This window comes from Streptomyces sp. SAI-170, assembly GCF_049739565.1.
Classification (GTDB): Bacteria; Actinomycetota; Actinomycetes; order Streptomycetales; family Streptomycetaceae; genus Streptomyces.
Genome location: NZ_JBMGQD010000001.1, coordinates 6,806,939 through 6,862,731 on the forward strand (window position 1 = coordinate 6,806,939; position 55,793 = coordinate 6,862,731).

A 55,793-nucleotide genomic window follows, 5' to 3' on the forward strand; every position below is an offset into this window, starting at 1 on the left:
GGCTGGACGGCACCGGGTACCCCGGCCGGGGACGTCTCCGCAGCGCACCCCCAGACCCGTGAGGGCACCTTGGCGGTGCCTGCCGGGGAACGCGGCGCCGAGGGGCCGCGGTTTCCCAGTCTGGGGGGCATATCGGCCGGGCGGACGCGGGTCGCTCCGCCGCCGCCCGCCGCCTCGGCCCGCTTCCCGGACGTTCCTCCGCAGGGCCCGGGGGAGACGCCCGAGGAGACCACCACTCGTCTGCGCCCCGTCCCGGCCGAACCGGCTGCCGCCGATGCGGCGAAGCCTCGCCAGGCCCCCGACCTCCCGCCACCGATGCCCCCCACCGCACACCCCCACGACCCCGGCCCCGACCCCGACGCGCCCTTCGCCTGGGGCGACCCCGCCGGACGGCCCGTCGTGTCCTTCGGACAGCCGGAGATGCCGGAGTCGTACGAGGAACGGGCCCGGGCCCGTCGCAGCCGGGCGCGCACCGCCGCGGCGGCCGCCTGTGTCGTCCTCGGCGTGGGACTCATCGGCGGCGCGGTGACGGGGAGTTGGCTCGTCGGCGAGTCCGCCGAGGAACGCGAACGCAGCGCCTTCACCGCCGCCGGCGAGCTGTGGCACAACGTGCCGGTCGACCAGCTCTTCCCGCCCACCGTGCAGGGCACCGGGGCGGGCCCCGGCGGAGCCGACCGCACCTGGACCCGGATCGCCGTCGCCCCGGACACCGGCTGCGCCGACGCCTTCGACCCGCTGCTGCGCAAGGCCCTCGCCCCGGTCGGCTGCGAACGCCTGCTGCGCGCCACCTACACCGACGCCACCCGCAGCCACGTCACCACCGTCGGCCTGCTGTTCACCAAGGCCGACGCGCCCGCCATGCGCTCCCTGGACCGGCAGTTCGACAGCGAGGGCCTGGCCGAGCGCACCGACCTGATGCCCCGCCCCTACGCGGCGAAGGGCACCCTCGCCGAGGACTTCGGCCCGCGACAGCGCGCCTCCTGGACCGTTTCGGTGCTCACCGACGCCCCCGTCGTCGTCTACGCCGTCTCCGGCTGGGCCGACGCCCGCACGGTCGACGAGCCCCAGCCCGCCGCCGACGCCACCCGCGCCGAAGCCACGGCCGACCCCGCGCAGGCCGGCCTCGGCCACGAGGCCCAGGGCCTCGCCGACCGCATCGAGCGCGCCCTGCGCAGACACGCCGCCACGGCCACGGAGCAGCCGTCATGACCCGCCGTACGACCGCCAGGACCGCGCTCCTCGGCAGCCTCCTCGCCGCCTCGCTCGCCCTCGTGCCGCCCACCGTCGCGCACGCCGACGCCATACGCGCCCAGCAGTGGGCCCTCGAAGCCCTGCACACCGACGAGGTCTGGCAGACCACCAAGGGCGAGGGCGTCACCGTCGCCGTCCTCGACACGGGCGTCGACGCCAGCCACCCCGACCTCGTCGGCAGCATCCTCAAGGCCAAGGACATGGTCGGCTTCGGCGCAGGCAAGGGCGACCGCGCCTGGGCCCGGCACGGCACCGCGATGGCCGGCATCATCGCCGGCCACGGACACGGCCCCAGCGGCGGCGACGGCGTCCTGGGCGTCGCCCCCGGCGCCAAGATCCTGCCGGTCCGGGTGATCCTGGAGGACGGCGACCCCGCCCGCGCCAAGGCCCGCAAGACCCGCGGCAACGCCCTCGCCGACGGCATCCGCTGGGCCGCCGACCACGGCGCCGACGTCATCAACCTCTCCCTCGGTGACGACTCCAAGTCCGCCCACCCCGAGCCCGCCGAGGACGAGGCCGTCCAGTACGCGCTCGGCAAGGGCGCGGTCGTCGTCGCCTCCGCGGGCAACGGCGGCGAGAAGGGCGACCACATCTCCTACCCGGCCGCCTACCCGGGCGTCATCGCCGCCACGGCCGTCGACAAGTTCGGCACGCGCGCGTCCTTCTCGACCCGCCGCTGGTACGCCACCGTCAGCGCCCCCGGCGTCGACGTCGTCATCGCCGACCCCGACCGGAAGTACTACCAGGGCTGGGGCACCAGCGCCGCCGCCGCCTTCGTCTCCGGAGCCGTCGCGCTGGTCAGGTCGGCCCACCCCGGCCTCACCCCGGCCCAGATCAAGAAACTCCTGGAGGACACCGCCCGCAACGCCCCGGACAGCGGCCGCGACGACTCCCGCGGCTACGGCTTCATCGACCCGGCCGCCGCCATCAGGGCCGCCGACCACCTGAAGGCGGGCGGCCTGCACTCGACGGCGTACGGCGAGAAGTACTTCGGCGACGGCCCCGACGACCCCGAGCCCGACGACGGCCCCGCGGACTGGGCGGGCCCCTTGGCAGGCAGCGTGGGCGGAGTCCTGCTGGTGATGGCCGTGGTCCTGTGGCGGGGCCGCAGGGAGACCCACTGACCCGCGCGTCGCTCCGCCCGCCGCGGGAGGGGCGGCGCTACCTTCCGTCGCCATGGCGGAACCCCTCTTCTACCTCGACCGCTCGGACATCCTCGACGGCAGGCTCGCCGACGTCCGCGACGGGATGCGCGAACTGGCCGGCTTCGTCCGGGCGCGCGAGCCGCGGCTGATCGCCTACCACTTCTTCGTCGACGACACCGAGTCCACCATGAGCGTGCTGGCCGTCCACCCCGACTCGGCGTCGCTGGACCTCCACCTGCGCGTCGGCGGACCGAGGTTCCGGGCGTTCGGCGCACTCGTCCGCATGCGGTCCATGGACGTCTACGGCAGCCCGGACCCGGCCGTCGTGGACGCACTCCGCGAGAAGGCCGCGTACCTCGGCGGGGCCACGCTCACCCTGCACGCCTGGCAGGCGGGCTTCAGCAGGCTCCTGCCCCCGATAGGGTCGGACACGTGAACAAGAACATCCCCGACCCCGGCTTCGGCGACGACGACGGCTCGGCCGACCCCCGGCTGAGCGCGGCCCTCGCGACCTGGGCCGAGGACCGCACGGCCGTCGCCCCCGTGCTGGAGGCCCTCAAGGGCGCCAGACTCCTCGTGCCCGTCGTCGCCGTGCTCGGCGAGGTCGAGGAGGACGAGAACGGCCTGCGCCGCGAGAAGACCAGCGACATGGCCGTCCCCACCCTGAAGGCCGGCCCCCGCACCGCGCTGCCCGCCTTCACCTCGACCGAGTCGCTGGCCCGCTGGGACGCCGAGGCGCGCCCCGTGGCCGTACCGCTGCACCAGGCGCTGCAGGCGGCCGCGCACGAGAAGGCCGACACGGTGGTGCTGGACCTGGCGGGGCCGGTGCCGTTCGAGCTGACCCGGCCGCTGCTGCTGGCCCTCGCGGAGGGACGCACCAGCGCCGACCCGCTGACCGATCCGGCGGTCGTGGAGGCCGTACGCGCCGCTGTCGCGGGCGAGCCGGCCGTGCTGCGCGCCCACCTCGGCCCCGGGCAGGCCGACGGCACCCTCGCCCTGGTCCTCGACCCGGCCGCGGCCCCCGCCGACGCCGCCCGCGCGGTGGCCCGGCGTCTCGCCGCCGACGAAACACTGAGGGCCCGCCTGGTGCGCGGTCTCGACCTGGCAGTGCTGCCGGCCGAGGCCACGCCACCCGGCGAGCCCCTCTTCGTACGCGCGTGATCTAGCCGTACACCGGGCCGGTGTACTTCTCGCCCGGGCCCTGGCCCGGCTCGTCCGGGACCAGGGACGCCTCGCGGAAGGCGAGCTGGAGCGACTTCAGGCCGTCGCGCAGCGGGGCGGCGTGGAAGGAGCTGATCTCGGTCGTGCTCGCGTCGAGCAGGCCGGCGAGGGCGGTGACCAGCTTGCGGGCCTCGTCCAGGTCCTTGTACTTGTCGCCCTCCTCGGTCAGGCCGAGCTTCACCGCGGCGGCGCTCATCAGGTTGACGGCGACCGTCACGATCACCTCGACGGCCGGCACCTCCGCGATGTCGCGGGTCATCTCGTCGTAGGCGGGCGTGTCTGGAGAGGTCTCACTCATGCCTCTCACGATAGGCCCCGGCGGAGCCCGGTTCGCACCGCCCCCGGGTTGCTGCTAACCTTGTGTAACGACCGGCTGGACACTGACGTGTGCAGCCCACAAGTGGAGGCTCCGATCTCCCACCTGACCGTCCTCCGGGACGGCGGGTCACCCGGTCAGGCGGCCACCATCGTTCCGTACGGACGATGGAGTCGCCCGAAAGCGCGCCCCGCGATCATCGCGGCGGTGCTCCGGTTGTGTTTGGAGCCCCGCCTGTGATCGTCCGGGGCATTTTTTGTGCTTCGGCGCGGTTAGGTCTTACGAAAGAAGACATACGCGGCTGTCCGCCAGACCGCCGTGTGGTGCTAACCGAGGAGGATCCATCAGCGCCGAGCCCCGCATCAACGACCGGATTCGCGTTCCCGAGGTGCGACTTGTCGGTCCCAGTGGCGAGCAGGTGGGCATCGTCCCGCTGGCCAAGGCACTGGAGCTTGCGCAGGAGTACGACCTGGACCTGGTCGAGGTCGCGGCGAACGCCCGTCCGCCCGTGTGCAAGCTCATGGACTACGGGAAGTTCAAGTACGAGTCGGCCATGAAGGCCCGTGAGGCGCGCAAGAACCAGGCGCACACGGTCATCAAGGAGATGAAGCTCCGGCCGAAGATCGACCCGCACGACTATGACACCAAGAAGGGTCACGTCGTCCGGTTCCTCAAGCAGGGCGACAAGGTCAAGATCACGATCATGTTCCGTGGTCGCGAGCAGTCCCGGCCCGAGTTGGGCTACCGACTGCTGCAGCGTCTCGCGGAGGACGTCCAGGACCTCGGTTTCGTGGAGTCGAACCCGAAGCAGGACGGCCGAAACATGATCATGGTTCTCGGTCCGCACAAGAAGAAGACCGAGGCGATGGCCGAGGCCCGCCAGGCGCAGGAAGCCCGCAAGGCGGAGGCGAAGGCCAACCCCGGCCGTTCGATGAACGCCGCGGACCCCGACGCCGCGAACGCCGCCGAGGCCCCGGCCGAGGCTCCGTCCGAGGCTTCCGCCGAGGCGTGACCCCGGGGGACGTCAGTCCCCAGGACGTAACCGATACAAGAGCGACGCTCCACCGTGCCCGGTTTTCGCGACCGGGCACCGGAGCGCCACCGACGAGGAGAGAACGGCGCTATGCCGAAGAACAAGTCGCACAGCGGTGCCAGCAAGCGCTTCAAGATCACCGGCTCCGGCAAGGTGCTCCGCGAGCGCGCCGGCAAGCGCCACCTGCTCGAGCACAAGTCGTCCCGCGTGACGCGTCGCCTCACCGGCAACGCCGAGATGGCCCCGGGCGACGCCGCGAAGATCAAGAAGCTTCTCGGCAAGTGAGGTCGGGCGCGCAGCGCCTGATCCCCCTCTAGACCGGGACCCAATCGTTTCCGGGCCGTGTGAGTCCAACCACGGCCCCGCTACAAGGAGTTAACAAGTGGCACGCGTCAAGCGGGCAGTCAACGCCCACAAGAAGCGCCGGGCGATCCTCGAGCAGGCTTCCGGCTACCGCGGTCAGCGTTCGCGTCTGTACCGCAAGGCCAAGGAGCAGGTCACCCACTCGCTGGTCTACAACTACAACGACCGCAAGAAGCGCAAGGGCGACTTCCGTCAGCTGTGGATCCAGCGCATCAACGCCGCTGCCCGCGCCAACGGCATCACCTACAACCGCTTCATCCAGGGTCTGAAGGCCGCCAACGTCGAGGTCGACCGCAAGATCCTCGCCGAGCTGGCGGTCAACGACGCGGGCGCGTTCGCCGCGCTGGTCGAGGTGGCCCAGAAGGCGCTGCCGAGCGACGTCAACGCTCCCAAGGCTGCGTGACGCCGCGCCGGCCTTGAGCCGACGTGACTGGACGGACCCGCGGGCTCAACGCCCGCGGGTCCGTTGTTGTTGAAAGAGGTGAAGGTGAACCGTATGTCCCCTGCCAGCCCCGAGCTGATCTCCCCCCGTTCGCCCCGCGTGTCCGCCGCACGGCGGCTCGCCAGGCGGAACTTCCGGGGGAAGGAGCGGCTGTTCCTCGCGGAGGGGCCGCAGGCCGTGCGGGAGGCGGCGGCGTACGGGGACAACCTCGTGGAGCTGTTCGCGACCCTCGAGGCCGCGGAGCGGTACGCGGACATCGTGGGGGAGGCGCGTGACGCGGGCGCCCGGGTCCACCTCGCCTCCGAGGAGGTGATCGCCGACATCTCCACCACCGTGACCCCGCAGGGCCTGGTCGGCGTCTGCCGCTTCCTCGACACGCCCTTCGAGGACATCCTGCGCGCCCGGCCCAAGCTGGTCGCCGTGCTGGCGCATGTGCGCGACCCCGGCAACGCGGGCACCGTGCTGCGCTGCGCCGACGCCGCCGGAGCGGAGGCGGTCGTCCTCACCGACGCGTCCGTCGACCTGTACAACCCCAAGGCCGTACGGGCCTCCGTGGGCTCCCTGTTCCATCTGCCGGTCGCCGTCGGTGTCCCGGTCGAGCGGGCCGTCGCCGGGCTCCAGGAGGCGGGCGTACGCATCCTCGCCGCCGACGGGGCCGGGGACCGAGACCTCGACGAGGAACTGGACAAGGGCACCATGGGCGGGCCCACCGCCTGGGTGTTCGGCAACGAGGCCTGGGGCCTGCCGGAGGAGACCCGCGCCCTCGCCGACGCCGTGGTGCGCGTGCCGATCCACGGCCGGGCCGAGTCGCTGAACCTCGCGACCGCCGCAGCCGTATGCCTGTACGCCTCGGCCCGTGCACAGCGCGCGGCCACAGGCTGCCGCTCCGTCACCGAAGGCTAGTAGGGTGACCTGCCCTGGGGCCCTCCCCAAGCTCTCGGCTGCGCTCGTCGAGCGGGGAGGCACCTCCATGCCGTCTGAGAGGTGGGACACGGGGATATGAGCGTCGGCACGGGCAGCGCAGCGGGGGCGGAAGACGCGAGCCGCCCGCCCGAGCTGCGCCTGGACGCCCCGGCCGGGCTCGGGATAGACCCCGACGACCTGCCCGAGGGACTCGTCGTCGCGGACGAGCAGGGGCGGGTGATCTGCTTCAACGCCGCCGCCGAGCGCATCACCGCCGTGCGCGCCGCCGACGCGCTCGGCCGGCGCCTCGACAAGGCCCTGCCGCTCGAAGACCTCGAAGGCCGGCGCTGGTGGCAGGTGACCGACCCCTACGGCGGGCTCGCCATACGGATCGGGCAGCCGGAGCGCAACCTGCTGCTGCCCGGCGCCCGCGAGGTGCTGGTCTCCGCCCGCTATGTGCGCGACGAGCCCACCGGGCCCGTACGGCGGGTCGTCGTGTGTCTGCGCGACACCGAGGCCCGGCGCCGCACCGAGCGCAGCCACGCCGAGCTGATCGCCACCGTCGCCCATGAGCTGCGCTCGCCGCTCACCTCGGTGAAGGGCTTCACCGCGACGCTGCTGGCCAAGTGGGAGCGGTTCACCGACGACCAGAAGCGGCTGATGCTGGAGACCGTCGACGCCGACGCCGACCGCGTCACCCGGCTCATCGCCGAGCTCCTCGACATCTCCCGGATCGACTCCGGCCGCCTGGAGGTGCGCCGCCAGCCCGTCGACATCGGCGCCGCCGTCGGTCGGCACATCCAGGCGTACGTCGCCGCCGGACAGCCCGCCGACCGGTTCCTGCTGCGCGTCGAGCAGCCGCTGCCCGATCTGTGGGCCGACCCCGACAAGATCGACCAGGTGCTCGGCAACCTCCTCGAAAATGCCGTGCGGCACGGCGAGGGAACTGTCACGATCGACGTCAGGCCCGCCCCGTCCCCCCGCGAGGGAGAAGGCCACGAGAACGCAGCCACGTCGGTCACCGTGAGCGACGAAGGCCCCGGCATCCCGGAGGAGTCCATGAACCGCGTCTTCACCCGCTTCTGGCGGGGCAGCAAGCGCGGCGGCACCGGGCTCGGCCTCTACATCGTCAAGGGCATCGTCGAGGCCCACGGCGGCACCATCACGGTCGGCCGCGCCCCCGCAGGCGGCGCCGAGTTCCGATTTACGTTGCCCGTGGCGGCACCGGCGTATCTCGCCCAGTGACCCACGGGCGCATCCGTAGACCCTCACCCCGTTAGACTCGGCCTTTGGCACCTTTGTGTCCCATGGACGGCCCTCTGACCTCTGCGTGAGTCGGTGACGGGGACCTTCAGCCAGCCAATCGGAAGCACGGGAAGAGATGTCGGCACCGAATAAGTCGTACGACCCTGTAGAGGTCGAGGCGTTGAAACCGGAAGAGATCGAGCGCATGCGGGACGAGGCGCTCGCCGCCTTCGCCGCCGCGGACTCCCTCGACGCGCTCCAGGACGCGAAGGTCGCCCACACCGGCGGCACCTCCCCGCTGGCCCTCGCCAACCGCGAGATCGGCGCCCTGCCCCCGCACGCCAAGGCCGCCGCCGGAAAACTGGTCGGCCAGGCCCGCGGCGCGGTGAACAAGGGCCTCGCCGCCCGCCAGGCGGAGCTGGAGGCCGAGCGCGACGCACGCGTCCTCGTGGAGGAGGACGTCGACGTCACGCTGCCGTACGACCGCGTCCCGGCCGGCGCCCGCCACCCGCTCACCACGCTCTCGGAGCGCATCGAGGACATCTTCGTGGCCATGGGCTACGAGGTCGCCGAGGGCCCCCAGGTCGAGGCCGAGTGGTTCAACTTCGACGCCCTCAACATCGGCCCGGACCACCCGGCCCGCGGCGAGGCGGACACCTTCTTCGTGCAGGGTCCGGACGGCGGCACCGAGTCGGGCGTGGTGCTGCGCACCCACACCTCCCCGGTGCAGATCCGCTCCCTGCTCGACCGTGAGCTGCCGGTGTACGTGATCTGCCCCGGCCGGGTGTACCGCACCGACGAGCTGGACGCCACGCACACCCCCGTCTTCCACCAGGTCGAGCTGCTCGCCGTGGACGAGGGCCTGACCATGGCGGACCTCAAGGGCACCCTGGACCACATGGTCCAGTCCCTGTTCGGCGAGGGCATGAAGACCCGGCTGCGGCCGAACTTCTTCCCGTTCACCGAGCCGTCCGCCGAGATGGACATGGTGTGCTACGTCTGCCGCGGCGAGTCCGTGGGCAACCCCGACCGTCCCTGCCGCACCTGCTCCTCCGAGGGCTGGATCGAGCTCGGCGGCTGCGGCATGGTCAACCCGCGGGTGCTGGCCGCCTGCGGTGTCGACCCGGAGAAGTACAGCGGCTTCGCCTTCGGGTTCGGCATCGAGCGGATGCTGATGTTCCGCCACAACGTCGAAGACATGCGAGACATGGTCGAGGGTGACATCCGGTTCACCCGGCCCTTCGGGATGGAGATCTGATGCGGGTCCCGCTTTCTTGGCTGCGGGAGTACGTCGACCTGCCGGCCACCGAGACCGGCCGTGACGTCCAGGCCAAGCTCATTTCGGCCGGTCTGGAGGTCGAGACGGTCGAACAGCTCGGCCACGACCTCAAGGGCCCCCTGGCCGTCGGCCAGGTGCTGACGATCGAGGAGCTGACGGAGTTCAAGAAGCCCATCCGCTTCTGCACCGTCGACGTCGGCCAGGCCAACGGCACCGGCGAGCCCCAGGAGATCATCTGCGGCGCCCGCAACTTCCAGGTCGGCGACAAGGTCGTCGTGGCCCTCCCCGGCGCCGTGCTGCCCGGCGACTTCCAGATCGCCGAGCGCAAGACGTACGGCCGGGTCTCCCGCGGCATGATCTGCCTCCAGCGACGAGCTGAACATGGGCGACGACGGCACCAAGGGCATCATCGTCCTGCCGCCGGAGACCGAGATCGGCCGTGACGCCGTCGAGCTGCTGGAACTGGTCGACGAGGTGCTGGACATCGCCGTCACCGCCAACCGCGGCGACTGTCTGTCCATCCGCGGCGTCGCCCGCGAGACCGCCATCGCCTACGGCCTGCCGCTGAGCGACCCGGCCCTGCTCGACGTACCGGCGCCGAACGCGTACGGCTACCCCGTCCAGGTCACCGACCCGGCCGGCTGCGACCGCTTCACCGCCCGGACCGTCTCCGGTCTGAGCCCCGAGGCGCGCTCCCCGCTCTGGCTCCAGCGCCGCCTGCAGAAGGTCGGCATGCGCCCGATCTCGCTCGCGGTCGACGTCACCAACTACGTGATGATGGAGCTCGGCCAGCCGCTGCACGCCTACGACCGTGGGCTGGTCCAGGGCACCATCGGCGTCCGCCGCGCGGCCGAGGGCGAGAAGATCGTCACCCTCGACGGTGTGGAGCGCAAGCTGCACGCCGAGGACCTCGTCATCACCGACGACCGCGGGCCCATCGGCCTCGCCGGTGTCATGGGCGGCGCCAACACCGAGATCGCCGACCACGACGACGTCGAGAACGCGACCACCGACGTCGTGATCGAGGCCGCGCACTTCGACGCGGTCGCCATCGCGCGCACGGCCCGCCGCCACAAGCTGTCCTCCGAGGCCTCCCGCCGCTTCGAGCGGGGCGTCGACCCGGCCGCCGCCGCGGCCGCCGCGCAGCGCACGGTCGACCTGCTGGTCCTCCTCGCCGGCGGCACCGCCGACGCGGGCGTCACCGAGGTCGTCGCGCCGTCCGGGCCGCACACCATCAGCGTCCCGGCCGACCACCCCGACAAGGTCGCGGGCGTGCACTACGGCCGCGAGACCGTCGTCCGCCGCCTCCAGGAGATCGGCTGCGACGTCTACGGGCAGGACGAGCTGATCGTCACCGTCCCGTCCTGGCGGCCCGACCTCCTCGAGGTCAACGACCTCGCCGAGGAGGTCATCCGCCTGGAGGGCTACGAGAACCTGCCCTCCACGCTGCCCAAGCCGCCCTCCGGCCGTGGCCTCACCCACCGCCAGCGGCTGCACCGCCGCGTCGGCCGCGCCCTCGCCGGCGCCGGCTACGTCGAGGCGCCGAACTACCCGTTCGTCAACGAGCAGGTCTTCGACCAGCTGGGCCTCGAGGCCGACGACCCGGCCCGCCGCGTCGTGAAGCTGGTCAACCCGCTCAACGACGAGGAGCCCGCCCTCCGTACGTCGCTGCTGCCGGGCCTGCTGGGTGCCCTGCGGCGCAACGACGGCCGTGGCTCGCACGACCTGGCTCTCTTCGAGACGGGGCTGGTGTTCCAGCCGCGTAAGGAGCAGAGCGTCGCCGGCCATCTGCCCGTCGACCGCCGGCCCACCGACGAGGAGCTCGCCGCGCTGAACGCCGTGCTGCCCGAGCAGCCGCGCCATGTCGCCGTCGTCCTCGCGGGCGCCCGCGAGCAGGCCGGCTGGTGGGGCAAGGGCCGCCCGGCCGACTGGGCCGACGCGATCGAGGCCGGGCGCGCGGTCGCCCGTGAGGCCGGTGCCGAGCTCGTCGTCCGCAAGGGCGCGTACGGGCCGTGGCACCCGGGCCGCTGTGCCGAGTTCGTGGTCGTCGTCGACGGGGCGGAGGTCGTCATCGGTCACGCCGGTGAGCTGCACCCGCGTGCCGTGAAGGCCTTCGGTCTGCCCGCGCGCACCTGTGCGATGGAGCTGGACCTGGACGCCCTGGAGCGCTCCGGCGACGGTGTACCGCAGGCGCCGAGCATCTCCACCTTCCCGGTCGCCACGCAGGATGTCGCGCTCGTCGTGGACAAGCCGGTGCCGGCGGCCGAGGTCGAGGCGGCGCTGCGTGAAGGCGCCGGTGAACTGCTGGAGGGCATCCGGCTGTTCGACGTGTACGAGAACGCCGAGCAGCTCGGTGACGGGCGCAAGTCGCTCGCGTACGCGCTGCGGTTCCGGGCCGGTGACCGGACGCTGACCGTGGACGAGGCGTCTGCGGCGCGGGACGCGGCCGTCGCCCTTGCCGGTGAGCGGACCGGGGCCGTCCTGCGCGGCTGAGCGCCGTAGGGGCTGCGCGAGTGCCCCGGCTGCGGGTTGTCCGTGGTTGCTCGCGCAGTTCCCCGCGCCCCTTTAGGGCGATTCACTCATACGAGTGACAAAAGTGGGCGTAGTGGCCCCCCTCGGCCATGACTCGACAGAATCGGACCGGCCTTTCGGGGCCGGTCGATCTGTGCTGTCAGGGCCTGGATGGGGGGCCATCGACATGATTCGCATCAGGCGGCCGCTGCGCAGGGCCCTTGTGCTGGGACCGCCCACGGCGTGGGGCGCCGTGGCGATCACCTACAAGCTCGTCTGCCCGGCGGAACAGCAGGGCGGGCTCGGCGCGCGGATTCTCACCAGCGCCGTGTTCTTCGCCGTCGGCACGGGGCTGATACTCCACGTCCGGCGGACCCTGCTGCACGAGCTGCGCCAGGTGCGCCGGGTCGCGCGGGCCGCGCAGAGCGTGCTGCTGCGGCCGCTGCCGCCTCGGGTCGACGGGCTGAACACCGCCGCCGCCCAGCTCTCCGCCGACCGCGCCGCCTGTGTCGGCGGCGATCTGTACGAGGTGGTCGGCACCGAGCACGGCGTCCGGGTCGTGATGGGCGACGTACGCGGGCACGGGCTCGCCGCCCTCGGCACCGTCGCGGCGCTCCTCGGCAGCTTCCGCGAGGCCGCGCACGACGAACCCGACCTCGGCCGCGTGCTGCGCCGCCTCGACCGCGCGATGGCCCGGCACCTGCGCGAACGGTCCCGCTGGGAGCACCCGTCCTCCGGCGCGGCTCCCGCCGACAGCCCCGTCGCCGAGGAGTTCGTGACCCTGCTGCTCCTGGAGATCCACCGCGACGGCCGACTCCTCGCCCTCAACTGCGGCCACCCCTGGCCGTACCGCCTGGCCGGCCCCACGGTGACCTCCCTGTCCCGGGCCGACCCCCTGCCTCCCCTCGGCCCCTTCCCCCTCCCACCCGACCTCCCGCCCCTGCCCTGCGGCGACTTCCTCCCGGGCGAGTCCCTGGTCCTCTACACGGACGGCGCGGAGGACGCCCGTGACAACAGGGGCCGCTTCTTCGATCTGAGGCACACGCTGGCGAAACTCACCGGCAGCCACCCCCAGGCGATCCTGCGCACGGTCCTGGAAGCCCTGCTCAGCCACACGAAGGGCAGGACGACGGACGACATCGCCTTACTGGTCCTACGCAACGACAGAACAGGGCCTAGGTGCATGCCCCTAGGGGCGCGGGACGCTGACATCAGCGGCTCCGCCGCGCGGGCGCGAGCAACCACGACGCACCCGCAGCCGACAAACCACCTTTAGCCCTACGGCGTTCGAAAGCGAGGGCCGGCGTCGCCGTCCGCCAAGCCACGGAGTGTCGGGCAGGCAGCTGGGCGGACGGCGCGAAGCGGGCCGCCGCACTGTACGAGGGGGAGCCGGCGGCCCGGCCGGCCTCTTGCGAGGCATCCCAGTCAACCGGCCGGAAACTCTCCGCAACAGCGCGCGCACGCTGCGGATTCGCGTACTCCGTTCACACCCCGTGTGAAGGCGGACCCACTACGCTGTCGGGCACCGAGCCACCGGGGGGCACCCATGCAGCCCAACACACTGCTCGACGCGATCCTGGACGAGGCCGGGATCTCGCACGCCGGGCTGGCCGCACATGTCAACCAGGCCGGGCGCGCCCGCGGCCTGGCGCTGCGGTACGAACACACCGCCGTGGCCCGCTGGCTGAAGGGCCAGCGCCCGCGCGGCCAGGTGCCCGACCTGATCTGCGAGGTCCTCGCGGCCCGGCTGCACCGGCCGGTCACGCTCGACGACATCGGCCTCGGCGTCCCCGGTGAGCCGACCGTCACGCACGCCGGCACGCTGTCCGGGTTCGTGGAGCGCGCCACCGCCCTGTGGCGCTCCGACGAGCAGCAGCGCCCGCACATCCTGGGCGCGCCCGCGGTCACCGGCACGCCCGCGGTGATGCCGGTGTGGGAGTGGGAGAACCCGCCGGAGGACGTGGACGTCTCGCGCGGCGGCCGGCACCGGGTGACCTCGGCCGATCTGGAGATGCTGCGGGCGGCCCGTACGCACTACGAGCAGATGTACCGCAAGGCCGGGGGCGTGGCGACCCGCAGCCGGATCGTCGGCTTCCTCAACGCCGAGGCGGCCCCGCTGCTGCGCGGCAGCTACACCGACGCGACCGGCCGCCAACTGCACCGGGCGACGGGCGGTTTGGTGGCGATCGCCGGGATCTGCGCGTACGACTCGGACGCGCACGGCCTCGCCCAGCGCTACTTCCACCAGGCGCTCAGGCTCGCCAAGGCCAGCGGGGACCGGGGCCTGGGCGCGTATGTGATCGCGCTGCTGGTGAACCAGTCGCTGTTCATGCGTGAGCACCGTCAGGCGGTCGCCTTCGCGGAGGCCGCGCTGCGGGCCGCGGGCAAGCACATCACGCCCGCGCTCGCCTCCGACCTGTACGCGATGCAGGCGAAGGCGTACGCGCACCTCGGCGACGGCACCAGCGCGCTGTCCTGCATCCGGCGGGCCGAGGCGGCCGCCGAACGCATCCGGCGCGGGATCGAGCCCGACGAGACCGGCTATGTCCAGCCCGGCCTGGTCAACGTCCAGGTGGCGGAGGCGCTGCTCAGTCTGGGCGAGCTCCAGGCGGCGGCCGAGCACGCCGCGGCCGCGGTGGACAACCCCGCGCACGACCGGGGCCGGGTGCACCGGCTGGCCATGCTCTCCACGATCGAGCTGCGTCAGGGCAACGCCGACAAGGCCGTGGCCACCGCGGTGCAGATGGCCGAGCAGGCGCGGGGCATGGAGTCGCAGCGGCTGCGCGACAGACTCCGCGCGGTGCGTGAGCACCTGGTGGGCAGCGGCTGTTCGGGCACGGCGGAGGCCGCCGAACTCATCGACGGGGCACTGCGCGTACCGCTGTGATGCCCTGCTCCGGCCCGCCTCTGTGCGCCCGCCGCGCTGCCAACGCCCGTCCCTGTGCCTGCTGCCGGACCGCTCCTGCTGCGATATTGCCACTTACTCGGCGGAAGGTGGCAGAACCGTGCAGTGGACGAAACAGAACGAACAAACTGTGTACTCAAACCGCTGGTTCAGCGTCAACCTGGCGGATGTCGAGCTGCCGGACGGCCGGCATCTCGACCACTTCCTGATACGGCTGCGGCCCGTCGCCGTGGCCACGGTGGTCAACGAGGCCAATGAGGTCCTCCTCCTGTGGCGCCACCGCTTCATCACCGACAGCTGGGGGTGGGAACTCGCGGCCGGCGTCGTCGAGGACGGCGAGGACATAGCCCGGGCGGCCGCCAGGGAACTGGAGGAGGAGACAGGCTGGCGGCCGGGACCCCTGCGCCACCTGATGAGCGTGGAGCCGTCCAACGGGCTCACCGACGCCCGGCACCACATCTACTGGGCCGACGAGGGGGAGTACATCGGTCATCCCGTGGACGACTTCGAGTCGGACCGCAGGGAGTGGGTCCCCCTCAAGCTCGTCCCCGACATGGTCGCCCGTGGCGAGGTCCCGGCCGCCAACATGGCGGCCGCACTGCTGTTACTGCATCACCTCAGGCTCGGCCAGGACGTCCCTGGCTAACGGCCGAGCGCCTGCCAGACCGTCACGACGAGCGCGCCCACGGCCGTGACGGCCGCGATCGAGGGCAGGGGCCAGCGGGTGTGCTCCAAGGAGGTGAGCCGGGTCTCCAGCTCGTCCACCTCCTTGGCGGTCTCCTCGGTGCGATGGGTGAGCAGAGTCAGTCCGCCCTCGACCCTGGCGTACGCCACATCGAGGCGGCGTCGTAACTCTGCGAGTTCCCCTTGGATCACGGGATGCTCGGGATCGGCGGTCACGGGTCCGCTCCTTTCCGTAGTGGATTCACATCCCTTGCATGCGCGTGATGAGTCAACTCGCCTGGTGGGCGCGTGGGGAGAGTGTGCGAAGGGCATATGCGTGCCCGCCGCGCACACGGTGTGTGAATGCCGCGGGCCCGGCACTCGGAAGAGTGCCGGGCCCGCGGCGGTGACTGTGTGTGCTCAGCTGTAGGTGTAGAACCCGGAGCCGGTCTTGCGGCCGAGGCGGCCCGCGTCGACCATCCGCTGCAGCAGCGGGGGAGCGGCGTACAGCGGCTCCTTGTACTCGGTGTACATCGAGTCGGCGATCGAGGCGATCGTGTCCAGACCGATGAGGTCGGAGAGCTTCAGCGGGCCCATCGGGTGGGCGCAGCCGAACTCCATGCCGTTGTCGATGTCCTCGCGGCTGGCGATGCCCGACTCGAACATCCGGATCGCGGAGAGCAGGTACGGCACCAGCAGCGCGTTGACCACGAAGCCCGAGCGGTCCTGGGCGCGGATCGCGTGCTTGCCCAGCGTCTTCTCGGCGAACACCTGGGCGCGGCTGAGCGTGCCCTCGGAGGTGGTCAGGGCCGGGATCAGCTCGACGAGCTTCTGCACCGGGGCCGGGTTGAAGAAGTGGATGCCGATCACATGGTCGGGGCGCGAGGTCGCCACGGCCAGCTTCACCAGGGGGATGGAGGAGGTGTTGGAGGCCAGGATCGCGTCCGGGCGGGTCACCACCTGGTCGAGGACCTGGAAGATCTCGGTCTTGACCTGCTCGTTCTCCACGACGGCCTCGATCACCAGATCGCGGTCGGCGAACTCGCCCAGGTCGGTGGTGAAGCTCAGCCGCGCCAGCGTGGCGTCGCGCTCCTCGTCCGAGATCTTGCCGCGCTCGGCCGCCTTCGCCAGGGAGTTGAACAGCCGGGTGCGGCCGATCTCCAGGGCCTCGCCGGTGGTCTCGGCGACCTTGACGTCGAGTCCGGCACGGGCGCACACCTCGGCGATGCCCGCGCCCATCTGACCGCAGCCCACCACTCCGACGCGCTCGATGTCTGTCACATCGTCCCTTTCGCTGCTTGTGTACGGCTGTGGCAGGCCGGCGGGGTTCCGCCCCTGCTCCGTTCGTGCACGTTACCCCCAAGTATCGATGATCGATCGCCGGGGTCGGGCATCCTGGGCGCGGAGACGATCCGTGACCGTGCGGATCCGGAGCGTATGGGGTGTGTTTGGTGGGACGGATGTCACGGCGGGCGTTCGCGGTGGCGACTCTGGCGACCCTCGTGACGGGCGGCGAGGCGGTCGCGCAGGGGGTGAAAGGCCCGCGGCCGCGGTGGCCGCGGGCCGTCAGGGAGATGCGCGGCATGTGGCTGGCGACCGTCGCCAACCGGGACTGGCCCTCGGTCACCGGGCTGTCCGCGGCCCGGCAGCGCGCCGAGCTGCTCGCCCACCTCGACCGGGCCGTCGAGCGGCGGCTCAACACGGTGATCTTCCAGGTGCGGCCCACGGCCGACGCGCTGTGGCCCTCGCCGTACGAGCCCTGGTCGCAGTATCTGACCGGGGTGCAGGGCCGCGACCCCGGCTGGGACCCGCTCGGCACGGCCGTACAGGAGGCGCACGCGCGCGGCCTGGAACTGCACGCGTGGTTCAACCCGCTGCGGGTGGCGAACCACTCCGACCGCACGCAGCTCGTCGCCTCCCACCCGGCCCGCCGCCACCCCGACTGGGCCGTCGCCTACGGGGGCCGGCTGTACTACAACCCGGGCCTGCCCGAGGTCCGGGACTTCGTGCACGACGCGATGCTGGACGCCGTACGCAAGTACCCGGTGGACGGGGTGCACTTCGACGACTACTTCTATCCGTATCCCGTCCCCGGCCAGACCTTCGACGACGACGAGGCCTACGACACCTACGGCGGCTCCTTCGGCAGCCGGGCCGCCTGGCGGCGCGACAACATCGACCGGCTGGTGCGCGACATGGGGACCCGGATCGAGCAGGTCCGGCCCGGCACCCGGTTCGGCGTCAGCCCGTTCGGGGTGTGGCGCAACGCGAGCACCGACCCGCTCGGCTCGGACACGGACGCGTTCCAGTCCTACGACGAGCTGTACGCGGACTCCCGTAAATGGGTGCGCCAGAACTGGATCGACTACGTCTGCCCGCAGCTGTACTGGCACATCGGGCACGCGTCCGCCGACTACGCCAAGCTGGTGCCCTGGTGGGCCGAGGTCGCCCGGGGCACCGGCACACAGGTCTACGTGGGGGAGGCCCTGTACAAGGCGGGCCTCGCGGGGGAGCCGGCGGCCTGGCAGAACCCGGCGGAGCTGTCCCGGCACCTCACGCTGGCCGGGGGCCACGCGGAGGTGCGCGGGCACGTCTTCTTCGCGGCGACCGAGGTGGCCACCGACCCGGGCGGGGCGATGGCGCGGGTGGTCGCCGACCACTACAGCGCGCCGGCGCTGCCCCCGCGCTGACTCACTTCACTGTCAGGGCATCTGCCGTCCGGGCGGCATCGACCGGCCGGGCATCGGCTGCTCGGGCGGCATCTGCTGCCCGGACATCTGCTGCCCGGTCATCGGCCGCTCGGGCATCGGCTGCCCGGACATCGACTGTCCGGCCGTCTCCTGGCCGGTCATCGACTTCTTGTGCCGGATCTCGGTGTCCGGCCCCGGGGAGCAGACGCCCTCGTGGCCGTCCTCGAAGCGGACGCGGTACGGAGGGGTGCCCTCCTGCCCCATCACTTCGACGATCTCGCCGACCTTGTCGTGCTGTCCGACCACCCTGCCGTGCTGGACAAGCTGGTCGCCCACGGTTGCACGCATCGGGCCTCCTCAAGGTGTGTCAGCCGCGCGCCCGTTGGGTCACGGCGATGCACACCAGCACCGCCGCGGCCGTCAGCGGGGCGGCCACTGTCAGGTGCTCGCCCAGCAGCAGCACCGACCACACCAGTGTGAGCAGCGGCTGGGCCAACTGCAACTGGCTGGCCTTGGGAATGCCGATGACCGCCATGCCCCGGTACCAGACGACCAGACCCAGGAACTGCGAGCCCGCCGCCACCCACAGCAGCCCGGCCAGGCTGTGCCCGGTCAGGTGCACGGGTTCGTACGACAGCGCCACCGCAGACCCGATCACCCCGAGCGGCGCGCACAGCACCAGCGCCCAGCCGATGACCTGCCAGCCGGGCATCACCCGGGCCAGGCGGCCGCCCTCGGTGTAGCCGGCCGCGCACACCAGCAGCGCGGCGAAGAGATAGAGGTCGGCGCCGGTGAGGGCGCCGCCGCTCTGCTGCACGGTGAACGCCACGACCGCGGCCGCGCCGGCCAGCGCCGCCGTCCAGAAGGTCCGCGAGGGACGGTTGCCCATGCGCAGCGCGGACAGGGCGGCGGTGGTCAGCGGGAGCAGTCCGACCACGACGGCCGCGTGCGCGGTGGTGGACGTCTGCAGCGCGAGGGTGGTGAGCAGCGGGAACCCGACGACGACTCCGGCGCCGACCACCGCGAGCCCCGCCCAGTGCGCCCGCGCGGGCAGCGGCACCCGCAGCGCCAGCAGACAGCCGCCCGCGATCAGCGCGGCGAGCACGCTGCGCACGGCCACCAGCGACCAGGGGCCGAAGCCCTCCAGGCCCCAGGCGGTCGCGGGGAAGGTCAGCGAGAAGGCGGTGACGCCCAGTGCGGCCTGGACGACGCCGAAGGAGGACGACCGCTGCTGCAGGGCGTCGACTGCTATCCGACTCGGGGCGATAGCGCTACTCTGTGCTCTCATGCATGAGCGTAGCAGTGTCGGTGAACTGGCGAACACCCTGCGGAGCGAGCTCAACCGCTACTCTCCGGGTGAGAAGCTGCCGTCGAGCCGGGCCCTTGTCGAGCGGTTCCGGGTGAGCCCGGTGACCGTGTCGCGGGCGCTGGCCCAGCTGGCCGCCGAGGGACTGGTGGTCACGCGCCCCGGTGCCGGGGCCTTCCGGGCACGGCCCCGCGAGGCGCCCGCCGCGACCGGGGACACCTCCTGGCAGGAGGTCGCGCTCAGCGCCGACGGCGCCGCCGACCTGGTGCCGCGCACGGTGGACGCCTCCGGGGTGACCGTGTCGCTCGCCGCCCCGGCGGCCGGGGTGATCGAGTTCAGCGGCGGCTATCTGCACCCCTCCCTCCAGCCCGAGAAGGCGATGGCCGCCGCCCTGTCCCGGGCCGGACGGCGTCCCGGCGCGTGGGGCCGGCCGCCGCTGGAGGGGCTGCCGGAGCTGCGGGAGTGGTTCGCGCGCGGCCTCGGCGACACCGTCAGCGCCGCCGATGTGCTCGTCACCGCGGGCGGCCAGTCGGCGCTCACCACCGCCTTCCGGGCGCTGGCCCCGCCCGGCGCGCCCGTCCTCGTCGAGTCGCCCACCTACCCCGGCATGCTGGCCATCGCGCGGGCCGCGGGCCTGCGCCCGGTGCCGGTCCCGATGGACGCCGACGGGGTGCGCCCGGAGCTGCTGGCCGACGCCTTCAAGGCCACCGGCGCCCGGGTGTTCGTCTGCCAGCCGCTGTTCCAGAACCCCACCGGCGCCGTGCTCGCCCCCGAGCGGCGCGGTGAGGTGCTGCGGATCGCCCGCGCGGCCGGCGCCTTCGTCATCGAGGACGACTTCGTACGACGCCTCGCCCACGAGGACGCCGGTGTGCTGCCGCGCCCGCTGGTCGCCGACGACCCCGACGGCGTCGTCGTCCACGTCGGCTCGCTGACCAAGGCGACCTCGCCGAGCTTCCGGGTGAGCGCGCTCGTCGCCCGCGGGCCCGTCCTCGAGCGGCTGCGGGCCATCCAGGTCGTCGACACCTTCTTCGTCCCCCGGCCCCTGCAGGAGGCCGCCCTGGAACTGGTCGGCTCCCCGGCCTGGCCCCGCCATCTGCGCGCCCTCGGCACCCAGTTGCGCGCCCGCCGGGACGCGATGGTCTCGGCCCTCAGGCTGCACCTGCCCGACCTCGACCTGCCGCACGTCCCCTCCGGCGGCTACCAGCTCTGGGTCCGCCTCCCCGACGACCTCGACGAGACCCTCCTGCCCTCCGCCGGCGCCCGCGCCGGTGTCTCCCTCACCCCCGGCCGCCCCTACTTCTGCGCCGAGCCGCCCGCCGGCCACCTCCGCCTCAGCTTCGCCGCGGCGGCCGGTACGAACGAGATCGCCGAGGGCGTACGACGCCTGGGGGCGGCCTGCGAGGAGCTGCGCGGCTCGTGAAACCCGGTCGACCGGCCCCGCGCCGGGCTGCGAGCATCCCCGCATGACAGACACCACCGCCCTCCCCGACGGCTACGAGCTCTCCACCGACCCCGACCGCATCGACGCCGAGCGGGTGCACCGCTGGCTGTCCACCGACGCGTACTGGGCGACGGGCCGGCCCCGCGAGAAACAGGACCGGGCCATCGAGGGGTCGCTCAACTTCGGGGTGTACGACACGGCGTCGGGGGAGCAGGTGGCGTACGCCCGGGTCGTCACCGACCGGGCGACCTTCGCCTGGCTGTGCGACGTCTATGTGGACCGGTCGGTGCGCGGCAAGGGGGTCGGCACGGCGCTCGCCGTGGCGGTGCGCGAGGAGCTGCGGCCGTACGGGCTGCGGCGCATGCTCCTCGCCACGCACGACGCCCACGGGGTGTACGAGAGGGCCGGGTTCGCCCCGCTGGAGAACCCGGACCAGTGGATGGCGCTCCTTTTCGGCCAGTGAGACCCGGCCCACTCTGCGTAACCCATCAGTAACGCCTCTTGACCAGCGCACTCTGCAGGCCCACCATCCCCGCATGGCACTTCGGGTCACCTTCGTCGCCGCCGCGCGCAGCTCCGCGCTGCTCGCCGAGCGCTTCCAGGACGACCGGCCGCTGGACCAGGCGGGCTGGGACGAGGTCCAGCACGTCGCCGGCGGCCTGCTGCCGCTCGCGGCGGCCGACCTGCGCTACTGCTCTCCCACCCCGCGCAGCCGCGCGACCGGTGACGCCCTCGGCTACGCGCCGCTGGTGCAGCTCGCCCTGCGCGACTGCGACATGGGCCGCTGGAACGGGCTGACGCTGGGCGAGGCGATGGCCCGTGAGCCGGGCGCGGTGGACGCCTGGCTCGCCGACCCGCGCGCCACTCCGCACGGCGGCGAGTCGCTGCTGGCGTTCATCTCCCGGGTCGGCGGCTGGCTGGACACCCGCCCCGTGGAGGACGGCTGCCGTATCGTCGCGGTGGCCGAGCCCTCGGTGATCCGGGCCGCGCTGGTGTACGCCCTGAAGGCCCCGCCCTCGACGTACTGGAACCTCGACGTGCGCCCCTTGTCGGCCACCACGCTGGCCGGTCAGCGGGGCCGCTGGAACCTGCGCCTCGACATGGCCGCCGCGGCCTAGGGCCTGTCTTCCGGATCATGCCGACGTCGCGGGGTCTGGCCCTCGGCGGTTTCGCGCGTGTAGTCCGTGACCAGCAGCAGGTCCTTCGCCGGTCCGCCCACCCGCCACACCGTGCGCCAACGGTCGGGGCCGGTCACGGTGAACTCCCCGTGGTAGAGGTCCGCGGAGCAGGGGTGGTCGGCGATGTGCCGGCCGGTCCTCAGGTCGAGCGAGTGGAAGGGCCGCCCGTCGGCGAAGCGGACGTCCGCCGTCCCGGCCTGTGACCCCGGCAGGAAGCGCAGCGTCCGCTCGGCGGGCCGGGTGACCCCGTGCCAGGTGAAGTCGCCGGTCTCCCGGTGCAGCAGGCCGCCGCCGGAAAGTGGCGTGAAATCGGTGGTCCCGGTGAAGACGCCTTCCGTGCCGTCCCCTAGATCGCATACGACCCGTTCGACCCGCCATCCCCCCGCCAGATAGGCGAGCGCAGCGGGCACTGGCCAGAACTCGTCCATCTCGCCCGCGGTCCTTTCCCGGCCGTCCCTGCGCGACCCATTGACGCGTCAACGCCCCCTCCCTATCTTGCCGTTCGAAGTGCTGACCAGCGTCCGATATTTCGAACCATCATGCGCCCCGAGCAGGGGCCGAGCCGCGGAGTATCCATGTCACGCACCACCCGCACACGCCGGGTCCGCCGGCGAGTCGGCCTCACCGCCGGTGCCGTCCTGGCGGCCACGGCCGTCGTCGTCCCCGCCCCCGCCCACGCCGAGGCGGTCACGGACTACGCGATCACCCTCGACCCCGGCGCCCGGGGCGCGGCCATCGACGACACGATGTACGGCGTCTTCTTCGAGGACATCAACCGCGCCGCCGACGGCGGCCTGTACGCCGAACTCGTACAGAACCGGTCCTTCGAGTACTCCACCGCCGACAACGGCTCCTACACGCCCCTGACCTCCTGGGCGGTGGACGGCACGGCCCAGGTCCTGAACGACACCGGCCGCCTGAACGACCGCAACCGCAACTACCTCTCCCTGGGCGCCGGCTCGACCGTCACGAACTCCGGCTACAACACCGGAGTCCGCGTCGAGCAGGGCAAGCGCTACGACTTCTCGGTGTGGGCCCGCGCCGAGGCAGGCAGCACCCTCACGGTCGCCCTGCGGGACGCCGCCGGCCCCCTCGCGACAGCCCGCCAGGTGGCGGTGTCGGGCGGCTGGCGGAAGTACACCGCCACCTTCACCGCGACCCGCACCAGCTCGCGCGGCCGCCTCGCCGTGACGTCCTCCGGTGCCGCCGCCCTCGACATGGTCTCGCTCTTCCCGCGCGACACGTACAAAGGCCAGGCGAACGGCCTGCGCAAGGACCTCGCCGAGAAGATCGAGGCCCTGCACCCGGGCTTCGTCCGCTTCCCCGGCGGCTGCCTGGTCAACACCGGCTCGATGCAGGACTACAGCGAGGCCTCCGGCTGGCAGCGCAAGCGCAGCTACCAGTGGAAGGACACCATCGGCCCCGTCGAGCAGCGCGCCACCAACGCCAACTTCTGGGGCTACAACCAGTCCTACGGCCTCGGCTACTACGAGTACTTCCGCCTCTCCGAGGACATCGGCGCGATGCCGCTGCCCGTCGTGCCCGCGCTGGTGACCGGCTGCGGCCAGAACCGGGCCGTGACCGACGACGCCCTGCTGAAGCGGCACATCCAGGACACCCTGGACCTGATCGAGTTCGCCAACGGCCCGGCGACCTCGACCTGGGGCCGCAAGCGCGCCGAGATGGGCCACCCCAAGCCGTTCCACCTCACCCACATCGAGGTGGGCAACGAGGAGAACCTCCCCCAGGAGTTCTTCGCCCGCTTCCAGCAGTTCCGCGCCGCCGTCGAGGCGCGGCACCCGGAGATCACCGTCATCTCCAACTCCGGCCCCGACGACACCGGCACCGTCTTCGACACCGCCTGGAAGCTCAACCGCGAGGCGGGCGTCGACATGGTCGACGAGCACTACTACAACAGCCCCCAGTGGTTCCTGCAGAACAACGACCGCTACGACAGCTACGACAGGAACGGCCCCAAGGTCTTCCTCGGCGAGTACGCCTCCCAGGGCAACGCGTTCGAGAACGCCCTCTCCGAAGCCGCGTTCATGACCGGCCTGGAGCGCAACGCCGACGTCGTCAAGCTCGCCTCCTACGCTCCGCTGCTCGCCAACGAGGACTATGTGCAGTGGCGGCCGGACCTGATCTGGTTCAACAACCACGCCTCCTGGAACTCCGCCAACTACGAGGTCCAGAAGCTGTTCATGACCAACGTCGGCGACCGGGTCGTGCCCTCCACCGCGACCGGCACCCCGGACGTCAGCGCCCCGATCACCGGCGCGGTCGGCCTGTCGACGTGGGCGACCAGCGCGGCGTACGACGACGTCAAGGTCACGGCGGCCGACGGCACCACCCTGCTCAGCGACGACTTCTCCGGTGACGCCTCCAAGTGGACCCACAGCGGCGCCGGCAGTTGGAGCGTCCAGGACGGGGCCTACGTCCAGACCGACGCGGCCGCCGAGAACACCCTGGTCACCGCCGGTGACCCGGCCTGGCACGACTACGACCTGAACGTGAAGGCCACCAAGAAGTCCGGCAAGGAGGGCTTCCTCGTCGCCTTCGGCGTCAAGGACACCGGCAACTACTACTGGTGGAACCTCGGCGGCTGGAACAACACCCAGTCCGCCGTCGAGCAGGCCGTGAACGGCGGCAAGTCGACCCTGCTCTCCAAGGCCGGCTCCATCGAGACCGGCCGCACCTACGACCTTCAGGTCAAGGTCCGCGGCCGCCAGGTGAGCCTCTACGTCGACGGCACGCTCTGGGACAGCTTCACCGACGACAAGCAGGCCGAGCCCTTCCGCCAGGTCGTCACCGAGGACGAGCGCACCGGCGACCTGATCGTCAAGGTCGTCAACGCCCAGCCGACGGCCGCCCGTACGGCGATCGACCTCGGCCGCGACGACGTCTCCTCGCGGGCCCGGGTGACCACCCTGGCCGCCGACCCCGGCGACGTGAACACCGAGTCGGACACGCCGGTCACCCCGGTGACGTCCACCTTCTCGGGCGTCGCCGAGAAGTTCTCGTACACCTTCCCGGCGAACTCGGTCACGTTCCTGCGGATCAGGCAGGACTGACGGGCGACGACGGAGCGGGCCATCGTCTTGGCGGTGGCCCGCCTGTCACCAGTAGGCCCGGTCGTCCCACGACCGGAACCCGGCGAACTCCACCGGGTCGTCCTCCTCGTCGTCCAGCCGCGCCAGCCCCGGCGTGACGAGCGCCCCGCGCTGCCAGGCGAGCAGCGTGTCCAGCAGTCCGCCCTCCAGCGGCGGTCCCTGCCGGGCATGCCGGGGCCAGAACACCAGGGGCCAGGCGTCGGGGTCCGGCCCTTTGGTGAGCCAGCCCAGATAGTCGGCGTCGATGGAGTTGGCGAACGGCAGGAAACCGCCCGGCTCGGGCCACGCCGGCAGCGGAAAGTCGTCCGGGTGGCTCTCCCGCAGGCTCCGGTAGCCGTCCAGCGTCTCCTCGACGTGCGTGACGAACCGCCGCTCGCCCGTCCGCAGCGGGGTGTGGAAGCGCAGCCACTCGCTCCAGATCCCGGCGCCGTACAGGTCCATCAGCGCCACGTACTCGGTGGGCAGCCGCGTGCCGAGTTCCGCGAACAGCCCGTCCCAGACACCGCCCCCGAGATACGGCTCGACGGGCGGGGGCGCGAGCAGCCGCAGCGCGTCGAGCCCGGTGCCGGTCTCCAGGGCGAGTCGCCGCTCCTCCTCGCCGAGCCGCGAGGGCACCGGCACCGGCGGGGCCCATGGCACGGGAGAGTCCGCCAGGAAGTCCGGCCGGGCCCGGCTCCCGTACAGCGGCCCGATCACCGGCCCCGGCGGCGTGGGCGTCTCCCACCCCTCCCGCACGGCGTACCGCAGATACGCGCCGAGCCCCACCTCGTACCGATGCCAGGGCAGCAGCCCGCTGCCGGGTATCGCCCCCCGATGCAGCACGACGACGGGCCATGCGTCGGGATCCTCCGACCTGGATGTGTCCCAGAAGAACAGATCCCCGTCCTCGCTGTCGCCCCACGGCAGCAGCCCACCGGGCTCCGGGTACAGCACCGGACACCCGGCCTCGCCCCGCGCGTCCCGCAGCACCCGCCGCAGCCACCTGCTCCAGTCGTACGCGTCCCCGTCCCCGCAGGGCACATGCACATTGAGGAACCCGCCCACCTCCACAGGGCCGCACTCCCCGGCCAGCCGCCGGTAGTCACCGGGCAACCGCACCCCGAGCCACTCCTCGACGACCTCCCAGTCCACAGCCACGGGTTCCGGCGGCTGGGCGGCGTAGATCTCGGTGAAGTCGGTCAGGCTCGGGCACACGCGCATCCTCCGGATGATCTTCGGCGGGACCCCGATTCTGTCACCGGTGACAGAACACGCACCCGTCCCAGAACGGCAGCGCGCTCAGCATCCGGTGCCGCACGCAGCAGGCGCCGCACCCCTCCACCGGCAGCACGTCGCCCGCCGGGCGCGCGCCGGCCGGGTCGAAGCCCTCGACGATCTCGTGGAACCGACGCAGACACGCCTCGGCGTACGGAGGGTCGTAGCCGAGGTCGTCCCACCGGTGGCGCCGCGCGGCCAGGCCGACGACCCGCAGCACGAAGTCCTTCGCCGCGCCGCGCTCCTCGGCCGAGTCCCCCCAGTCGAGGTCCGCGAGGTCGAAACCGACCGCGCCCCGGCCCATCACGTTCTGGTCCTGCAGCGCCAGCAGGGCGGCGAACCGGCCGGTGAGCGCGCCGGGGCACCTCCTCGGCGGCGAACCGGCCGCTGAGCGGGCCTGGGCACCTCCTCCGCGAAGCGATTGCATAAACGTGCAGCGAAACGTATAGTCATGCCATCCAGGAGGAGGGTTCCATGACGGTACGAGCGGCAGTGGCCGGAGCGAGCGGGTACGCGGGCGGCGAGGTGCTGCGCCTGCTCCTGGGGCACCCCGAGGTGGAGATCGGCGCGCTGACCGGGAACTCCAACGCCGGGCAGCGGCTGGGCGCACTGCAGCCGCATCTGCTGCCGCTGGCCGACCGGGTGCTCCAGGAGACGACCGCCGAGGTGCTCGCCGGGCACGACGTCGTGTTCCTCGCCCTGCCGCACGGGCAGTCCGCCGCGGTGGCCGAGCAGCTCGGCCCGGACGTCCTGGTCGTCGACATGGGAGCCGACTTCCGGCTGAAGGACGCCGCCGACTGGGAGACGTTCTACGGCTCCCCGCACGCCGGCACCTGGCCCTACGGCCTCCCCGAACTTCCGGGTGCCCGCGCCGCGCTGGAGGGGTCCAAGCGCGTCGCGGTGCCCGGTTGCTACCCCACCGCGGTCTCGCTCGCCCTGTTCCCGGCCTACGCCGCCGACCTCGCCGAGCCCGAGGCCGTCGTCGTCGCCGCGTCCGGCACCTCCGGCGCCGGCAAGGCACCCAAGCCGCATCTGCTGGGCAGCGAGGTCATGGGCTCCATGACCCCGTACGGCGTCGGCGGCGGCCACCGGCACACCCCCGAGATGATCCAGAACCTCAGCGGCGTGGCGGACGAGCGCATCTCCGTCTCCTTCACGCCCACCCTTGCCCCCATGCCCCGCGGCATCCTCGCCACCTGCACCGCCAAGGCCAGGCCCGGCGTCACCGCCGAGTCCGTCCGCGCCGCCTACACCAAGGCCTTCGCCGACGAGCCGTTCGTCCACCTGCTCCCCGAGGGCCAGTGGCCCGCCACGGCGTCCGTCTACGGTTCCAACGCCGTTCAGGTCCAGGTCGCGTACGACGCCGCCGCGCACCGCATCATCGCGATCAGCGCCATCGACAATCTCACCAAGGGCACCGCAGGCGGTGCCGTCCAGAGCATGAACATCGCCCTCGGTCTCGACGAGACCACGGGACTGACGACGATCGGAGTTGCGCCGTGAGCGTGACGGCAGCGAAGGGATTCACGGCAGCGGGCATCGCCGCCGGGATCAAGGAGAACGGCAACCCGGACCTGGCCCTCGTGGTCAACAACGGCCCGCGCCGCGCCGCCGCCGGCGTCTTCACCTCCAACCGCGTCAAGGCCGCCCCCGTCCTGTGGTCCGAGCAGGTCCTGAAGACCGGCGAGCTGACCGCGGTCGTCCTCAACTCCGGCGGCGCCAACGCCTGCACCGGCCCCAAGGGCTTCCAGGACACCCACGCCACCGCCGAGAAGGCGGCGGAAGTGCTGAACATCGGCGCGGGCGAGGTCGCGGTCTGCTCCACCGGCCTGATCGGCGTCCTGCTGCCGATGGACAAGCTGCTCCCCGGCGTCGAGACCGCCGCCGCCCAGCTCTCCGAGCACGGCGGCGAGAAGGCGGCCATCGCCATCAAGACCACCGACACCGTCCACAAGACGTCCGTCGTCACCAAGGACGGCTGGACCGTCGGCGGCATGGCCAAGGGCGCCGGCATGCTCGCCCCCGGCCTCGCCACCATGCTCGTGGTGATCACCACGGACGCCGACCTGGACAGCGCCGCCCTGGACCAGGCCCTGCGCGCCGCGACCCGCACCACCTTCGACCGGGTCGACTCCGACGGCTGCATGTCCACCAACGACACCGTGCTCCTGCTGGCCTCCGGCGCCTCAGGTGTCACGCCCGAGTACGCTGAGTTCGCCGAGGCCGTGAGGACCGTCTGCGACGACCTCGGCCAGCAGCTGATCCGCGACGCCGAGGGCGCCAGCAAGGACATCAAGGTCGAGGTGATCAACGCCGCGACCGAGGCCGACGCCGTCGAGGTCGGCCGGTCCATCGCCCGCAACAACCTCCTCAAGTGCGCCATCCACGGCGAGGACCCCAACTGGGGCCGCGTCCTCTCCGCGATCGGCACCACGTCCGCCGCCTTCGACCCGGACCAGCTCAACGTCGCCATCAACGGCGTCTGGGTCTGCAAGAACGGCTCGGTCGGCGAGGACCGCGACAAGGTCGACATGCGCTACCGCGAGGTGCACATCGTCGCCGACCTCGCCGCGGGCGACGAGACCGCCACCATCTGGACCAACGACCTCACCGCCGACTACGTCCACGAGAACAGCGCCTACTCCTCATGAGCACCACGCGGAAGCACACCGCCCTCCCCAAGGCCCAGATCCTCATCGAAGCGCTGCCCTGGCTGGTCCGCCACAACGGCAAGACCGTCGTCATCAAGTTCGGCGGCAACGCCATGATCGACGAGGAACTGAAGGCCGCCTTCGCCCAGGACGTCGTCTTCCTGCACCACGCCGGCCTCAAGCCGGTCGTCGTGCACGGCGGCGGCCCCCAGATCAGCGCCGCCCTCGACAAGCACGGCATCGTCAGCGAGTTCAAGGCGGGCCTGCGCGTCACCACCGAGGACGCCATGGACGTCGTACGCATGGTGCTCGCCGGCCAGGTGCAGCGCGAACTGGTCGGCCTGCTCAACCAGCACGGGCCGCTCGCCGTCGGCCTCACCGGCGAGGACGCGCACACCATCACCGCCACCAAGCACCAGCCCGAGATCGACGGCGAGAGCGTCGACATCGGCCGCGTCGGCGAGATCACCGCCATCGACACGGGCGCCATCGAGGCCCTGCTCGCGGACGGCCGTATCCCGGTCGTCTCGTCGATCGCACGAAGCCAGGACGACGGACATGTCTACAACGTCAATGCTGATACGGCGGCTGCGGCTCTCGCTGCGGCACTGGGCGCCGAGACCCTCATGGTCCTCACCGACGTCGAGGGTCTCTACGAGGACTGGCCGAACTCCGACGAGGTGATCAGCCGCCTCACCGCATCCCAGCTGGAGAAGCTGCTGCCGGAGCTGTCCTCCGGCATGGTCCCGAAGATGGAGGGCTGCCTGCACGCCGTCCGCAACGGCGTGACGACCGCCCGCGTCATCGACGGCCGGGTCCAGCACTCCATCCTGCTGGAGATCTTCACCGACGAAGGCATCGGCACCATGGTCGTGCCCGATCAGAACACCGAGGGCCAGAAAAAAGAGGGGGAGTCATGAGCAACCAGGAGATGACCGCGCGGTGGCAGGGCGCGCTCATGAACAACTACGGCACCCCGCGGCTGCCCCTCGTCCGCGGTGAGGGCACCACGGTCTGGGACGCCGACGGCCGGCCGTACCTCGACTTCGTCGGCGGCATCGCCACCAACGCGCTCGGCCACGCCCACCCGGCGATCGTCGAGGCCGTCAGCAGGCAGATCGGCTCCCTCGGCCACATCTCCAACTTCTTCATGGCCGAGCCGACCGTGACGCTCGCCGAGCGGCTGATCCGACACTTCGGCCGCGAGGGCAAGGTCTTCTTCTGCAACTCCGGCGCCGAGGCCAACGAGGCCGCCTTCAAGATCGGCCGGCTCACCGGGCGGACCCACATGGTCGCCACCCAGGGCGGCTTCCACGGCCGCACCATGGGTGCCCTCGCGCTCACCGGCCAGCCCGCCAAGCAGGAACCCTTCCTGCCGCTGCCCGGCGACGTCACCCACGTGCCGTTCGGTGACGCGCAGGCCCTGGCCGCCGCGGTCACCGAGGACACCGCCCTGGTCATCATCGAGCCGATCCAGGGCGAGCTCGGCGTCGTCGTCCCGCCGCCCGGCTACCTCAAGGCCGCCCGCGCCATCACCGCCGCCACCGGCGCGCTGCTCGTCCTCGACGAGGTGCAGACCGGCATCGGCCGTACCGGCAACTGGTTCGAGTACCAGGCCCACGAGGGCGTCCTGCCCGACATCGTCACCCTCGCCAAGCAGCTCGGCGGCGGACTGCCCCTCGGCGCGACCGTCGCCTTCGGCCGGGCCGCCGAGCTGCTCCAGCCCGGCCACCACGGCACCACCTTCGGCGGCAACCCGGTCGCCTGCGCGGCGGGCCTGGCCGTGCTGGACACCATCGAGAACGAAGGGCTGCTGGAGAACGTCAAGCAGCAGGGCGAGGCGCTGCGCGAGGGAATCGAGTCCCTCGGTCACCCGCTGGTCTCCCATGTCCGGGGCGCCGGCCTGCTCCTGGGTATCGTGCTCACCGAGCCGCTCTCGACGAAGGTGCAGCAGGCGGCTCAGGACGCCGGTTTCCTGCTGAACGCGCCTGCCCCCGATGTCGTACGGCTCATGCCGCCGCTGAACATCGGCCAGGAGGAAGTGGAAGCGCTTCTTCAGGCGCTGCCCGGCATCCTTGACGCAGTCGACGGGGACGGACGAGCCGGAGAATGAGACGACGATGAGCCAGGCGCAGGATCACGACCAGACCTCCGGGCCGGCCGTGCCGCAGACCCGCACCGCACGTCACCGCCGGATCGTGGACATCCTCAACCGGCAGCCGGTGCGGTCGCAGAGCCAGCTGGCGAAGCTGCTCGCGGACGACGGGCTGACCGTCACGCAGGCGACGCTGTCCCGGGACCTCGACGAGCTGAACGCGGTGAAGATCCGCAACACCGACGGTGAGCTGATCTACGCCGTGCCCAGCGAAGGGGGGTTCCGTACGCCTCGCGCTCCGCTCGGGGAGTCCGCCAAGGAGGAGCGGATGCGGCGGCTCTCGCAGGAGCTGCTGATCTCCGCGGAGGCCTCGGCGAATCTCGTGGTCCTGCGTACCCCTCCGGGGGCTGCGCAGTTTCTCGCCTCGGCCATCGATCAGGCCGAGCTGCACGACATTCTGGGGACCATCGCGGGTGACGACACGTTGCTGTTGATCAGCCGGAACCCTACGGGTGGGCAGGCGCTGGCCGATCATTTGCTGCGGTTGGCTCAGAACGGGCACTGAGGGGGTTCTTCGTCGCCGTTGCCGGGTGCGGGTCGTCTGTGGTTCTCGCGCAGTTCCCCGCGCCCCTAGGGGCGTCTGTCATCAGGATCGCTTCCACGTCCGGTAGGGACTCCAGCCACCTCCGGGCCCGTTTCGATCCCATCGCGAAAGCCGCTGTCGCCCAGCAGTCGGCCCAGGTCAGGGACGGGCCTGCCACGGTCACCGACAGGAGGTCCGTGGTCGCCGGGCTTCCGGTGCGCGGGTCCATGATGTGCGCGCCGCGCTCGGCCGTGCCGGAGGTGGCCACCGCCAGTTCGGTCGCCTGCGCCGAGGAGATCACCGCCGCCAGCTCGCCCGGCCGCAGGGGGTCGGCCACGCCGACCTGCCAGGGCTGTTGGCCGCCCGGGGAGCCGAGCAGCTGGACGTCTCCGCCGCCGTTGACGTTGACCGCGGTCGCGCCGGCGTCCCGCAGCAGGTGTGCCACGCGTTCGGTGGCCCAGCCCTTGACGATGCCGGTGGGATCGAGGCGGCCGGCGTAACGGGGGCTGAACCAGCCGTCGCTGAGCCGTTCGGCCTCGGCGGCCAGTTCGAGCACCTCGGCCACGACCGGGTCGCAGTCGGCGAGGTCCAGCTCCCCGCGCGCGAGCCGGGAGAGCTGGCTGTTCTCGCGGTAGGTGCTGAACAGAGCGTCGAGGCGGTGCAGTTCGGCTACGGCCGCGTCGAGCGCCTCGGGTCCCCCGCCGCGGACGTCGAAGGAGAACACCGTCCCCATGACCTCCTCCGTGCGCCGCACCCGGGAGTCAGCCACCGGCCTGGTCCAGCGCCGACTGCAGGGACTTCCGGTAGCCCTCGCTGGTGTACGTCGCCCCGGACACGGCGTCGATCCGCGCGCTCTGCGCCGCCACGGCCTCCTGGTTGAGCTGAGGTACCGCGCTGCCGTTGATCTCGGTGCTGCGGCCGCCGCTCGGGGCCTGGACGGCTTCGGCCCGGGTGATCCTGCCGCCGGCGAGGGTGATCCGGACCTGGACGGGGCCGTACTGGGTCGCGGCGACCGCACCGGTGACCGTGCCGGCGCCCGGGGCGGGTCGCCCGGCGGCGGACGCCGGTGGGGGAGGAGGCGCCGCGGCGGCCGGGTCGGAGGCCGGCTTGAGGGACAGCAGCAGCACGACGCCGGACACGGTGGCGACGGTGGCGAGCAGGGCACGCCGGACGGGATGGCTCTTCTTCATGGGTTCCGCAACTCCACGGCTCACATCTCGAAGGACTCGTGGTGGATGCGCCGGGCCGGCACACCCGCGCCGCGCAGCGCCTCGTACACCGACTGCGCGAAACCGGGCGGCCCGCACAGGAACACGTCGTGGCGCTCGATCTCCGGGATCTTGCGCTGCAGCGACTCGGGGGAGATGTCCGGGCGTTCGCCGTCAGGGCTGTTGACCGCGTACATCAGCCGGGCGCCCCGCTCGTCGGCGATGGCCGCCAGCTCGTCCCACAGGGCCAGCTCCTGGGTGCTGTTGGCCCGGTAGAGCAGGGTGATGTCACCGGCCGCGCCTGGCAGCGTCTCGAACAGCGCCCGCATCGGCGTGATCCCGACCCCGCCCGCGACCAGCAGCACCTTGCCCCGGCTGCGCCGCTGCGCGGTCAGCGCGCCGTACGGCCCCTCGGCCCACACGCGGGTGCCGGGTTCGAGGTCGCGCAGCCGGGAGCTGTGGTCGCCGATCGCCTTGACGGTGATGCGCAGCATGCCCGGCCGGGGCGCCGCCGACAGCGAGTAGGGGTGCGAGCTGAACCGCATGCCCGGCGCCAGGAACCGCCACCGGAAGAACTGCCCGGCCTCGGCGCCCATCCGGTGCAGCTTGTGCCCGCCGATCAGTACCGACACGATGCCCGGCGTCTCCTCGATCACCGCCTCCACCCGCATGCGGTGCCGCAGATTGAGCCGCACCGGCGTCAGCACGCGGTACCACAGCAGCAGCCCGGTGACGGCCGCGTACAGCGCGGTCCACGCGGTCTTCGCGAGCGGCTGCACCGCGAAGTCGTTGCCGGTGGCGATCTGGTGCCAGAACGTCAGGAACACCGCCGCGTACGTCAGCAGATGCACGTGGTACCAGAGGTCGTACGGCAGCCGGCGGCGGACCGGGCCGGCCGAGATCAGGCCGATGACCAGCAGCAGACCCGTGCCGACGGCCGCCTTGCCCATGTCCGGCAGCCCGGTGACGGAGTCGACCGTCTGCTGGACGACGTCCCCGAGGCCCTTGCCGGCCTGGAGGGCGTACCCCCACATGGTCAGCACGACATGGGCGAGGACCAGGCTCAGCGTGTACCGCCCGGACATGGCGTGCCAGCGCGCGACCCGGTCCGACCCCACCCGCCGCTCCAGCGCGGGCACCCGTGCCATCTGCAGCACGACGAGCGCCATGAGATACCCGGCCACGAGCCCGGTGATCCGCCCGGCGCCCAGGACCCACCCCGCCCGATCGGCGACGGCCGGGGTGTTGTCCCACCACAACCACAGCACCCCGGCCGCACCGGCCCACAGCGCCAGCAGCAACGGCACGGCCGGTGAGCGGCGCGGTCGTATCCGACGCATGGTCTGCCGACGAGCGGCCCGACCGCCTGCGAGCGTGGTGGTCACGATGCCTCCGGGACTGCTGTCTTCCTGGGCCCAGAGGTACGGAGAGGGGACGGGACCTGTTCAACGCCGTGAGCGGACATGCCCTTCAGGGGCGCGGGGAACTGCGCGAGCAACCACACACAACCCGCACCCGCAAACCCACAAGAACCCCTACGGCATGGGCGGCAGAGGCAACGGCAACCCCGGCAACCCGTCCATGCTGGAGGCGATGTGGTCCTTCTTCTCGAAGTACGCCCCCAGCGAGGCGTCGTCCTCCCGCGCGAAGCGCCGAGCGTGCAGATCCCGGTCCTCGTCGTACGACATGAAGGGCACGGCGTACCCACAGGTGTCCCGCACGAGCTCGGCCGTCACCACGATGATCGCGCGCAGCCCATGGAGCGAGGGGTCGATGTCGGGGAAGCGGGCGAGGAGTTCGGTGAACCGCGGGTCGTCACGGAACACCGGCTCGCCCCGCCCGTGCACCCGCACGATGTTCGGCGGCCCCTGGAACGCGCACCACATCAGGGTGATCCGCCCGTTCTCCCGCAGATGCGCGACCGTCTCCGCGTTGGACCCGGCGAAGTCCAGGTACGCCACGGTGTGTTCGTCCAGCACCGCGAAGGAGCCCTTGAGACCCTTGGGGGAGAGGTTGATGGTGCCGTCTCCCGCCAGCGGGGCGGTGGCGGTGAAGAAGACCGGCTGTTCCTCGATGAACGTACGAAGCCTGCCGTCTATGTGCTCGTAAGTCTTTCCCATGGCTAAAGATTATCGACGCTAAGGACTGCCCACGAGCGAGATTGACGAATCATGCAGGGGTCTGCATACTCATGCATAACAACGGTGTCTTCCGAGGAGCAGCGCAGTGAGCAGCAACAGCGGTGACGTACGGCTCTGGGGCGGCCGGTTCGCGGACGGCCCCGCGGAGGCCCTGGCGAAACTGTCCGCGTCGGTCCACTTCGACTGGCGGCTCGCCCCCTACGACATCGCCGGTTCCCGCGCCCACGCGCGCGTGCTGCACAAGGCCGGACTCCTCACCGAGGACGAGCTGACCCGGATGATCGCGGGCCTCGACCAGCTGGAGACGGACGTCGCCTCGGGCGACTTCGTGGGCACCATCGCCGACGAGGACGTCCACACCGCCCTGGAGCGCGGCCTGCTGGAGCGGCTCGGCCCGGACCTCGGCGGCAAGCTGCGCGCGGGCCGCTCCCGCAACGACCAGGTCGCCACGCTGTTCCGGATGTACCTGCGCGACCACGCCCGCATCGTCGCCGGTCTGATCGCCGACCTCCAGGACGCCCTGATCGGCCTCGCCGAGGCGCACCCGGACGTGGCGATGCCCGGCCGCACCCACCTCCAGCACGCCCAGCCGGTGCTGTTCGCCCACCATGTCCTGGCGCACGTCCAGTCGCTGTCCCGGGACGCGGAGCGGCTGCGCCAGTGGGACGAGCGCACGGCCGTGTCGCCGTACGGCTCGGGCGCCCTGGCCGGCAGCAGCCTCGGCCTGGACCCGGAGGCGGTGGCGAAGGACCTCGGCTTCGAGCACGGCTCCGCCGCCAACTCCATCGACGGCACGGCCTCCCGTGACTTCGTCGCCGAGTTCGCCTTCATCACGGCGATGATCGGGGTGAACATCTCCCGGATCGCCGAGGAGATCATCATCTGGAACACGAAGGAGTTCTCCTTCGTGACCCTGCACGACGCCTTCTCCACCGGCTCCTCGATCATGCCGCAGAAGAAGAACCCGGACATCGCCGAGCTGGCCCGCGGCAAGTCGGGCCGTCTGATCGGCAACCTCACCGGCCTGATGGCGACCCTCAAGGCCCTCCCGCTCGCGTACAACCGCGACCTGCAGGAGGACAAGGAGCCGGTCTTCGACTCCATCGACCAGCTGGAGGTCCTGCTCCCGGCCTTCACCGGCATGATGGCCACCCTCACCGTCCACCGCGAGCGCATGGAGGAGCTGGCCCCGGCCGGCTTCTCCCTCGCCACCGACATCGCCGAGTGGCTGGTCAAGCAGGGCGTCCCCTTCCGGGTCGCCCACGAGGTCGCCGGCGAGTGCGTGAAGGTCGCCGAGGCCGAGGGTAAGGAGCTGGACGAGCTCACCGACGAACAGTTCGCCAAGATCTCCGAGCACCTCACTCCCGAGGTCCGCACGGTCCTCAACGTCCCCGGCGCCCTGGCCTCCCGCGACGGCCGGGGCGGCACGGCCCCGAGCGCGGTCGCCGTGCAGCTGGCCGAGGTGAAGGCCGACGTGGCGGCGCAGCACGAGTGGGCCACGGCCAAGCAGGCCTGACCCTGGCAGCAACCCCCGAAGGGCCCGGACGACATGTCCGGGCCCTTTTGTGTTGCCCCGCCTCGTATTGCCCCGCTTTGCGTTGCCCGCGCTGCTCGATAACAGATGGGATTCAGCCACTGGCCGAAACCTTGACGACTTCCTACTCGGAGGTAACTATTCCGGTTACCCGGTCGGCATTGCCGAACACCGGTCGCCTCAGCCGATCATGAAGCCGGGCAAGCAGCCGAGCACGAAAGGGACGTCATGCGAGCAATCCGCACGAGACGCACCACCCGCCTCCTCGCCACCGTCACCCTCGCCGCCCTCTCCGCGCTCGGCCTCACCGCCGCCCCCGCGGGCGCCGCGGACACGCCGCCGCCCGGCGCCAACAACTGGTCCTGCAAGCCGGACTCGGCCCACCCGCAGCCCGTCGTCCTGGTCAACGGCACCTTCAAGACCTCGTACGAGAACTGGCTGACCCTGTCGCCCGAGCTCGCGGCCGCCGGCCACTGCGTCTTCTCCTTCGAGTACGGCGACCTGGAGACGGCCCCCATCCCCGACTCGGCGGCCGAGCTGCGCGACTTCGTGAATGCCGTGCTCGGCGCGACCGGCGCCAAGAAGGTCGACATCGTCGGGCACAGCCAGGGCGGCATGATGCCCCGCTACTACGTCAAGTTCCTCGGCGGCGCGACCAAGGTCGACGACCTCGTCGGCATCGTGCCCTCCAACCACGGCACCACCAACCCGCTCGCCCTGGTGGCCGGAGCCACCCTCTGCCCCTCCTGCGTCGACCAGACCGCGGGGTCGGAGTTCCTGCAGAAGCTCAACGCGGACCCCGAGACCCCGGTCGGCCCCGACTACACGGCGATCGCCACCAGGTACGACGAGGTCGTGCTGCCCCACACCAGCGCCTTCCTCGACGGCCCGGCCTCGTACGTGACCAATGTGCTGCTGCAGGACCGCTGTCCGCTCGACCTCACCGAGCACGACCAGGCGCCCAAGTCCCCGCTGGTCGAGCAGTGGGTGCTGAACGCCCTCGACCGGCGCGGCCCGGCCGACCCGGCCTTCGTGCCGCGGTGCGTCAGCATGGGCTGAGCCGCCCCGAGCCGGTTGGGGCGCGGCCGGTTAGATTGGTGCCGGATCCGCCTCAGCCGATCGTGCAGGGAGCCCTCATGCCGTTCAGCCGCCTGGCCGCCGCGACCACCCCGACCGCACACATCGGACTGGGCCTCGCCGCCGTCGGCCGCCCCGGCTACATCAATCTCGGCCGGGACGACGACCTTCCTGAGGACCGTACGGTCGAAGCGCTCGAACAGCGCACGCACGACCTCCTCGACGCGGCCTACGCGCAGGGCGTCCGCTACTTCGACGCCGCCCGCTCCTACGGCCGTTCGGAGGAGTTCCTCGCCGACTGGCTGAAGGCCCACCCGGAGGCCGACGACGTGGTCGTCGGCAGCAAGTGGGGCTACACCTACACCGCCGACTGGTCCACCGACGCCGAGCAGCACGAGGTCAAGGACCACAGCCTCGCCACGTACCGGCGTCAGCGCGCCGAGACCGACGCCCTGCTCGGCGAGCGCCTCGACCTCTACCAGATCCACTCGGTCACCCCCGACAGCCCCGCCCTCACCGACAAGGCCCTGCACGCCGAGCTCGCGGAGGCGGCGGCCCAGGGGGTGTCGGTCGGCTTCTCCACCAGCGGTCCCGCCCAGGCCGACGCCATCCGCGCGGCGCTCGCCGTGACCGTGGACGGCGAGCCCCTCTTCCGTACGGTCCAGTCGACCTACAACCTCCTGGAGCCCTCGGCCGCCCCCGCCCTCGCCGAAGCCCATGACGCCGGGCTCACGGTGATCGTCAAGGAGGGCATGGCGAACGGCCGCCTGGCGGAAACCCACGCGCCCGACGCCCTGAAGGCGGTGGCCGCCCAGACCTCCCTCGGCTGCGACGCGGTGGCCCTCGCCTGTGTGCTCCGTCAGCCCTGGGCCGGGGTGGTCCTCTCCGGCGCCGCGACCGTCCTTCAGCTCGCCTCCAACCTGCACGCCCCGGTCGTGGACCTCGACGAGGACCAGCTCGCCCGCCTCGCCGCCCTGGCCGAGGAGCCGCGCGCGTACTGGGAGAAGCGCGGCGCGTTGCCCTGGCACTGAACCACCCCGGAGGTCCCTGACCCTGAGACACGCATGCCCTCGATGAGACAGAGATGTCTCACATGGGCTATGGTTGTCTCATGGCTGTCGATCGTGACCACGTCCTGCGCAGTGCCGCGGCCCTGCTGACCCGCAAGTCCACCGCGACCATGGACGAGGTCGCCAAGGCCGCCGGGATCAGCCGGGCGACCCTGCACCGCCAGTTCGCCGGGCGCGACGCCCTCGTAAGGGCCCTGGAGTCGCTCGGCATCGCCGAGTGCGAGGCCGCGCTGGACGCGGCCCGGCTGGACGAGGGCAGTGCGAGCGACGCCGTACGGCGCCTCGTGCGCGAGGTCGAGCCCGCGACCGGGCTGCTGTCGTTCCTCTACAGCGAGAACCAGCTGTTCGAGGGCGAGGGCCAGAACGCGGGCTGGGCCCGGCTCGACACCCGGATCGCGGCCCTGTTCCGGCGCGGCCAGGACAGCGGAGAGTTCCGCATCGACCTGACCCCCACCTGGCTCACCGAGGCGCTCTACGGCCTGATCGCGGCCGGGGCGTGGGCGGTGATGGACGGCAAGGTCGCCCGCAACGACTTCCAGTTCATGATCGTCGAGCTGCTGCTCGGCGGAGCACTACGGAGAGAGGAACCATGACCAGCGCCCTGCAGCCGGCGACGACGACCGAGGCGGTGAAGCGCCCGGGCCGCTGGCTCGCGCTGTCCGTCCTCGTGCTCGCCGTGCTGCTGGTGGCCGTCGACGCGACGGTCCTCGGTCTCGCAACCCCCTACATCAGTGAGGATCTGCGCCCCACCGGCAACCAGCTCCTCTGGATCGGCGACGTCTACTCCTTCGTCATCGCCGGTCTGCTCGTCTCCATGGGCAGCCTCGGCGACCGCATCGGCCGCAAGCGCATCCTGCTCGTCGGCGCGACCGCGTTCGGCGCGGTCTCCGTGCTCAACGCCTACGCCACGAGCCCCGAGATGATGATCGCGGCCCGCGCCCTGCTCGGTGTCGCCGGCGCCACGCTGATGCCGGCCACCCTCGCCCTGATCCGCAACCTCTTCCACGACCCGCGCGAGCGCAGCCTCGCCGTCGGCATCTGGGGCGCCACCGCCTCCGCCGGCACCGCGGTCGGCCCGATCGCGGGCGGCTTCCTGCTCGAGCACTTCTGGTGGGGCTCGGTCTTCCTGATCAACCTGCCGGTGATGGCGGTCCTCGTCCTCGTCGGCATCAAGCTGCTGCCCGAGTCGCGCAACCCCGAGCCCGGCCCCTGGGACCTGCCCAGCGTGCTGCTGTCCCTGGTCGGCATGATCGGCGTCGTCTACGCCGTGAAGGAGGCCGCCTCGCACGGCCTGGCCTGGGAACCCCTCGCCGTGGGCCTGCTGGGCCTGGCCGCGCTGTACGCCTTCGTCCGCCGTCAGCTCACCCTGCCGGCCCCGCTGCTGGACATGCGCCTGTTCGCCCACCGCGGCTTCAGCGGCGCGGTCCTGGCCGACCTGCTGACCATCCTCGGCCTGTCCGGCCTGGTGTTCTTCCTGTCCCAGTACCTGCAACTCGTCCAGGGCCGACGCCCGTTCGAGGCGGGCCTGGCGGAACTCCCGGCCGCCGTGGGCGCGGTGGCGGCCGGCCTGGTCGCGGGCCGGGTGGCCCGCCGCCTCTCGGTCCGTACGGTGGTCTCCGGCGGCCTGGCGGCCGTCGGCCTGGCCCTGGCCTCCCTGGCCTTCCTCGACCAGTCCACCGGCTACCCGGTCCTGGGCGCCGCCCTGCTGGTCGTCGGCGTCGGCGCGGGCTTCTCCTTCACGGTGACCGCGGACGTCATCCTCGGCTCCGTCCCCAAGGACCAGGCGGGCGCCGCCTCCGCGGTCTCCGAGACGGCCTACGAACTGGGCGCGGCCCTCGGCATCGCCCTGCTCGGCTCCATCGTCACCGGCGTCTACCGGGGCTTCCCCGCCCCGGTCGGCACCCCCGCCGAGGCCCACGAGTCCCTCGGCAGCGCGACCGAGGTAGCAGCCACCCTGCCGCCCCACACGGGCGAGACCCTCCTGAACGCGGCCCGCCAGTCCTTCGTGGACGGCCTGGCGATGGCAGCGGGCGCGGGAGCAGCCGTACTGCTGGCGGCCTCGGTGGCGGCGTGGTTCATGCTGAAGAACCAGAAACTGGAAAACGCGTAGGGAAAGGTGCCCTAAGGGGCGCGGGGAACTGCGCGAGCAACCAACGACAACGCAAAGCCGCCGTACGGGCAGCACCCCTACGGCGGCAGAGCGAATCCTCAGGCGGCTTTGGCCTTCGTGGCGTACATGTCCACATACTCCTGCCCCGACAGCCGCATGACCTCGGCCATCACGGAGTCGGTCACGGCCCGCAGCACATACCGGTCCCGGTCCATCCCCTCGTACCGGGAGAACTCCAGGGGCTCCCCGAACCGCACGGTCACCCGGGACGGCCGAGGCATACCAGCCCCACCCGGCTGGATCTTGTCCGTGCCGATCATCGCGAACGGCACCACCGGCGCCCCGGTCATCAGGGTCAGCCGCGCGATGCCGGTACGGCCCCGGTACAGCCGCCCGTCGGGCGACCGCGTCCCCTCGGGGTAGATCCCGAAGACGCGGCCCTCCTCCAGAATCCGCCGCCCGGTCATCAGCGCGGCGACGCCGCCCTTGCCGCCGTCCCGGTCGACCGGGATCATGCCGACGCCGGTGAAGAACCACGCCATCAGCCGGCCCTTGAGGCCCTTGCCGGTGACGTACTCGTCCTTGCCGATGAAGAACACCTGACGGTCGCAGACCAGCGGGAGGATCATCGAGTCGATGAAGGTCACGTGGTTGCCGGCGAGGATGACCGGACCGTCGCCCGGAATGTTCTCCACGCCCTCCACCCGGGGGCGGAACATCAGGCGCATGACCGGACCGAGCACACCCTTGATGAGCGCGAAGCGGGACAACGGGTCCTCCGGTTCTGTATGTGTCTGTGCAGGTGAGGACGATACTCGCGGCCACGGGTGTTGCGCACATCGGGTTCACCGAGGTCTTACACGGAATTGACCGGCGTTCACCTGCGGCGGCCCGACGCCGGGCCCCCGTAACGTGGGCGCGACGATGTGACGGACATCGCGCGAGCATCTGTCCTCCGGGTGTCCCGGAGGGGTACCCGGCCAAACCGACGGCCCGTCATCTACGTCCCCTCGTACGCCATTCAGCGTCATCCGCTCGTACGCCATTCAGCGTCATCCGCGTGTTCGAGCCGAGGTCTCCCTCCGGTCATGTCCGCGCCCCTACGATCGGCCCGCACACCACGAGCACCGACGGCGAGGAGGCCGCGCATGGCAACGCAGGAGTCGAACGAGCCGCAGGGCACCGGACGGCGGGCACTCCTCGGCGCGGCGGTGCTGGGCGCCGGTGTCCTGGGCCTGTCCGGCACGGCGAGAGCCGCCGGGGCGACGGGGCACTCGGGTGGGGTGAGGAGCCTGCCCAAGCCCACGATCATCGGCCATCGCGGCGCCAGCGGCTACCGCCCCGAGCACACCCTGGGCTCCTACCAGCTCGCCCTGGACCTCGGCGCGGACATCGTCGAGGCCGGCGACCTGGTGCCCACCAAGGACGGCCACCTCGTCTGCCGGCACGAGCCGGAGATCGGCGGGACCACGGACGTCGCGAGCCGCCCCGAGTTCGCCGGCCGCAGGACCACCAAGGTGCTGGACGGCGCCTCCGTCACCGGCTGGTTCACCGAGGACTTCACGCTCGCCGAGCTGAAGACCCTGCGGGCGACCGAGCGCATCCCGGCCAACCGCCCGCACAACACCCTCTACGACGGCCGCTGGGAGATCCCCACCTTCGAAGAGGTGCTGCTCTGGCAGGACGAGCAGACCCGCAAGCGGGGCAAGCAGGTGTGGATCTACCCCGAGCTCAAGCACCCCACCTACTTCCGGAAGCTGGGCCTCGGCCTGGAGGAGCGGGTCGCCAAGCTGCTGCACCGGCACGGCAAGGACCGCCGTACCTCGCCGGTGATCGTGCAGTCCTTCGAGCCGACCAGCATCCAGCGGCTGAACAAGCTCGTCGACAACAATCTCGTCGTCCTGCTGTCCGGCCCCACCACCCGCCCCTGGGACTTCGTCGAGACCGGCGACCCGCGCACGGTCGCCGACCTGGTCAAGCCGGCCGGGCTGCGCGAGATCGCCTCCTACGCCCAGGGCATCGGCCCCACCCTGGACCTGATCGTCCCGAAGGACGCGAGTGGCCGCCTCACCACGCCGACCACGCTGGTCGCCGACGCCCACAAGGTCGGCCTGATCCTGCACCCCTGGACGCTGCGCAACGAGAACCCGTTCCTGCCGGCGGACTTCCGCAAGGGCACCGACGTCGACGCGTACGGCGACGTCTTCGGCGCCTACCAGGTGTACTTCGCCACCGGCATCGACGGCATCTTCACCGACCAGCCGGACACCGGCCTGCTCGCCCGCGAGGACTTCGTCAACGGCTGAGCCCCGCTGAACCGTTTGAGGTGAACCACCGGCCGCCCGGCAACCCCTGCCCCGGGCGGCCGCGTCGTGCCGCATATGACGCCCGACATGGTCACCGCCCTGCGCCCCCTGCTCGTCGCCGAGGCCTCGGCCGAGGCACATGCCACCGGCACCGAGCCCGGCGACCTCGAACAGGCGGTGTGGCTGCGCCTGCTGGAGCGCCTCGACGCCGACGGCCCCCCGCACGACCCCGAGCGCTGGCTGCGCGCCGCCGTCCGCGCCGAGGCCCGCCGCAGCCGTCGTACGACCGTCTTCGAGCGGCCGTACGAGAGCGAGCCCGCCGACGAGGCCGCCCGGGACCCCGAGCAGCAGGTGCTCACCGCCGCCCGCCTTCGAGTCCTGCGGGACGCGGTGGCCCGGCTGCCCGGACGCTGCCCGCGACTGCTGTCCGCCCTGTTCTCCCCGAGGGACCTGACCTACCGGGAGATCGCGGGGGAGTTGGGTATCTCACAGGGCAGCCTCGGCCCGGAACGCTCCAGATGTCTGGGATGTCTGCGTCGTTTGCTCACACCGGAGGTTGCGGCCCGCAGAGTGCGGGGATAGGAGTGGGGGACGACAGGCGACAGGTGAGCGGGAGGCGTGCACACATGGGCATGAGCGTGATCATCTCCGAGGCGACCGAGCAGGACGTCGAGCAGATCTTCAGGCTGCAGTACCTGTGCTTCCAGAGCGAAGCCGCGCTGTACGGCAACTACCGCATCGACCCGCTCGTGCAGAGCCTGGAATCGGTTCGCGAGGAGGTCGCCGCCGACCGCGTCTTCGTCGCGCGGCTCGGCGAGGAGGTCGTCGGCTCGGTGCACGGCCGCGTCACCGAGGACGGCGCCGCCGCCATCGGCAAGCTCTGCGTGCACCCCCGCCTCCAGGGCCACGGCATCGGCGCACGACTGCTGCGCGCGGCGGAGACGGCCCTCGCCGAGCAGCACGGCGCCACGACCTTCCGCCTCAGCGCCGGCCACCGCAGCGAGAACGGCCTGCGCCTGTACCGCCGCGTGGGCTACGTGGCCGTAGGGACGGAACAGGGCCGGGACGGAGTCCCGATGGTCATCCTGGAGAAGGCGGCAACTTCATACGCGGCTACCGCGTAGGGCGCTTTCCTGGGGGCGCGGGGAACTGCGCGACCAGCCCCAAACAACGGGAAGCCGCGAGAACAGCTCAGCCACCCTGTTGGGACCGCGCCTTGCGCAACCAGTACATGGCGGAGAGCGGCAGCAGAACCGGGATGAACAGGTACCCCATCCCGTAGTCCGACCACACCGTCGCGTCGGGGAACGCTGACGGATCGGCCAGAGTCCACGTGCCGACCGTCAGCACCCCGAGCAACTCCGCCCCGCAGCACACGAACGCCGCCCGCCGCGCCATCTCTCCGCCCCGCACGAGCGAGTACGTGATGAACCCGTAGACCAGCCCGGCCAGAGCCGACAGCGCGTACGCGAGCGGCGCCTTATCGAAGTCGGTCGCGATCTGCACGGCGGATCGCGACACCGCGCCGACCACCATCACCCCGTACAGCCACACCAGCAGCATCCCGGGCCCGCTGATCAGCCGCGCGGGCTTCTCCTCCACCGCCGTCACCTCAGCCACCCCAGATGTCGTAGAGCCGTACTTCCAGCACCGCGAGGACGACGCCGCCCGCGGCGACCGTGACCGAGCCCCAGCGCGTGCGCTCGGCCAGCGACATGAACCCCGTCACCGGCACACACGCGAACGCGCCCAGCAGATACGCCACGAAGATCGTCGTGCCCTGCTCCGGCTTCTCGCCCCGCGCCAGCTGCACGATCCCGATCACCAGCTGGACCAGCGCCAGCACCGACACCACGGCCATCCCGATGAAGTGCCAGTCCTTCGTCGGCTGATCACGGTAGGCGGCCCAGCCGCACCAGGCGGCGAGCAGCAGCGCGGCGACTCCGGTCGCCAGCGTCAGGGCATCAAGCATGCCGTGACCCTATTACGTCGAAGGGTCTAGACCACATCGGCGTAGGGTCGGGGCATGACGATCCACGCACGCGCCCTGCTCTTCGACAACGACGGCACCCTGGTGTCCTCCCTCGCCTCGGTGGACCGCTGCTGGGCCCGCTGGGTGGGCGAGTACGGCATCCCGCCCGAGGAGTTCGCCCGGGTCGCGCTGCACGGCCGTACCGCCGTCGCGATCGCCGCCGACCTGCTCCCGGCCGACGTCGTGCCGCGGGCCGTCGCGCGGATCGAGCAGCTGGAGGTGGACGACGTCCCCGGCGGTGTCGAGCTGCTGCCCGGCACCCGCGCCTTCCTGGACGCCCTGCCGGCCGACCGCTGGGCGGTCGTCACCTCCGCCACCCGCCGGCTGGCCGAGGCCCGCCTGGACGCCGTCGGCATCCTGCCCAAGACGCTGATCACCGCCGACGAGGTCACCCGCGGCAAGCCCGACCCCGAGCCCTATCTGCTCGCCGCCCGGCAGCTCGGCGTCGACCCGGCCGACTGTGTCGTCTTCGAGGACGCCCCCGCCGGGCTCACCGCGGGCCGCGCGGCCGGAATGCGGACCGTGGCGTTGGCCACAACCCACCGCGCCGAACAGCTCGACGCCGACCTCGTGGTCGGGGACCTGTCGGCCTTGTCGGTACTGGTCACCGACGCGGGCGTGGAGATTGCCGTACGCGACTGAGAACGGCAACGCATGTGTCCACGGCTGTCCACTATCCGGACAGCCGTGCCCGGTCAGGAGCGTCCGTCTGCTTTACTGATCGCATGACCACGACGAGCTGCCGCATCCTTGCGACCGAGGCGACCATGACGCCCGGTGCTCGTTGTATGTGTCGAATGTGCGCCTTCTAGAGGGCCCCCGCACCATCTCTTGAGCCTCGCGCCCCGAAGCGAGCCCCGCAGTGGCATGTCCGTACGCCCAGCGCCGTACGTGACCAGCTTGCCCCGCGCACATCCCCCTTCCGTACCAGGGCACATCCACGCCCGCGTACTCGACAGTGACGGAAACCCACGTGATCACCACCACGGGCCTCACCAAGGTCTACCGCTCCCGCGGCCGCGAGGTCACCGCGCTCGAGGGCGTCGATCTTCACGTCCGCGAAGGCGAGGTGTACGGCGTCATCGGCCAGTCCGGCGCCGGCAAGTCCTCCCTCATCCGCTGCGTCAACCTCCTGGAGCGCCCCACCTCCGGCACGGTCAGCGTCGCCGGCCAGGACCTCACCGCCCTCGCCGGCCGGGGCCCCCGCGCCGGCAAGGAGCTGCGGCGGGCGCGCAGCCGTATCGGCATGGTGTTCCAGCACTTCAACCTGCTGTCCTCGCGGACCGTGCAGGACAACGTCGAGCTGCCGCTGGAGATCCTCGGAAAGTCGGGCAAGGACCGCTCCCGCAAGGCGCTCGAACTCCTCGACCTCGTCGGCCTCGCCGACAAGGCGAACGCCTACCCGGCCCAGCTCTCCGGCGGCCAGAAGCAGCGCGTCGGCATCGCCCGCGCCCTGGCCGGCGACCCCAAGGTGCTGCTGTCCGACGAGGCGACCAGCGCGCTCGACCCGGAGACCACCCGCTCCATCCTCCAGCTGCTGCGCGACCTCAACCGCCAGCTCGGCCTGACCGTCCTGCTCATCACGCACGAGATGGACGTGGTGAAGCAGATCTGCGACTCGGCCGCCCTGATGGAGCGCGGGCGCATCGTGGAGTCCGGCACGGTCAGTGAACTGCTCGGCACCCCCGGCTCCCAGCTCGCCTCCGCGCTGTTCCCCGTCGGCGGCGAGGCCTCCGGCGAGGACCGCACGGTCGTGGACGTCACCTTCCACGGCGAGAGCGCGACCCAGCCGGTCATCTCCCAGCTGGCCCGCACCTACAACATCGACATCTCCATCCTCGGCGCGGCCATCGACACCGTCGGCGGCCTCCAGGTCGGCCGCATGCGCATCGAACTGCCCGGCCGCTACGAGGACAACGTGGTGCCCATCGGCTTCCTGCGCGAACAGGGCCTGCAGATCGACGTCGTCCGCCAGGACGCCGTACTGGTGAAGGAAGGTGCCAAGTGACCTGGTCGGAGATGCAGCCCCTGCTGGAGCAGGCGTGTACCGAGACACTGGTCATGGTCGGCTGGTCCACCCTGATCGCGGTCGTCGGCGGACTGCCGCTGGGCATCCTGCTGGTCCTCACGGACAAGGGCGGCCTGCTGCAGAACACCGTGGTGAACAAGGTCATCGGGCAGATCGTGAACGTCGGCCGCTCGATGCCGTTCATCATCCTGATGGTCGCGCTGATGAACTTCACCCGCTGGATCACCGGCACCACCATCGGCAGCGAGGCCGCGATCGTGCCGCTCGCCATCGGCGGCATCCCGTTCTTCGCGCGGCTCGTCGAGACGGCTGTCCGCGAAGTGGACGGCGGGCTCGTGGAGGCCGTGCAGTCCATGGGCGGCAACACCTGGACGATCGTCCGCAAGGTCCTCGTCCCCGAGTCGCTGCCCTCGCTGATCGCCAGCACGACGACCACGGTCATCGCCCTGATCGGCTACTCCGCCATGGCCGGCACGGTCGGCGGCGGCGGCCTCGGCGACCTCGCCGTCCGCTACGGCTACCAGCGCTTCGAGACCGGCCTGATGTGGATCACCGTGGCGATCCTCGCGGTCGTCATCTCGGTCATCCAGTTCGCCGGCGACTACGCCGCCCGCTCCCTGCACCGCCGTGGCGCCCGCTCCGGGCCCGCCCCGAAGCTCCGCCTGCTCAAGGCGAAGGAGCCGGACGCGGCCGGGGTCGGCAAGGCCGCCTGACTCCCTCAGGGCACCCCCAGACTCCCCGTTCACCCACGACGGGGTCGCACCACCCATAAGGAAAGGCACTTTTCGTGCGTAACACCGCCAAGATCACCACCGCCGTCCTCGCCGCCGGAGCCCTCACCTTCGGGCTGACCGCCTGCGGCTCCTCCGACAGCGGCTCCTCCTCCGCCGACGGCCCCCTGATCGTCGCCGCGAGCCCGACCCCGCACGCCGAGATCCTCAACTTCGTCAAGGACAACCTGGCGAAGAAGGCGGGCCTCGACCTGGAGGTCAAGGAGTTCACGGACTACGTCACGCCGAACACGGCCACCGAGGACGGCTCCGTCGGCGCCAACTACTTCCAGAACCAGCCGTACCTCGACGACTTCAACAAGAAGAACGGCACCCACGTCGTGCCCGTCGTCACGGTCCACCTGGAGCCGCTCGGCCTGTACTCCGAGAAGGCCAAGAGCGCCGACGCCCTCAAGAGCGGTGCCACCATCGCCGTCCCCAACGACACCGTGAACGAGGCGCGGGCCCTGAAGCTGCTCGCCGACAACGGCCTGATCACCCTCAAGGACGGCGTGGGCAACGAGGCGACCCCCGCGGACATCACCAAGAACCCCAAGAACTTCAAGTTCAAGGAGCTGGAGGCCGCCCAGACCCCCCGCTCCCTGAAGGACGTCGACGCCGCCGTCGTCAACGGCAACTACGCCATCGAGGCCGACCTCAAGCCCGCGAAGGACGCCCTCGTCCTGGAGTCCGCCGAGAACAACCCCTACGGCAACTTCCTCGCCGTCAAGAAGGGCAACGAGGACGACCCGCGCGTCAAGAAGCTCGCCGAGCTGCTGACCTCGCCCGAGGTCAAGAAGTTCATCGAGGACGAGTACGCCGGCTCGGTCATCGCCTCCTTCTGAACCCACTGACGCCCTGTCAACGGGCCTTCACCGCACCCGGTGTCCCCTCTGCGCGAACGCATGCGCGAACCGAGGGGTCCCCGGGTGCGGTTCAGTGCTTTCATGCTGCATGCTGGGCAGTTCAGCACGACCTCAGCTTTTCGACGGCTTTCCACGGCTACGGAGCGGCGCATGACGAGCACCTTCCCCAACATCTCCATCAGCACGGAGCGGTTGGTGCTGCGTCCCCTCGACGAGGACGACGTCCCCGCCCTGGCCGCGATGATGAACGACGAACAGGTCGCGGCCTGGACCGACGTCCCGCAGCCCTTCACCGAAGACGGCGCCCGCAGCTGGATCACCGAGTACGCCCCCACCGAACGGGAAGCGGGACACGGACTCGACCTCGCCGTCACCGAGTTCCTCACCCAGCGCCTCGTCGGGATCGTCCAGCTCACCAAGACCAACTGGCACGTCCGCTCCACCGAGCTGTCGTACATCATCGCCCCCTGGGCCCGCGGCGAGGGCTACGCCTCCGAGGCCGCGCTCGCCACCGCCCAATGGCTCTTCGGCGACCAGAAGTTCGAGCGCATCGAACTGCGCACCGCCGCCGACAACACCGCATCCCAGCAGGTCGCCCAGAAGATCGGCTGCATCAGCGAGGGAGTCCTGCGCAACGCCTGCATAGCGCACGTCCGCGCCGGGGACGGCACCTGGACGGACTTCCGCACCGACTTCATCGTCTGGAGCCTGCTCCCCGAGGACATCGAGGGCAGCGCCGAGCAGCTCGCCGACACCGCCGGTTTCACGTCGTACGCCGACTGGAACTGATCGGCGCCGGGAAGCCGCAGCCGTTCCCACAGCACGACCAGGTACGCTCACCAAGCCCGCCCCGGAGCGGGCCGACCCCACGACGAGCTGCGACGATCCCTGGAGACTGACGACGATGGCCGACCGGGTCACGGTGATCGGCTGGGACGGCTCGCCGCTGACCGCGGCGGCACGCGCCGCACTGGGCGCCGCCACCCTCGTGGCCGGTGCCGCCCACCATCTGACGCTGCCCGAGGTACCCCCCGCCGCCGAGCGCATCAGGCTCGGCAGCGTCGCCCTCGTGGCCCGCCGCATCGCCGCCCACCGCGGCACCGCGGTCGTGCTCGCCGACGGCGACCCCGGCTTCTTCGGCGTCGTACGCACGCTGCGCGCGCCCGAGTTCGGCCTGGAGGTCGAGGTCGTGCCCGCCGTGTCCTCGGTCGCCACCGCGTTCGCCCGTGCCGGCATGCCCTGGGACGACGCCCAGGTGGTCGTCGCCCACAGCCGCACCCTGCGACGCGCGGTGAACGTATGCCGCGCCCACACCAAGGTCGCGGTCCTCACCTCACCCGGCGCCGGACCCGCCGAACTCGGACTCCTCCTGGAGGGTGTCCACCGCACCTTCGTCATCTGCGAGGAACTGGGCACCGACCGCGAACAGGTCAGCGTCGTCACCTCCGACAAGGCCGCCGACCACACCTGGCGCGACCCCAACGTCGTCATCGTCATCGGCGGCCCCGCCCGTACGGGCCCCGCCGCCGAGGACGGCTGGATCGCCGGCCGCGACCCGGGCACCGGCCCCCGCGGCTGGACCCAGCCCGCCGAGGCCTACGGCGGTGAGCTGGGCGAGGGCGAGACCGACATGCTGCGCGCCGCCCAACTCGCCCGGCTGGGACCCCGTACCGGCGACCTGGTGTGGGACATCGGGTGCGGTGCGGGCGCGTTCGCCACGGAGGCCGCCCGCGCCGGTGCCGCCGTCCTCGCCGTCGACCGTTCCATGGAGGCCTGCGCGCGCACCGACGCCGCCGCGCGCCGCTTCGGGGTGCAGATGCAGATCGTCCGGGGCACGGCCCCGCACGTCCTGGAGGACCTGCCGGAACCGGACGTCGTCCGGGTCGGCGGCGGGGGAGCGGCCGTGGTCTCCGCGGTCGCCGACCGCCGCCCGCGGCGCATCGTCGCCCACGCCGCCACCCGCGACGAGGCCGAACTCCTCGGCCGCGATCTGACCGAACACGGGTACGACGTGGAGTGCGCCCTGCTGCAGTCCGTGGAACTGGACACCCGCGCCTGGACGGAGAAGGAGCGGAGCGTTGCGTTCCTGCTCAGCGGGGTCCTGCCGGATCGCTCCCCGTGATCCTGTTGTCGTACTGCGCGCGGTAGGCTGGCCGATCGTTGTACCGCACTCGGTCGCCCGGCGCTTCGTCGGTCAATGTCCGGAAAGCACACCCGTTTTGGGGTGAGTGTGGTACGGCAGAACCGGAGGACGCGCAACGTGGCGCAGTCCACAGCGGACCGTTGCGGATCAAGGTGTCGCGACGGCGGAACGCCGGAGACAATGCCACCGAATGGCTTTGTCGCCTTTTCCGGGCGGGTCGTTCGTGCCGCTGGACACGGACGCTCGTTCTTCATTGCGGGGCGGTCGGTGCGCCGTTCCGGGTGAGCTGGACGTAGAGGCACTAACCGATGGGCGAGGGGTACGCATGACCGACACCGGCCAGGTCCCGGGCGAGGGGCTGCCGGAGAACGCAGGCATGGTGGAACAGCCGGGCGTTCCCGAGCACGCGGCGTACACCACCTACCTCTCCGAGACCCCCGCCGAGGACGAAGACCTCCTGCTGCCGGGCGCCCAGAGCGCCTGGGGCAACGAAGTGGCGCCCCCCGCGCCCGAGCCGGTCGTCGAGGCCGTGCACGAGCCGGACCCGCACGAGACGGGCGGCCGTGACAGCGGCTCCGTCGACCTGACCGGCGTCCGTCTGCCGAACCCGGCCGCGTCGGCGGCGCGCCGTCCGCTGCACCTCGGCCCGCCGATCCCCGACGCCTCCGCGAGCCCGGTCCGCTCCCTGGCCGACCGCGGCCCCGCGGGCGCGCCCGTGCGCCAGCCCGGCCCCCCGACCTCCGGCCCCGAGTACCTGGACGTGCCGCGCGCCCGCGAGATGCCGGCCCAGCAGGCCGCCCCGCAGGGCGCCATGCCCCAGGGTGCGGCGCCGTGGGGTGCCCCTGCGGCCGCTCCCGCCCCGGCCCCGGTGCCCGCGGCGGCCCCGGCTGCGGAAACGGTTGGCCCGGTTCCGCATCCCGCCACCGAGCCGGTGGACGCGGCCCAGGCCACGATGGCCCGCCTCACGACCCAGGCGGTGGCCGCTACGACGCCCGCGGGTGAGGCCGTGGCCGTGTCGGAGCCGGTCGGGCCCGATGGTTCGCAGGAGCCGGCCGCGGTGCCGGTCGCCTCTGAGCCCGAGGTACCCGTGCAGGGCGTCGCCGAGGCCGGAGAGGGCGTTGTGGGCGAGCCCGTTGCCGAGCCGGTTGCCGCTGTTCCTGCTGCGGTTCCTTCGGAGCCCGCCCAGGAAGACGCCCAGGTCGCGCAGGCGCCTGTCGCCGACTCGGTCGAGCCGCAGGCGGGGGAGGTCGTTGTCGAACCTGCTCAGCCGCAGGTCGTGGAGGCCGCTGCCGAGCCTGTCGTGGATGCCCCTGTCGCCGCGCCGGTCGCGCCGCAGGTCGTCGAGGCTGTGGCGGTCGCGGAGGCGGTGGAGGCCGTGGAGGCCGTTGCCGTGGCCCCGGCTCAGCCGGTCGCGCCCGTCGCGGATGCCGCTCCTGCCGTGCCGGTCGCTCCGCAGGCCGAGGAGGCCGCTGCTGTGGCTCCCGCCGTGGAGGCGCCGCAGGTCGTGGACGCCGCCCCTGCCGAGGCCGCTCAGCCGCAGGTCGTGGACGTCGTAGCCGTGGCCCCTGACCAGGTGACGCCCCAGCCGGCAGAGGCCCCGGCCCCCGCCGACCTCGCTGAGTCGACCCAGGAGCCCGCGGACGCTCCCGTCCAGGAACCGACCCCGGACGCGCAGCCCGCGGCCGAGGTCACCCCCGACCAGGCCCCGCAGGCGCAGCAGCCGCCCGCGGAGGCGCAGCCGGTGCCGAAGGCGCAGCCGGTCCCGGACGCCCAGCCGGTCGCGGACGGCAACCCCATCCCGGACGCCCACTCCATGCCTGACGCGCAGCCGATCCCCGACGCGCAGCCGATCCCCGACGAGCCCCCGGCCCCGACCGCCCCGGCGCCCACGGCCGAACAGCCGACCCCGGACGCCCAGCCCGCCCAGTCGGAGCAGGCCCCGCAGCCGGAACAGCCCGCCGCGCCCGAGCAGCTCCCGCAGCCGGAGCCGACCGCCACCACCGAGCAGCCCCCGCAGCCTGAGCACCTCACCCCGGCCCCGCACCCCACGGCCGAGCCCGCGCCCGCGGCCGAGGTCACCCCAGCAGCCGAGGCCATCCCCGAGGCCGAGCCTGCGCTCGCGGCCGAGCCCACCCCCGCAGCGGAGCCCGCCCTCGCGGCCGAGCCCACCCCCGTCCCCGCCCAGGCCGCCGCCCACATCCCGGACCCCGCGGCCCAGATCCCGGACGGCCCCCACCCCGCCGAGCCGCCCACGGCCCACCCGGCGGACGTACACCCAGGGGACGTAGCCCCCCAGCCGGAAGCCCTCGCAGGCCCGCAGTCGATCACCCAGCCGAGCCCGGCCCCGCACCCAGCCCCGGCCGTGGCGCAGCCCGTCCACCCCGCCCACCCCGTCGGAGACGAAGGCACCCTGCCCACCGGCGCGGTCGACGTGCCCCCGCTGGGCGAGTTCGTGCCGGTGGAGGGCGCCCCCGTACCGACGGCCCCGCACCTCGCTCCGACCCCGCCGCACCCCATCGCCGTACCGGCACAGCGGGAGGCGGCGCCGGAGACGGACGGCGACGTGGAACTCGTACAGCAGGCGGACGACCTGGAGACCCGGGTCGCCGAACAGGAAGACCGGCACGACCAGCAGGTCCAGGAAACAGAGGGCACGGCCGCGGTGGCAGAAGCACGACAGTCCGCGGGCCCGGCCGCGCCCGCCTACGACGACGCCGAGCGCGCGGCCGTACTGAAGGTCATGCGCGAGCGCCGGGACATCCGCAACGGCTTCCGCAGCGACCCCATCCCGCACGAGGTGCTGCTGCGCGTCCTGGAGGCGGCCCACCACGCGCCGTCCGTGGGGCACTCCCAGCCGTGGGACTTCGTGGTCATCCGGTCGGCCGACACCCGCCGGGCCATGCACGAACTGGCGATGCGCCAGCGCGAGGCGTACGCCAAGTCGCTGCCGAAGGGCCGGGCGAAGCAGTTCAAGGAACTGAAGATCGAGGCGATCCTCGACACCCCGGTGAACATCGTCGTCACCGCCGACCCGACCCGCGGCGGCCGCCACACCCTCGGCCGGCACACCCAGCCGCAGATGGCGCCGTACTCGGCCGCCCTCGCGGTGGAGAACCTGTGGCTCGCCGCCCGCGCGGAGGGCCTCGGCGTCGGCTGGGTCAGCTTCTTCGACGAGCGCGAGATGGTCCGCGCCCTCGGCCTGCCCGAGCATCTGGAGGTCATCGCCTACCTGTGCGTCGGGTACGTCGACGAGTTCCCGGACGAGCCCGAGCTGATGCAGGCCGGCTGGTCCAAGCGCCGCCCGCTGTCGTGGGTCGTGCACGAGGAGACGTACGGCCGCCGCGCCCTGCCCGGCGAGGAGCCGCACGACCTGCTCGCCGAGACCGTCGCGCAGATCCGGCCGCTGGACGCCAAGGCGCTCGGCGAGGCCTGGGAGCGGCAGAAGCGCATGACCAAGCCGGCCGGCGCGCTCGGCATGCTGGAGATCATCTCCGCGCAGCTCAGCGGCCTGTCCCGGCAGTGCCCGCCGCCGATCCCGGAGCCCGCGGCCGTCGCGATCTTCGCCGGTGACCACGGCGTGCACGCCCAGGGCGTCACCCCCTGGCCGCAGGAGGTCACCGCCCAGATGGTCGCCAACTTCCTGGGCGGCGGAGCGGTCTGCAACGCCTTCGCCAACCAGGTCGGCGCCGAGGTCTGCGTCATCGACGTCGGCGTGGCCGGCGACCTGCCCTCCACCCCGGGTCTGCTGCCCCGCAAGATCCGCGCCGGTACGTCCGACATGACCACGGGCCCCGCGATGACCCGCGAGGAGGCCAAGCAGGCCATCGAGGTCGGCATCGAGACGGCCCGCGACCTGGTGGCGGCCGGCAACAAGGCCCTGCTGACGGGCGAGATGGGCATCGCGAACACCACCGCGTCCGCCGCCCTGATCTCGGTGTTCACGGGCACCGACCCGGCCGAGGTGACGGGCCGCGGCACCGGCATCAACGACGAGACCCTCGCCCGCAAGACCGAGGTCGTCCGCCGGGCCATCGAGGTGCACCAGCCCGACCCGGCCGACCCGATCGGCGTCCTCGCGGCGATCGGCGGCTTCGAGCACGCCGCGATCGTCGGTCTCCTGCTGGGTGGCGCGTCCCTGCGGACGCCGGTGATCCTGGACGGCGTCAGCGCCGGTGCGGCCGCGCTGGTGGCCCGCGCCATCGCCCCCGAGGTGCTGGCCGCCTGCATCGCCGGCCACCGCAGCGCCGAGCCCGGCCATGTCGCCGCGCTCAACAAGCTCGGCCTGCGCCCCCTGGTCGACCTCGACCTCCGCCTCGGCGAGGGCACCGGCGCCCTTCTCGCCCTCCCGCTGGTCCAGAGCACGGCCCGCGCGATGCACGAGGTGGCGACGTTCGACTCGGCGGGCGTCACCGAGAAGTAGGCGCCCCAGGCGTCATCGGCGGGGTCGGTCCGCTGTTCAGTCAGCGGACCGACCCTGCCGTGTGCCTCTCCCGCAGCTTAAAATCCGCACGTCAGGGCCGCTCCGAAGCCGTAGCGCCCACCGCACGCCCCGTCGAGGAGCCGCCCCTCATGGCCGAAAACCCCGCCTACCCGGTAGGCCTCCGCCTCACCGGCCGCAAGGTCGTCGTCCTCGGCGGCGGCCAGGTCGCCCAGCGCCGCCTCCCCGCCCTCATCGCGGCCGGCGCCGACATCCACCTCGTGTCCCCGCAGGCCACCCCCTCGGTCGAGGCCATGGCGGACGCCGGCGAGATCACCTGGCAGCGGCGGCCGTACGAGGACGGCGACCTGGCCGACGCCTGGTACGCCCTGATCGCCACCAGCGACACGGACGCCAACGCCCGTGCCTCCGCCGAGGCCGAGCGGCACCGCGTGTGGTGCGTGCGCTCCGACGACGCCGACGCGGCCACGGCCTGGACCCCGGC

General features: G+C 72.0%; 52 protein-coding genes and 3 pseudogenes (1 of these 55 cut by a window edge). 40 read left to right on the forward strand and 15 right to left on the reverse strand.

Annotated elements, in window-relative coordinates:
• Positions 1 to 315: 315 nt before the first annotated feature.
• Genes RKD23_RS30605 through RKD23_RS30620 form a run of 4 tightly spaced genes read left to right on the forward strand, consistent with a single transcriptional unit; the run spans position 316 to position 3,557 of the window.
• Positions 316 to 1,209 (forward strand): hypothetical protein, encoded by an 894-nt coding sequence (locus RKD23_RS30605; RefSeq protein ID WP_424856635.1) that lies wholly within the window; start codon positions 316 to 318, stop codon positions 1,207 to 1,209.
• A complete protein-coding gene (gene mycP, locus RKD23_RS30610; protein WP_424856636.1) occupies positions 1,206 to 2,375 on the forward strand; it encodes a type VII secretion-associated serine protease mycosin in 1,170 nt (389 codons plus the stop codon). Before RKD23_RS30605 ends, mycP begins: the two co-directional genes overlap by 4 nt.
• Positions 2,376 to 2,427: 52 nt before the next feature.
• A complete protein-coding gene (locus RKD23_RS30615) occupies positions 2,428 to 2,832 on the forward strand; it encodes a hypothetical protein (protein WP_424856637.1) in 405 nt (134 codons plus the stop codon).
• Entirely contained in the window at positions 2,829 to 3,557 is a 729-nt protein-coding gene (locus RKD23_RS30620) for an SseB family protein (protein ID WP_424856638.1), read from the forward strand. Before RKD23_RS30615 ends, RKD23_RS30620 begins: the two co-directional genes overlap by 4 nt.
• A gap of 1 nt (position 3,558) precedes the next feature.
• Here the strand turns inward: RKD23_RS30620 and RKD23_RS30625 are convergent, their stop codons facing one another.
• On the reverse strand, positions 3,559 to 3,915 hold the full coding sequence (locus RKD23_RS30625) for a DUF1844 domain-containing protein (protein WP_424856639.1): 357 nt from the start codon (positions 3,913 to 3,915) through the stop codon (positions 3,559 to 3,561).
• Positions 3,916 to 4,251: 336 nt separating this feature from the next.
• Here RKD23_RS30625 and infC point away from each other — a divergent pair.
• The 10 genes and pseudogenes from infC to RKD23_RS30675 all read left to right on the forward strand — a co-directional run bounded on the left by infC (position 4,252) and on the right by RKD23_RS30675 (position 15,260).
• Positions 4,252 to 4,945, forward strand: a pseudogene (infC, locus tag RKD23_RS30630) (translation initiation factor IF-3).
• 111 nt (positions 4,946 to 5,056) lie between these two features.
• Positions 5,057 to 5,251: a 50S ribosomal protein L35 gene (gene rpmI, locus RKD23_RS30635; RefSeq protein WP_003977225.1), complete on the forward strand. Its 195-nt coding sequence runs from the start codon at positions 5,057 to 5,059 to the stop codon at positions 5,249 to 5,251.
• Positions 5,252 to 5,348: 97 nt separating this feature from the next.
• Complete coding sequence (gene rplT, locus RKD23_RS30640) at positions 5,349 to 5,732, forward strand: 50S ribosomal protein L20 (RefSeq protein ID WP_004002577.1); 384 nt, start codon at positions 5,349 to 5,351, stop codon at positions 5,730 to 5,732.
• A gap of 93 nt (positions 5,733 to 5,825) precedes the next feature.
• Positions 5,826 to 6,674, forward strand: a complete 849-nt coding sequence (locus RKD23_RS30645; RefSeq protein ID WP_424856640.1) for a TrmH family RNA methyltransferase — start codon at positions 5,826 to 5,828, stop codon at positions 6,672 to 6,674.
• 96 nt (positions 6,675 to 6,770) lie between these two features.
• A complete protein-coding gene (locus tag RKD23_RS30650; protein WP_424856641.1) occupies positions 6,771 to 7,919 on the forward strand; it encodes an ATP-binding protein in 1,149 nt (382 codons plus the stop codon).
• 136 nt (positions 7,920 to 8,055) lie between these two features.
• Positions 8,056 to 9,177, forward strand: coding sequence for a phenylalanine--tRNA ligase subunit alpha (gene pheS / locus RKD23_RS30655; RefSeq protein ID WP_404042946.1), 1,122 nt, complete (start codon positions 8,056 to 8,058; stop codon positions 9,175 to 9,177).
• Positions 9,177 to 11,691 (forward strand): annotated as a pseudogene (pheT, locus tag RKD23_RS30660) (phenylalanine--tRNA ligase subunit beta). The gene pheS and the pseudogene pheT overlap by 1 nt, the downstream one beginning before the upstream one ends.
• Positions 11,692 to 11,896: 205 nt before the next feature.
• Positions 11,897 to 12,985: a PP2C family protein-serine/threonine phosphatase gene (locus tag RKD23_RS30665; RefSeq protein WP_424856642.1), complete on the forward strand. Its 1,089-nt coding sequence runs from the start codon at positions 11,897 to 11,899 to the stop codon at positions 12,983 to 12,985.
• A 270-nt stretch (positions 12,986 to 13,255) separates the two neighbouring features.
• On the forward strand, positions 13,256 to 14,596 hold the full coding sequence (locus RKD23_RS30670) for a transcriptional regulator (RefSeq protein WP_404042952.1): 1,341 nt from the start codon (positions 13,256 to 13,258) through the stop codon (positions 14,594 to 14,596).
• A 118-nt stretch (positions 14,597 to 14,714) separates the two neighbouring features.
• The gene (locus RKD23_RS30675) at positions 14,715 to 15,260 is read left to right on the forward strand and encodes an NUDIX hydrolase (RefSeq protein WP_424856643.1); all 546 of its coding nucleotides are present in this window, start codon (positions 14,715 to 14,717) and stop codon (positions 15,258 to 15,260) included.
• Here RKD23_RS30675 and RKD23_RS30680 read toward each other — a convergent pair.
• On the reverse strand, positions 15,257 to 15,514 hold the full coding sequence (locus tag RKD23_RS30680; RefSeq protein ID WP_404042956.1) for a hypothetical protein: 258 nt from the start codon (positions 15,512 to 15,514) through the stop codon (positions 15,257 to 15,259). The two genes, RKD23_RS30675 and RKD23_RS30680, sit on opposite strands and share 4 nt — an antisense overlap.
• Positions 15,515 to 15,697: 183 nt before the next feature.
• Complete coding sequence (locus RKD23_RS30685; protein WP_424856644.1) at positions 15,698 to 16,558, reverse strand: 3-hydroxybutyryl-CoA dehydrogenase; 861 nt, start codon at positions 16,556 to 16,558, stop codon at positions 15,698 to 15,700.
• A gap of 179 nt (positions 16,559 to 16,737) precedes the next feature.
• Between RKD23_RS30685 and RKD23_RS30690 the strand changes: the two genes are divergently transcribed.
• Positions 16,738 to 17,967 (forward strand): glycoside hydrolase family 10 protein, encoded by a 1,230-nt coding sequence (locus RKD23_RS30690; RefSeq protein ID WP_424856645.1) that lies wholly within the window; start codon positions 16,738 to 16,740, stop codon positions 17,965 to 17,967.
• 156 nt (positions 17,968 to 18,123) lie between these two features.
• Here RKD23_RS30690 and RKD23_RS30695 read toward each other — a convergent pair.
• Positions 18,124 to 18,315 (reverse strand): annotated as a pseudogene (locus tag RKD23_RS30695) (DUF1918 domain-containing protein); the annotation flags it as partial.
• 19 nt (positions 18,316 to 18,334) lie between these two features.
• Positions 18,335 to 19,255 (reverse strand): DMT family transporter, encoded by a 921-nt coding sequence (locus RKD23_RS30700; protein ID WP_424856646.1) that lies wholly within the window; start codon positions 19,253 to 19,255, stop codon positions 18,335 to 18,337.
• On the opposite strand from RKD23_RS30700, the gene RKD23_RS30705 reads away from it, so the two are divergent.
• From RKD23_RS30705 to RKD23_RS30715, 3 genes are all read left to right on the forward strand, one after another.
• Positions 19,254 to 20,693 carry a PLP-dependent aminotransferase family protein gene (locus RKD23_RS30705; RefSeq protein WP_424856647.1) on the forward strand — a complete coding sequence of 480 codons (1,440 nt, stop codon included), beginning with the start codon at positions 19,254 to 19,256 and terminating at the stop codon, positions 20,691 to 20,693. The two genes, RKD23_RS30700 and RKD23_RS30705, sit on opposite strands and share 2 nt — an antisense overlap.
• A gap of 43 nt (positions 20,694 to 20,736) precedes the next feature.
• On the forward strand, positions 20,737 to 21,177 hold the full coding sequence (locus RKD23_RS30710; RefSeq protein ID WP_424856648.1) for a GNAT family N-acetyltransferase: 441 nt from the start codon (positions 20,737 to 20,739) through the stop codon (positions 21,175 to 21,177).
• A 73-nt stretch (positions 21,178 to 21,250) separates the two neighbouring features.
• Entirely contained in the window at positions 21,251 to 21,832 is a 582-nt protein-coding gene (locus RKD23_RS30715; RefSeq protein ID WP_424856649.1) for a histidine phosphatase family protein, read from the forward strand.
• Here RKD23_RS30715 and RKD23_RS30720 read toward each other — a convergent pair.
• Entirely contained in the window at positions 21,829 to 22,320 is a 492-nt protein-coding gene (locus RKD23_RS30720) for a DUF6314 family protein (protein WP_424856650.1), read from the reverse strand. The two genes, RKD23_RS30715 and RKD23_RS30720, sit on opposite strands and share 4 nt — an antisense overlap.
• A gap of 147 nt (positions 22,321 to 22,467) precedes the next feature.
• Between RKD23_RS30720 and RKD23_RS30725 the strand changes: the two genes are divergently transcribed.
• Positions 22,468 to 24,963, forward strand: coding sequence for an alpha-L-arabinofuranosidase C-terminal domain-containing protein (locus RKD23_RS30725; protein ID WP_424856651.1), 2,496 nt, complete (start codon positions 22,468 to 22,470; stop codon positions 24,961 to 24,963).
• A 45-nt stretch (positions 24,964 to 25,008) separates the two neighbouring features.
• Here RKD23_RS30725 and RKD23_RS30730 read toward each other — a convergent pair whose 3' ends face one another.
• Both RKD23_RS30730 and RKD23_RS30735 read right to left on the reverse strand, forming a co-directional pair.
• Positions 25,009 to 26,202 (reverse strand): hypothetical protein, encoded by a 1,194-nt coding sequence (locus RKD23_RS30730; protein ID WP_424856652.1) that lies wholly within the window; start codon positions 26,200 to 26,202, stop codon positions 25,009 to 25,011.
• Between the two features lie 34 nt (positions 26,203 to 26,236).
• Positions 26,237 to 26,683: a hypothetical protein gene (locus RKD23_RS30735; protein WP_424856653.1), complete on the reverse strand. Its 447-nt coding sequence runs from the start codon at positions 26,681 to 26,683 to the stop codon at positions 26,237 to 26,239.
• Positions 26,684 to 26,730: 47 nt separating this feature from the next.
• Between RKD23_RS30735 and argC the strand changes: the two genes are divergently transcribed.
• Genes argC through RKD23_RS30760 form a run of 5 tightly spaced genes read left to right on the forward strand, consistent with a single transcriptional unit; the run spans position 26,731 to position 31,567 of the window.
• Entirely contained in the window at positions 26,731 to 27,759 is a 1,029-nt protein-coding gene (argC, locus tag RKD23_RS30740; protein ID WP_424856654.1) for an N-acetyl-gamma-glutamyl-phosphate reductase, read from the forward strand.
• Positions 27,756 to 28,907 carry a bifunctional glutamate N-acetyltransferase/amino-acid acetyltransferase ArgJ gene (argJ, locus tag RKD23_RS30745; RefSeq protein ID WP_424856655.1) on the forward strand — a complete coding sequence of 384 codons (1,152 nt, stop codon included), beginning with the start codon at positions 27,756 to 27,758 and terminating at the stop codon, positions 28,905 to 28,907. The genes argC and argJ overlap by 4 nt, the downstream gene beginning before the upstream one ends.
• Entirely contained in the window at positions 28,904 to 29,827 is a 924-nt protein-coding gene (gene argB / locus RKD23_RS30750) for an acetylglutamate kinase (protein WP_424856656.1), read from the forward strand. The genes argJ and argB overlap by 4 nt, the downstream gene beginning before the upstream one ends.
• Positions 29,824 to 31,020, forward strand: a complete 1,197-nt coding sequence (locus tag RKD23_RS30755) for an acetylornithine transaminase (RefSeq protein ID WP_424856657.1) — start codon at positions 29,824 to 29,826, stop codon at positions 31,018 to 31,020. Before argB ends, RKD23_RS30755 begins: the two co-directional genes overlap by 4 nt.
• 7 nt (positions 31,021 to 31,027) lie before the next feature.
• Positions 31,028 to 31,567, forward strand: coding sequence for an arginine repressor (locus tag RKD23_RS30760; RefSeq protein ID WP_399648552.1), 540 nt, complete (start codon positions 31,028 to 31,030; stop codon positions 31,565 to 31,567).
• On the opposite strand, the gene RKD23_RS30765 is transcribed toward RKD23_RS30760, so the two are convergent.
• The 4 genes from RKD23_RS30765 to RKD23_RS30780 all read right to left on the reverse strand — a co-directional run bounded on the left by RKD23_RS30765 (position 31,509) and on the right by RKD23_RS30780 (position 34,913).
• Complete coding sequence (locus RKD23_RS30765) at positions 31,509 to 32,318, reverse strand: FAD:protein FMN transferase (protein ID WP_424858375.1); 810 nt, start codon at positions 32,316 to 32,318, stop codon at positions 31,509 to 31,511. The genes RKD23_RS30760 and RKD23_RS30765 overlap by 59 nt on opposite strands.
• Positions 32,319 to 32,346: 28 nt before the next feature.
• Complete coding sequence (locus RKD23_RS30770; RefSeq protein ID WP_424856658.1) at positions 32,347 to 32,775, reverse strand: FMN-binding protein; 429 nt, start codon at positions 32,773 to 32,775, stop codon at positions 32,347 to 32,349.
• A gap of 20 nt (positions 32,776 to 32,795) precedes the next feature.
• Positions 32,796 to 34,178 carry a ferredoxin reductase family protein gene (locus tag RKD23_RS30775; RefSeq protein WP_404042985.1) on the reverse strand — a complete coding sequence of 461 codons (1,383 nt, stop codon included), beginning with the start codon at positions 34,176 to 34,178 and terminating at the stop codon, positions 32,796 to 32,798.
• Positions 34,179 to 34,328: 150 nt separating this feature from the next.
• Positions 34,329 to 34,913 (reverse strand): pyridoxamine 5'-phosphate oxidase family protein, encoded by a 585-nt coding sequence (locus tag RKD23_RS30780; protein WP_424856659.1) that lies wholly within the window; start codon positions 34,911 to 34,913, stop codon positions 34,329 to 34,331.
• Between the two features lie 106 nt (positions 34,914 to 35,019).
• Here RKD23_RS30780 and argH point away from each other — a divergent pair, with 106 nt between their 5' ends.
• The 5 genes from argH (at position 35,020) to RKD23_RS30805 (ending at position 40,725) form a co-directional block, all read left to right on the forward strand.
• The gene (argH, locus tag RKD23_RS30785; protein ID WP_424856660.1) at positions 35,020 to 36,450 is read left to right on the forward strand and encodes an argininosuccinate lyase; all 1,431 of its coding nucleotides are present in this window, start codon (positions 35,020 to 35,022) and stop codon (positions 36,448 to 36,450) included.
• 246 nt (positions 36,451 to 36,696) lie between these two features.
• Positions 36,697 to 37,527, forward strand: a complete 831-nt coding sequence (locus RKD23_RS30790; RefSeq protein ID WP_424856661.1) for an alpha/beta fold hydrolase — start codon at positions 36,697 to 36,699, stop codon at positions 37,525 to 37,527.
• A 77-nt stretch (positions 37,528 to 37,604) separates the two neighbouring features.
• Positions 37,605 to 38,576 (forward strand): aldo/keto reductase, encoded by a 972-nt coding sequence (locus RKD23_RS30795; protein WP_424856662.1) that lies wholly within the window; start codon positions 37,605 to 37,607, stop codon positions 38,574 to 38,576.
• A gap of 80 nt (positions 38,577 to 38,656) precedes the next feature.
• Positions 38,657 to 39,208, forward strand: a complete 552-nt coding sequence (locus RKD23_RS30800; RefSeq protein ID WP_424856663.1) for a TetR/AcrR family transcriptional regulator — start codon at positions 38,657 to 38,659, stop codon at positions 39,206 to 39,208.
• On the forward strand, positions 39,205 to 40,725 hold the full coding sequence (locus RKD23_RS30805; protein ID WP_424856664.1) for an MFS transporter: 1,521 nt from the start codon (positions 39,205 to 39,207) through the stop codon (positions 40,723 to 40,725). The genes RKD23_RS30800 and RKD23_RS30805 overlap by 4 nt, the downstream gene beginning before the upstream one ends.
• A gap of 98 nt (positions 40,726 to 40,823) precedes the next feature.
• Here RKD23_RS30805 and RKD23_RS30810 read toward each other — a convergent pair whose 3' ends face one another.
• Positions 40,824 to 41,495, reverse strand: coding sequence for a lysophospholipid acyltransferase family protein (locus RKD23_RS30810; protein ID WP_404042999.1), 672 nt, complete (start codon positions 41,493 to 41,495; stop codon positions 40,824 to 40,826).
• A 378-nt stretch (positions 41,496 to 41,873) separates the two neighbouring features.
• On the opposite strand from RKD23_RS30810, the gene RKD23_RS30815 reads away from it, so the two are divergent.
• From RKD23_RS30815 to RKD23_RS30825, 3 genes are all read left to right on the forward strand, one after another.
• Complete coding sequence (locus RKD23_RS30815; protein WP_424856665.1) at positions 41,874 to 43,031, forward strand: glycerophosphodiester phosphodiesterase; 1,158 nt, start codon at positions 41,874 to 41,876, stop codon at positions 43,029 to 43,031.
• 75 nt (positions 43,032 to 43,106) lie between these two features.
• The gene (locus tag RKD23_RS30820; protein ID WP_404043003.1) at positions 43,107 to 43,613 is read left to right on the forward strand and encodes a sigma-70 family RNA polymerase sigma factor; all 507 of its coding nucleotides are present in this window, start codon (positions 43,107 to 43,109) and stop codon (positions 43,611 to 43,613) included.
• Between the two features lie 44 nt (positions 43,614 to 43,657).
• On the forward strand, positions 43,658 to 44,155 hold the full coding sequence (locus tag RKD23_RS30825) for a GNAT family N-acetyltransferase (RefSeq protein WP_424856666.1): 498 nt from the start codon (positions 43,658 to 43,660) through the stop codon (positions 44,153 to 44,155).
• A gap of 67 nt (positions 44,156 to 44,222) precedes the next feature.
• Here RKD23_RS30825 and RKD23_RS30830 read toward each other — a convergent pair whose 3' ends face one another.
• Positions 44,223 to 44,642 carry a hypothetical protein gene (locus tag RKD23_RS30830; protein WP_424858376.1) on the reverse strand — a complete coding sequence of 140 codons (420 nt, stop codon included), beginning with the start codon at positions 44,640 to 44,642 and terminating at the stop codon, positions 44,223 to 44,225.
• A 1-nt stretch (position 44,643) separates the two neighbouring features.
• Complete coding sequence (locus RKD23_RS30835; RefSeq protein WP_424856667.1) at positions 44,644 to 45,003, reverse strand: hypothetical protein; 360 nt, start codon at positions 45,001 to 45,003, stop codon at positions 44,644 to 44,646.
• Between the two features lie 54 nt (positions 45,004 to 45,057).
• Between RKD23_RS30835 and RKD23_RS30840 the strand changes: the two genes are divergently transcribed.
• The 8 genes from RKD23_RS30840 to cobA all read left to right on the forward strand — a co-directional run.
• The gene (locus tag RKD23_RS30840; protein WP_404043009.1) at positions 45,058 to 45,705 is read left to right on the forward strand and encodes an HAD family hydrolase; all 648 of its coding nucleotides are present in this window, start codon (positions 45,058 to 45,060) and stop codon (positions 45,703 to 45,705) included.
• 331 nt (positions 45,706 to 46,036) lie between these two features.
• A complete protein-coding gene (locus RKD23_RS30845; RefSeq protein ID WP_424856668.1) occupies positions 46,037 to 47,071 on the forward strand; it encodes a methionine ABC transporter ATP-binding protein in 1,035 nt (344 codons plus the stop codon).
• A complete protein-coding gene (locus tag RKD23_RS30850) occupies positions 47,068 to 47,805 on the forward strand; it encodes a methionine ABC transporter permease (RefSeq protein WP_424856669.1) in 738 nt (245 codons plus the stop codon). Before RKD23_RS30845 ends, RKD23_RS30850 begins: the two co-directional genes overlap by 4 nt.
• Before the next feature lie 74 nt (positions 47,806 to 47,879).
• Positions 47,880 to 48,707, forward strand: coding sequence for a MetQ/NlpA family ABC transporter substrate-binding protein (locus RKD23_RS30855; RefSeq protein ID WP_424856670.1), 828 nt, complete (start codon positions 47,880 to 47,882; stop codon positions 48,705 to 48,707).
• Between the two features lie 171 nt (positions 48,708 to 48,878).
• Positions 48,879 to 49,517 (forward strand): GNAT family N-acetyltransferase, encoded by a 639-nt coding sequence (locus RKD23_RS30860; protein ID WP_424856671.1) that lies wholly within the window; start codon positions 48,879 to 48,881, stop codon positions 49,515 to 49,517.
• A 115-nt stretch (positions 49,518 to 49,632) separates the two neighbouring features.
• Positions 49,633 to 50,850: a precorrin-6y C5,15-methyltransferase (decarboxylating) subunit CbiE gene (gene cbiE / locus RKD23_RS30865; RefSeq protein ID WP_424856672.1), complete on the forward strand. Its 1,218-nt coding sequence runs from the start codon at positions 49,633 to 49,635 to the stop codon at positions 50,848 to 50,850.
• A gap of 346 nt (positions 50,851 to 51,196) precedes the next feature.
• Positions 51,197 to 55,291, forward strand: a complete 4,095-nt coding sequence (gene cobT / locus RKD23_RS30870) for a nicotinate-nucleotide--dimethylbenzimidazole phosphoribosyltransferase (protein ID WP_424856673.1) — start codon at positions 51,197 to 51,199, stop codon at positions 55,289 to 55,291.
• Between the two features lie 149 nt (positions 55,292 to 55,440).
• Positions 55,441 to 55,793 carry the beginning of a uroporphyrinogen-III C-methyltransferase gene (gene cobA / locus RKD23_RS30875; protein ID WP_424856674.1) on the forward strand. The gene runs 880 nt beyond the window's last position, so 353 of the gene's 1,233 nt are visible here — the first part of the coding sequence; it begins with the start codon at positions 55,441 to 55,443; the stop codon falls past the right edge of the window.

What these genes read in the sequence shown, in the direction of transcription:
- RKD23_RS30605 (WP_424856635.1), top strand. Translation starts at nt 316, where the DNA reads ATGCCCCCCACCGCACACCCCCACGACCCCGGCCCCGACCCCGACGCG.
- mycP (WP_424856636.1), top strand. Translation starts at nt 1,206, where the DNA reads ATGACCCGCCGTACGACCGCCAGGACCGCGCTCCTCGGCAGCCTCCTC.
- RKD23_RS30615 (WP_424856637.1), top strand. Translation starts at nt 2,428, where the DNA reads ATGGCGGAACCCCTCTTCTACCTCGACCGCTCGGACATCCTCGACGGC.
- RKD23_RS30625 (WP_424856639.1), bottom strand. Translation starts at nt 3,915, where the DNA reads ATGAGTGAGACCTCTCCAGACACGCCCGCCTACGACGAGATGACCCGC.
- rpmI (WP_003977225.1), top strand. Translation starts at nt 5,057, where the DNA reads ATGCCGAAGAACAAGTCGCACAGCGGTGCCAGCAAGCGCTTCAAGATC.
- RKD23_RS30645 (WP_424856640.1), top strand. Translation starts at nt 5,826, where the DNA reads ATGTCCCCTGCCAGCCCCGAGCTGATCTCCCCCCGTTCGCCCCGCGTG.
- RKD23_RS30650 (WP_424856641.1), top strand. Translation starts at nt 6,771, where the DNA reads ATGAGCGTCGGCACGGGCAGCGCAGCGGGGGCGGAAGACGCGAGCCGC.
- pheS (WP_404042946.1), top strand. Translation starts at nt 8,056, where the DNA reads ATGTCGGCACCGAATAAGTCGTACGACCCTGTAGAGGTCGAGGCGTTG.
- RKD23_RS30665 (WP_424856642.1), top strand. Translation starts at nt 11,897, where the DNA reads ATGATTCGCATCAGGCGGCCGCTGCGCAGGGCCCTTGTGCTGGGACCG.
- RKD23_RS30670 (WP_404042952.1), top strand. Translation starts at nt 13,256, where the DNA reads ATGCAGCCCAACACACTGCTCGACGCGATCCTGGACGAGGCCGGGATC.
- RKD23_RS30690 (WP_424856645.1), top strand. Translation starts at nt 16,738, where the DNA reads ATGTCACGGCGGGCGTTCGCGGTGGCGACTCTGGCGACCCTCGTGACG.
- RKD23_RS30705 (WP_424856647.1), top strand. Translation starts at nt 19,254, where the DNA reads ATGCATGAGCGTAGCAGTGTCGGTGAACTGGCGAACACCCTGCGGAGC.
- RKD23_RS30700 (WP_424856646.1), bottom strand. Translation starts at nt 19,255, where the DNA reads ATGAGAGCACAGAGTAGCGCTATCGCCCCGAGTCGGATAGCAGTCGAC.
- RKD23_RS30710 (WP_424856648.1), top strand. Translation starts at nt 20,737, where the DNA reads ATGACAGACACCACCGCCCTCCCCGACGGCTACGAGCTCTCCACCGAC.
- RKD23_RS30715 (WP_424856649.1), top strand. Translation starts at nt 21,251, where the DNA reads ATGGCACTTCGGGTCACCTTCGTCGCCGCCGCGCGCAGCTCCGCGCTG.
- RKD23_RS30720 (WP_424856650.1), bottom strand. Translation starts at nt 22,320, where the DNA reads ATGGACGAGTTCTGGCCAGTGCCCGCTGCGCTCGCCTATCTGGCGGGG.
- RKD23_RS30725 (WP_424856651.1), top strand. Translation starts at nt 22,468, where the DNA reads ATGTCACGCACCACCCGCACACGCCGGGTCCGCCGGCGAGTCGGCCTC.
- RKD23_RS30730 (WP_424856652.1), bottom strand. Translation starts at nt 26,202, where the DNA reads ATGCGCGTGTGCCCGAGCCTGACCGACTTCACCGAGATCTACGCCGCC.
- RKD23_RS30735 (WP_424856653.1), bottom strand. Translation starts at nt 26,683, where the DNA reads ATGCAATCGCTTCGCGGAGGAGGTGCCCAGGCCCGCTCAGCGGCCGGT.
- argC (WP_424856654.1), top strand. Translation starts at nt 26,731, where the DNA reads ATGACGGTACGAGCGGCAGTGGCCGGAGCGAGCGGGTACGCGGGCGGC.
- argB (WP_424856656.1), top strand. Translation starts at nt 28,904, where the DNA reads ATGAGCACCACGCGGAAGCACACCGCCCTCCCCAAGGCCCAGATCCTC.
- RKD23_RS30755 (WP_424856657.1), top strand. Translation starts at nt 29,824, where the DNA reads ATGAGCAACCAGGAGATGACCGCGCGGTGGCAGGGCGCGCTCATGAAC.
- RKD23_RS30760 (WP_399648552.1), top strand. Translation starts at nt 31,028, where the DNA reads ATGAGCCAGGCGCAGGATCACGACCAGACCTCCGGGCCGGCCGTGCCG.
- RKD23_RS30765 (WP_424858375.1), bottom strand. Translation starts at nt 32,318, where the DNA reads ATGGGGACGGTGTTCTCCTTCGACGTCCGCGGCGGGGGACCCGAGGCG.
- RKD23_RS30770 (WP_424856658.1), bottom strand. Translation starts at nt 32,775, where the DNA reads ATGAAGAAGAGCCATCCCGTCCGGCGTGCCCTGCTCGCCACCGTCGCC.
- RKD23_RS30780 (WP_424856659.1), bottom strand. Translation starts at nt 34,913, where the DNA reads ATGGGAAAGACTTACGAGCACATAGACGGCAGGCTTCGTACGTTCATC.
- RKD23_RS30790 (WP_424856661.1), top strand. Translation starts at nt 36,697, where the DNA reads ATGCGAGCAATCCGCACGAGACGCACCACCCGCCTCCTCGCCACCGTC.
- RKD23_RS30795 (WP_424856662.1), top strand. Translation starts at nt 37,605, where the DNA reads ATGCCGTTCAGCCGCCTGGCCGCCGCGACCACCCCGACCGCACACATC.
- RKD23_RS30800 (WP_424856663.1), top strand. Translation starts at nt 38,657, where the DNA reads ATGGCTGTCGATCGTGACCACGTCCTGCGCAGTGCCGCGGCCCTGCTG.
- RKD23_RS30805 (WP_424856664.1), top strand. Translation starts at nt 39,205, where the DNA reads ATGACCAGCGCCCTGCAGCCGGCGACGACGACCGAGGCGGTGAAGCGC.
- RKD23_RS30815 (WP_424856665.1), top strand. Translation starts at nt 41,874, where the DNA reads ATGGCAACGCAGGAGTCGAACGAGCCGCAGGGCACCGGACGGCGGGCA.
- RKD23_RS30820 (WP_404043003.1), top strand. Translation starts at nt 43,107, where the DNA reads ATGACGCCCGACATGGTCACCGCCCTGCGCCCCCTGCTCGTCGCCGAG.
- RKD23_RS30825 (WP_424856666.1), top strand. Translation starts at nt 43,658, where the DNA reads ATGGGCATGAGCGTGATCATCTCCGAGGCGACCGAGCAGGACGTCGAG.
- RKD23_RS30835 (WP_424856667.1), bottom strand. Translation starts at nt 45,003, where the DNA reads ATGCTTGATGCCCTGACGCTGGCGACCGGAGTCGCCGCGCTGCTGCTC.
- RKD23_RS30840 (WP_404043009.1), top strand. Translation starts at nt 45,058, where the DNA reads ATGACGATCCACGCACGCGCCCTGCTCTTCGACAACGACGGCACCCTG.
- RKD23_RS30860 (WP_424856671.1), top strand. Translation starts at nt 48,879, where the DNA reads ATGACGAGCACCTTCCCCAACATCTCCATCAGCACGGAGCGGTTGGTG.
- cbiE (WP_424856672.1), top strand. Translation starts at nt 49,633, where the DNA reads ATGGCCGACCGGGTCACGGTGATCGGCTGGGACGGCTCGCCGCTGACC.
- cobT (WP_424856673.1), top strand. Translation starts at nt 51,197, where the DNA reads ATGACCGACACCGGCCAGGTCCCGGGCGAGGGGCTGCCGGAGAACGCA.